The sequence below is a fragment of the Asticcacaulis sp. W401b genome, assembly GCF_046503825.1.
Classification (GTDB): Bacteria; Pseudomonadota; Alphaproteobacteria; order Caulobacterales; family Caulobacteraceae; genus Asticcacaulis.
In genome coordinates this window covers 224904-282038 of sequence record NZ_JBKFEE010000005.1, presented here as the reverse complement: position 1 = coordinate 282038, position 57135 = coordinate 224904, and the positions used below count along the sequence as shown (strand labels likewise).

47 protein-coding genes (2 of these 47 running past the window's edge) are annotated in these 57135 nt (G+C 62.0%); 16 read left to right on the top strand and 31 right to left on the bottom strand.

Annotated features, from left to right (window positions below):
• Together ACK8OE_RS13200 and ACK8OE_RS13195 are read left to right on the top strand one after the other, a co-directional pair.
• On the top strand, window positions 1-702 hold the 3' portion of the coding sequence (locus ACK8OE_RS13200; RefSeq protein WP_410272888.1) for a hypothetical protein. The gene continues 9 nt to the left of window position 1, outside the view; 702 of the gene's 711 nt are visible here — the last part of the coding sequence; the start codon falls outside the window, past its left edge; the stop codon is at window positions 700-702.
• Between the two features lie 167 nt (window positions 703-869).
• Complete coding sequence (locus ACK8OE_RS13195) at window positions 870-1640, top strand: ThuA domain-containing protein (protein ID WP_290798175.1); 771 nt, start codon at window positions 870-872, stop codon at window positions 1638-1640.
• An 18-nt stretch (window positions 1641-1658) separates the two neighbouring features.
• On the opposite strand, the gene ACK8OE_RS13190 is transcribed toward ACK8OE_RS13195, so the two are convergent.
• The 4 genes from ACK8OE_RS13190 to ACK8OE_RS13175 form a co-directional block, all read right to left on the bottom strand.
• Window positions 1659-3608: a TonB-dependent receptor plug domain-containing protein gene (locus ACK8OE_RS13190; RefSeq protein WP_410272887.1), complete on the bottom strand. Its 1950-nt coding sequence runs from the start codon at window positions 3606-3608 to the stop codon at window positions 1659-1661.
• Window positions 3609-3682: 74 nt separating this feature from the next.
• Window positions 3683-4006: a hypothetical protein gene (locus tag ACK8OE_RS13185; RefSeq protein ID WP_410272886.1), complete on the bottom strand. Its 324-nt coding sequence runs from the start codon at window positions 4004-4006 to the stop codon at window positions 3683-3685.
• A 44-nt stretch (window positions 4007-4050) separates the two neighbouring features.
• Entirely contained in the window at window positions 4051-4878 is an 828-nt protein-coding gene (locus ACK8OE_RS13180) for a glycoside hydrolase family 16 protein (RefSeq protein ID WP_290798166.1), read from the bottom strand.
• 52 nt (window positions 4879-4930) lie between these two features.
• On the bottom strand, window positions 4931-7522 hold the full coding sequence (locus ACK8OE_RS13175; RefSeq protein ID WP_410272885.1) for a family 20 glycosylhydrolase: 2592 nt from the start codon (window positions 7520-7522) through the stop codon (window positions 4931-4933).
• A 193-nt stretch (window positions 7523-7715) separates the two neighbouring features.
• Here ACK8OE_RS13175 and ACK8OE_RS13170 point away from each other — a divergent pair, with 193 nt between their 5' ends.
• Entirely contained in the window at window positions 7716-7925 is a 210-nt protein-coding gene (locus tag ACK8OE_RS13170; RefSeq protein ID WP_410272884.1) for a hypothetical protein, read from the top strand.
• 55 nt (window positions 7926-7980) lie between these two features.
• A complete protein-coding gene (locus ACK8OE_RS13165) occupies window positions 7981-8169 on the top strand; it encodes a hypothetical protein (RefSeq protein ID WP_126423199.1) in 189 nt (62 codons plus the stop codon).
• Window positions 8170-8212: 43 nt separating this feature from the next.
• Here ACK8OE_RS13165 and ACK8OE_RS13160 read toward each other — a convergent pair whose 3' ends face one another.
• The 5 genes from ACK8OE_RS13160 to ACK8OE_RS13140 form a co-directional block, all read right to left on the bottom strand.
• Window positions 8213-8611, bottom strand: coding sequence for a YidB family protein (locus tag ACK8OE_RS13160; protein ID WP_197723648.1), 399 nt, complete (start codon window positions 8609-8611; stop codon window positions 8213-8215).
• Between the two features lie 222 nt (window positions 8612-8833).
• Window positions 8834-9970: a M14-type cytosolic carboxypeptidase gene (locus tag ACK8OE_RS13155; RefSeq protein ID WP_410272883.1), complete on the bottom strand. Its 1137-nt coding sequence runs from the start codon at window positions 9968-9970 to the stop codon at window positions 8834-8836.
• A gap of 892 nt (window positions 9971-10862) precedes the next feature.
• Entirely contained in the window at window positions 10863-11792 is a 930-nt protein-coding gene (locus ACK8OE_RS13150) for a replication initiator protein A (RefSeq protein ID WP_126423195.1), read from the bottom strand.
• Window positions 11793-11794: 2 nt separating this feature from the next.
• Window positions 11795-12130: a stability/partitioning determinant gene (locus tag ACK8OE_RS13145; RefSeq protein ID WP_272742416.1), complete on the bottom strand. Its 336-nt coding sequence runs from the start codon at window positions 12128-12130 to the stop codon at window positions 11795-11797.
• 3 nt (window positions 12131-12133) lie between these two features.
• The gene (locus tag ACK8OE_RS13140; protein WP_410272882.1) at window positions 12134-12823 is read right to left on the bottom strand and encodes an AAA family ATPase; all 690 of its coding nucleotides are present in this window, start codon (window positions 12821-12823) and stop codon (window positions 12134-12136) included.
• A gap of 530 nt (window positions 12824-13353) precedes the next feature.
• On the opposite strand from ACK8OE_RS13140, the gene ACK8OE_RS13135 reads away from it, so the two are divergent.
• Entirely contained in the window at window positions 13354-13620 is a 267-nt protein-coding gene (locus ACK8OE_RS13135; protein WP_410272881.1) for a hypothetical protein, read from the top strand.
• A gap of 644 nt (window positions 13621-14264) precedes the next feature.
• On the opposite strand, the gene ACK8OE_RS13130 is transcribed toward ACK8OE_RS13135, so the two are convergent.
• Both ACK8OE_RS13130 and ACK8OE_RS13125 read right to left on the bottom strand, forming a co-directional pair.
• The gene (locus tag ACK8OE_RS13130) at window positions 14265-14936 is read right to left on the bottom strand and encodes a DUF1345 domain-containing protein (protein ID WP_410272880.1); all 672 of its coding nucleotides are present in this window, start codon (window positions 14934-14936) and stop codon (window positions 14265-14267) included.
• A gap of 49 nt (window positions 14937-14985) precedes the next feature.
• Window positions 14986-16038, bottom strand: coding sequence for an SIS domain-containing protein (locus ACK8OE_RS13125; RefSeq protein WP_410272879.1), 1053 nt, complete (start codon window positions 16036-16038; stop codon window positions 14986-14988).
• Window positions 16039-16570: 532 nt separating this feature from the next.
• Here ACK8OE_RS13125 and ACK8OE_RS13120 point away from each other — a divergent pair.
• On the top strand, window positions 16571-18061 hold the full coding sequence (locus ACK8OE_RS13120; RefSeq protein WP_410272878.1) for a hypothetical protein: 1491 nt from the start codon (window positions 16571-16573) through the stop codon (window positions 18059-18061).
• A 73-nt stretch (window positions 18062-18134) separates the two neighbouring features.
• Window positions 18135-20813 carry a TonB-dependent receptor domain-containing protein gene (locus tag ACK8OE_RS13115; protein WP_410272877.1) on the top strand — a complete coding sequence of 893 codons (2679 nt, stop codon included), beginning with the start codon at window positions 18135-18137 and terminating at the stop codon, window positions 20811-20813.
• Window positions 20814-20942: 129 nt separating this feature from the next.
• Here ACK8OE_RS13115 and ACK8OE_RS13110 read toward each other — a convergent pair whose 3' ends face one another.
• On the bottom strand, window positions 20943-21551 hold the full coding sequence (locus tag ACK8OE_RS13110; protein WP_410272876.1) for a LacI family DNA-binding transcriptional regulator: 609 nt from the start codon (window positions 21549-21551) through the stop codon (window positions 20943-20945).
• Window positions 21552-21591: 40 nt separating this feature from the next.
• On the bottom strand, window positions 21592-22353 hold the full coding sequence (gene kduD, locus ACK8OE_RS13105) for a 2-dehydro-3-deoxy-D-gluconate 5-dehydrogenase KduD (RefSeq protein ID WP_290798130.1): 762 nt from the start codon (window positions 22351-22353) through the stop codon (window positions 21592-21594).
• A 141-nt stretch (window positions 22354-22494) separates the two neighbouring features.
• Here kduD and lldD point away from each other — a divergent pair, with 141 nt between their 5' ends.
• The 3 genes from lldD (at window position 22495) to ACK8OE_RS13090 (ending at window position 24340) form a co-directional block, all read left to right on the top strand.
• Window positions 22495-23634 carry an FMN-dependent L-lactate dehydrogenase LldD gene (lldD, locus tag ACK8OE_RS13100; protein WP_410272875.1) on the top strand — a complete coding sequence of 380 codons (1140 nt, stop codon included), beginning with the start codon at window positions 22495-22497 and terminating at the stop codon, window positions 23632-23634.
• Between the two features lie 158 nt (window positions 23635-23792).
• Window positions 23793-24050, top strand: a complete 258-nt coding sequence (locus ACK8OE_RS13095; protein WP_410272874.1) for a type II toxin-antitoxin system ParD family antitoxin — start codon at window positions 23793-23795, stop codon at window positions 24048-24050.
• A complete protein-coding gene (locus tag ACK8OE_RS13090; protein ID WP_410272873.1) occupies window positions 24047-24340 on the top strand; it encodes a type II toxin-antitoxin system RelE/ParE family toxin in 294 nt (97 codons plus the stop codon). Before ACK8OE_RS13095 ends, ACK8OE_RS13090 begins: the two co-directional genes overlap by 4 nt.
• Here the strand turns inward: ACK8OE_RS13090 and pstB are convergent.
• The 6 genes from pstB to ACK8OE_RS13060 form a co-directional block, all read right to left on the bottom strand.
• A complete protein-coding gene (gene pstB / locus ACK8OE_RS13085) occupies window positions 24337-25137 on the bottom strand; it encodes a phosphate ABC transporter ATP-binding protein PstB (RefSeq protein ID WP_126423172.1) in 801 nt (266 codons plus the stop codon). The two genes, ACK8OE_RS13090 and pstB, sit on opposite strands and share 4 nt — an antisense overlap.
• Window positions 25138-25146: 9 nt before the next feature.
• On the bottom strand, window positions 25147-25986 hold the full coding sequence (gene pstA / locus ACK8OE_RS13080) for a phosphate ABC transporter permease PstA (protein ID WP_290798124.1): 840 nt from the start codon (window positions 25984-25986) through the stop codon (window positions 25147-25149).
• 13 nt (window positions 25987-25999) lie between these two features.
• Window positions 26000-26929 (bottom strand): phosphate ABC transporter permease subunit PstC, encoded by a 930-nt coding sequence (pstC, locus tag ACK8OE_RS13075; protein WP_290798121.1) that lies wholly within the window; start codon window positions 26927-26929, stop codon window positions 26000-26002.
• Between the two features lie 16 nt (window positions 26930-26945).
• Window positions 26946-28064 carry a phosphate ABC transporter substrate-binding protein PstS gene (gene pstS / locus ACK8OE_RS13070; protein ID WP_290798118.1) on the bottom strand — a complete coding sequence of 373 codons (1119 nt, stop codon included), beginning with the start codon at window positions 28062-28064 and terminating at the stop codon, window positions 26946-26948.
• A 191-nt stretch (window positions 28065-28255) separates the two neighbouring features.
• A complete protein-coding gene (locus ACK8OE_RS13065; protein ID WP_290798115.1) occupies window positions 28256-29884 on the bottom strand; it encodes a methyl-accepting chemotaxis protein in 1629 nt (542 codons plus the stop codon).
• A 154-nt stretch (window positions 29885-30038) separates the two neighbouring features.
• Window positions 30039-30674 (bottom strand): TetR/AcrR family transcriptional regulator, encoded by a 636-nt coding sequence (locus ACK8OE_RS13060; RefSeq protein WP_290798113.1) that lies wholly within the window; start codon window positions 30672-30674, stop codon window positions 30039-30041.
• 251 nt (window positions 30675-30925) lie between these two features.
• Here ACK8OE_RS13060 and ACK8OE_RS13055 point away from each other — a divergent pair, with 251 nt between their 5' ends.
• From ACK8OE_RS13055 to ACK8OE_RS13040, 4 genes are all read left to right on the top strand, one after another.
• Complete coding sequence (locus ACK8OE_RS13055; RefSeq protein ID WP_410272872.1) at window positions 30926-32122, top strand: efflux RND transporter periplasmic adaptor subunit; 1197 nt, start codon at window positions 30926-30928, stop codon at window positions 32120-32122.
• 119 nt (window positions 32123-32241) lie between these two features.
• Window positions 32242-35418 (top strand): efflux RND transporter permease subunit, encoded by a 3177-nt coding sequence (locus tag ACK8OE_RS13050; protein ID WP_410272871.1) that lies wholly within the window; start codon window positions 32242-32244, stop codon window positions 35416-35418.
• Window positions 35418-36788: an efflux transporter outer membrane subunit gene (locus tag ACK8OE_RS13045; RefSeq protein WP_410272870.1), complete on the top strand. Its 1371-nt coding sequence runs from the start codon at window positions 35418-35420 to the stop codon at window positions 36786-36788. Before ACK8OE_RS13050 ends, ACK8OE_RS13045 begins: the two co-directional genes overlap by 1 nt.
• A gap of 71 nt (window positions 36789-36859) precedes the next feature.
• The gene (locus tag ACK8OE_RS13040; protein WP_290798101.1) at window positions 36860-37525 is read left to right on the top strand and encodes a DUF6445 family protein; all 666 of its coding nucleotides are present in this window, start codon (window positions 36860-36862) and stop codon (window positions 37523-37525) included.
• A 15-nt stretch (window positions 37526-37540) separates the two neighbouring features.
• On the opposite strand, the gene ACK8OE_RS13035 is transcribed toward ACK8OE_RS13040, so the two are convergent.
• From ACK8OE_RS13035 to ACK8OE_RS13015, 5 genes are all read right to left on the bottom strand, one after another.
• Window positions 37541-38530, bottom strand: a complete 990-nt coding sequence (locus ACK8OE_RS13035; protein ID WP_410272869.1) for a cupin-like domain-containing protein — start codon at window positions 38528-38530, stop codon at window positions 37541-37543.
• The gene (locus tag ACK8OE_RS13030; protein WP_410272868.1) at window positions 38527-40053 is read right to left on the bottom strand and encodes a tryptophan halogenase family protein; all 1527 of its coding nucleotides are present in this window, start codon (window positions 40051-40053) and stop codon (window positions 38527-38529) included. Before ACK8OE_RS13030 ends, ACK8OE_RS13035 begins: the two co-directional genes overlap by 4 nt.
• Window positions 40054-40063: 10 nt before the next feature.
• Window positions 40064-41557, bottom strand: coding sequence for a tryptophan 7-halogenase (locus ACK8OE_RS13025; protein ID WP_410272867.1), 1494 nt, complete (start codon window positions 41555-41557; stop codon window positions 40064-40066).
• Window positions 41550-43067 carry a tryptophan halogenase family protein gene (locus ACK8OE_RS13020; RefSeq protein WP_410272866.1) on the bottom strand — a complete coding sequence of 506 codons (1518 nt, stop codon included), beginning with the start codon at window positions 43065-43067 and terminating at the stop codon, window positions 41550-41552. The genes ACK8OE_RS13025 and ACK8OE_RS13020 overlap by 8 nt, the downstream gene beginning before the upstream one ends.
• A 316-nt stretch (window positions 43068-43383) precedes the next feature.
• Window positions 43384-46680: a TonB-dependent receptor gene (locus tag ACK8OE_RS13015; protein ID WP_410272865.1), complete on the bottom strand. Its 3297-nt coding sequence runs from the start codon at window positions 46678-46680 to the stop codon at window positions 43384-43386.
• A gap of 514 nt (window positions 46681-47194) precedes the next feature.
• Here ACK8OE_RS13015 and ACK8OE_RS13010 point away from each other — a divergent pair.
• The gene (locus ACK8OE_RS13010) at window positions 47195-48199 is read left to right on the top strand and encodes a cupin-like domain-containing protein (protein ID WP_410272864.1); all 1005 of its coding nucleotides are present in this window, start codon (window positions 47195-47197) and stop codon (window positions 48197-48199) included.
• A gap of 57 nt (window positions 48200-48256) precedes the next feature.
• Here the strand turns inward: ACK8OE_RS13010 and ACK8OE_RS13005 are convergent, their stop codons facing one another.
• Window positions 48257-48682, bottom strand: coding sequence for a MucR family transcriptional regulator (locus ACK8OE_RS13005; RefSeq protein ID WP_013480837.1), 426 nt, complete (start codon window positions 48680-48682; stop codon window positions 48257-48259).
• Window positions 48683-48911: 229 nt separating this feature from the next.
• Window positions 48912-50021 (bottom strand): phosphatidylinositol-specific phospholipase C1-like protein, encoded by a 1110-nt coding sequence (locus ACK8OE_RS13000; protein ID WP_410272863.1) that lies wholly within the window; start codon window positions 50019-50021, stop codon window positions 48912-48914.
• A 207-nt stretch (window positions 50022-50228) separates the two neighbouring features.
• Here ACK8OE_RS13000 and ACK8OE_RS12995 point away from each other — a divergent pair, with 207 nt between their 5' ends.
• Complete coding sequence (locus ACK8OE_RS12995; RefSeq protein WP_410272862.1) at window positions 50229-52979, top strand: TonB-dependent receptor; 2751 nt, start codon at window positions 50229-50231, stop codon at window positions 52977-52979.
• Between the two features lie 62 nt (window positions 52980-53041).
• On the opposite strand, the gene ACK8OE_RS12990 is transcribed toward ACK8OE_RS12995, so the two are convergent.
• The 5 genes from ACK8OE_RS12990 to ACK8OE_RS12970 all read right to left on the bottom strand — a co-directional run.
• Window positions 53042-55015 carry a putative bifunctional diguanylate cyclase/phosphodiesterase gene (locus ACK8OE_RS12990; protein WP_410272861.1) on the bottom strand — a complete coding sequence of 658 codons (1974 nt, stop codon included), beginning with the start codon at window positions 55013-55015 and terminating at the stop codon, window positions 53042-53044.
• Between the two features lie 88 nt (window positions 55016-55103).
• Window positions 55104-55304, bottom strand: coding sequence for an HIG1 domain-containing protein (locus ACK8OE_RS12985; protein WP_126423138.1), 201 nt, complete (start codon window positions 55302-55304; stop codon window positions 55104-55106).
• 69 nt (window positions 55305-55373) lie between these two features.
• On the bottom strand, window positions 55374-55922 hold the full coding sequence (locus ACK8OE_RS12980) for a fasciclin domain-containing protein (protein ID WP_410272860.1): 549 nt from the start codon (window positions 55920-55922) through the stop codon (window positions 55374-55376).
• A 108-nt stretch (window positions 55923-56030) separates the two neighbouring features.
• Complete coding sequence (locus ACK8OE_RS12975; RefSeq protein ID WP_410272859.1) at window positions 56031-56480, bottom strand: thiol-disulfide oxidoreductase DCC family protein; 450 nt, start codon at window positions 56478-56480, stop codon at window positions 56031-56033.
• Window positions 56481-56516: 36 nt separating this feature from the next.
• Window positions 56517-57135, bottom strand: the end of a protein-coding gene (locus ACK8OE_RS12970) for a phosphoesterase (RefSeq protein WP_410272858.1). 752 nt of this gene lie beyond the right edge of the window; only the last 619 of its 1371 coding nucleotides appear in the window; its start codon lies beyond the right edge, outside the window — the gene reads right to left on this strand; the stop codon is at window positions 56517-56519.

Sequence of the window (57135 nt, the reverse complement as noted above, 5' to 3'; positions counted from 1 at the left end):
AAACCCCTCGCCCTTTCCGGTCTGATCCTCGCTACGCTGGTCGTCACGCCTGTGGCGGTGTGCGCAGCGGACGATGAGATCGTGGCCACCAACCGCCCCAAGGTGGCCCTTGATGCCGCGGCCCCCGCCGCCAGCGTCACGCCCGTGACCGCCGAAGACACGGCCAAGGCCACGCAGGCGCAGGTGCTTTCGACGCTGGACGGGACACGCGCCTCTGAGCGCCGTCAGCCGACCTCGTGGGGCCGCGACGATACGGACTCAGGGCCGCAAAAGCGTCAGATTCACGGCGAAGCGGGTGTCTCCATCGGCACCGGCGGCTATAAGAGCGCCTATGTGGCGACCCTGATCCCGGTGGGCGAAACCGGTACGCTGGGCCTGGCCTACAGCCAGACCGATCACGGCAAGAACGGCTATCTCTATGCCGATCCTTACGGCTATGGCTACGGGCCGGGCTATGGACGCTATGGGGCGTCGGCTTACGACCCCTACGGATACGGCTATGGTCGGGGCTATGGCTATGCGCGCGGCGGCACGTCGAAATCCCTGTCGATCTCGCTTGACTTCAGCGACCGCAATAAGGACCGCGACCGTGGCGAAGACTGCGACAGCGTGCGTTATGAAGGCGCAATGGGCGACCCCATCTGGGGCGGCTATCGGCCGTCCCGCCGCGTCTGTACCAAGACCACCAACTATTCCGACTAACCCCTCCCTTGACGAACGCGTCCCGTGCGGCTGGAGCGAATTTTGTTCAGGTTGAATCGAAATCCGGCTCTATTTCTTTTGTCGCGCATTTGAGTCCGAAAACCGTTGCACACTTTTCCGAATGCGCTGTAGCCTAACCCGACAACGTTGTCGCCACGGGAGGCTTGATGCAACGCCGGACCTTTCTGCTCGCCGCCACTGCGTCCCTGCTGACGCCCGCCCTCAGCCGCGCCGACAGTCAGTACCGGGTGCTGGTTCTGGCCATGCCCAGCAAGTACCATTACGAATATATCCCCGTGGCGCGCGACAGCTTTGAGCGCCTGTCGAAGCTCCATGCCTTTGATCTGAACTGGACGCATGCGGCCTCGGTGCTGGAGCAGGACCTCAGCGCCTACGCCGCCATTGTGCTGCTCAATACGCCGGTGGAAGACCTCACTCCGGCCCAGCGCGCAGGCTTTGAGGCCTATATGACCGGCGGCGGCAATGCGGTGATCGTGCACCGCGCCGCCATCGCCCTGCCGGTGGGAAGCTGGGCGTGGTACGAAAAGCTGGTCGGGCGCACGGTCGGGGTGCACCCCATGCTGCAAACGGGCGTGGTGACGGTCGTGGACAGGGGCTTTCCTGCCACCTTCGGCCTGCCGGAGCGCTGGATCTGGAGCGACGAATTCTACACCACGACCAACCCGTATCAGGTGCCGATCCACCCCGTGCTGAACGTGGATGAGACCAGCTATGACCCGCGCAAGATCTGGCCCGGTCAGGTCTCCGAGCCGATGGGCAAGGATCATCCGATCGCCTGGTACCACCGTCCGCAAAAGAGCCGGGTCTTTGTCACGACGCTGGGCCATACGGTCGAAATGTACCGCGACCCGACCTATCTGACGCACCTTATGGGAGGTCTCTACTGGACTGTTACCGGGCGTGGTCAGACGCGCTGACCACGCCCGGTAACCGCATCAGAAGCGCATCCGCACCCCGCCATTGAGCACGAACCCGTCGGTCGGGGCCCAGGCCTCGACCGTCCAGCGTCCATCGGCCGCCCTTTGCCGCCGGACCAGCGGATCGTGCCGCGTCTGGCTCACATTGAGCAGGTTTTCGGCATTGAGGAACAGGCGCACCTTCCCCACCACGCGTTCGCCCAGCAGGCCCAGCTCCCAGTAGGGTTTGCTCTCGCTCCGGTACGGATTGTCGTCCAGCGTCTGACTCCCCGTATAGTAGGCCTCAAAGCCGATGCGCCCGATATCGTGTTCCTCCCACATGGCGACAAAGCCGCCGGTGTGTTTCGGCGTCGTGGGCTGAGCGCGGCGGCCAATCCCCGACGGATCGGGATCGGTGGCATCGACATAGACGTAGGAACCGGTCAGGGTCAGCGCCTCATGACGATAACGCAGACGCCATTCCGAACCGCGCGTGCGCGTCACGCCCGCCGCATTGACCAGCCTGACCGAGGCCGGGCCCGTTTGGCGTAGCTGCACCGCATCGTCTATGTCCGCGCCGAACAGGGTCATATTGGCCTCGATCGGTCCTTTGGCATAGGTCAGGTCGAGCGAGGCCGTGCGCGCTACCTCGGGCCGCAGGTCGCCCAGCGGCTCCAGCCGGCCAAAGCCCGTGGCCTCGATGGCCTCGACAAAGGGCGTGGGCGCATGAAACCCGCGCCCCACTGAGGCCCGCACCGTCCAGTGGCCCGGACGATAGAGCAGAGACAGGCGCGGACTGAACTGCCTGCCATAGCGGCTGTGGTCATCCAGGCGCGCACTGGCCGCCAGCGTCAGGCGCTCCCCCATCGTCTGCTCCACCTGCCCGAACAGGCCGGGGACGCTGAAGTGATAGTTGAAGTCACTGAACCCCTTGGAATGATAGTGGTCGGACTGAAAGGCCACCCCACCCAGCCAGGCGGTCGGTCCCGTCTCGCCCTTCAGCGCCGCCTCGGCAAAGCCGGTCAGGTGCGAGTCGCGGTCAATGACCTCACCGAAGCGGTGTTCGTGCCGCTGGGTCATGGACGAGGCGCGCAGGCTGAGCGTACCCAGCCCCTCCAGCGGAAACTGCGCCGTAACCCCGGCATCGACGCGGCGCGAGGCCTGCGTTTCGGGAAAGGCCGTGCCGTCCGGGACGGTGCGCCCGCTGAGCGTGCCGCCCTTACGCTGCTCACGCATCGCCCCCAGCGTCAGCAGCGCCTTGGCGCCGTTGTCGCCGTACCAGAACAGACGCGGGCGCAGCGTCCAGCGCTCAAAGCCCGCCATGTCGATCCAGCCATCGCCATCGAGATCCTTGCGGGTCTGACGGTGATAGCCGCCGGTGAGCGAATAGCTGAGGCTCTGCGTCGCCGGGGCGGAGCTATAGGCCGTGATGTCCTGCCCGCCACGGTGGGTCAGGTTTAGCAGGACTTCGCTTTCCGGCTCAGGGCTGGGGCGGCGCGAGACGAGATTGATCACCCCGCCCAGCGCCGACGCGCCATAAAGCGCCGAGACTGAGCCCTTGATCACTTCCACCTGCCCCAGATCGGTCGGCGGAATCTGCAACAGACCGAGCGACTGCCCGCCATAGAGCGGTAAGCCGTCGGTGAGCAGCAGGGTGTAGCGCCCGGCCATGCCCTGAATGCGGATATTGGCCGCCCCCAGCGACGGCGCGGTCACCTGCACGCGGATGCCCGGCGTCTCATTGACGAGGGTTGAGATATTGCCGGGGGTCATCAGGCTCTTTTCGTCGATCTCTTCGCGGCCGATGACGTCAACACGGATCGGCTCGTCCTGAAGCCGGCGGCCAGCGCGGGTGGCCTGAACCACCACCTCTTCGATGGCGTCTTCCGGCTGAGAGGGGAGGGTTTGTGCCTGTGCGGCGGTCACGCAGGCAAGCAGCGGCAAGGCGGCAGCCGCCAGAAGGGGCAAGGCCCCGTATGGGTAAGACATGGGAAAACCCGTAAAATGAGCAAGCAAGGGCGCGGCGCGTCGAAGCGCTCCGCGTCGGTTCATTTTTCAGGGTTTCAGCGTGGCGGCGGGGCCAGCGGGCGATAGCTCAGGCCAACGCTGTGGCGGTGAGACGGCTGGAAATCCAGCGCCTTCACGCTCGGCAAGTGCATGAACAGGAAGCTGGCGGTGGCGATAGCGGCGCAATGCTGACCGCAGACCTTCAGTGATGCCGCCCCCTTGTCGGCGCAGCAGGGCGCTTCCGACGACCGGACATGCAGGTGCAGATGGGTGTCTTCGTGATGCGCCCACGGACCAGCCGCTTCGGGCGCGTGCAGGCCCGACAGCATGGCCAGCAGTCCCGCCACAATCACCATCACTTTGAGGAGACCAGAGCGCATGGGCTGTTTATAGGGACCGGGCCTCGCCACCGCAAGCAGGGGTTTTAGCGCTTTTTCCACACCCTTACGTAATCGACCTCAAAGGTGCGCGGGAAGATGCCGTCGTCCACCTCACCGGCCATATTGCCGCCGATGGCCAGATTGAGCAGCAAAAATTGCGGCTTGTCGAAGGGCCACGCCCCCGGCTTGTCGGTTTTGACATAGGTATGGAAACGCTGACCATCGACGAAGAAGTCGAGCTTTTGCGGTGTCCACAGAAGCTGATACTTATGGAAGGCGGTGCAGGCATCGGGCACGTCGATGCCATTGCCGTTGCCGGAACCGCCCACGCTGTCGATCGTATAGCGGTTATGCACCGTGCCAAAGGTCCGGCCCGGCGTCTTGCCCACATGCTCCATAATGTCGATTTCGCCGCCGTCCGGCCACCCCGCATCGGTGCCGAGCATCCAGATCGCCGGCCATGAGCCCTGACCGCACGGCATTCTGGCGCGGATTTCGTAAAAACCATACAGGAAGCTGACCTTACCGCGCGTGATCAGGCGCGCCGAGCTGTAGTCCTGCCCGCCGTAATCGGCGCGGTCGCTTAGCCGCTCCTTGCGCGCGGTGAGGCGCAGCGTGCCGTCCTTCACCTCGGAATTTTCCAGCCGTTCGGCGGCGTAATACTGCTTTTCGTTATTGTACCAGCCAGTGCGGTTGGCCTGCGTGTCATAGACCCAAGTCCTGGCATCGGGCAGGCCGGGCGTATTGAACTCCTCGGCCCAGTCCAGCGCATAGCCCGCCGGAACGGGTGAGGTGGCATCGGCCGCCCGCGTTTCAGCGGCCACCGACAGGCCCGTCAGCGTCACCGCCGACAGGATCAGGGATTTCAGCATGACGTTTCCTTTGTTTTTAACGCCCTCCCGCCGAAGGCCGGGAGGTTTAAGATCATTCTACCCTTACCATACGGCTCTTACGGCGGCCATCGGGTGAGGTGACGCGCAGTTCGACCGGGCGGCTCACTGCCACCGGCCCCGTATAGGGCGTCCATTCGCCGCCTGCGAGGCGGTATTGTATGGGGGTAGCGGCGATTTCGGCATTGGCGAATAACTGCCCGCCTTCGATCTTCGCCCCCGGCGGTGCCAGACGATAGGCGATGCCCGCCTGATCCAGAAGCCGCAGATGCACGCCCAGCCGGTCGCGGAAACCCTGCCAGTCGCCCAGCACGGCCTTGGGATCGACCTTACCGTCGCCATAGGTGTAGCTCTCACCTGCCTTGTAGGGCACTTCCCAGCCCGCCCGGTGCCAGGCCCGTTCGGCCAGCGGCAGAAGACGCGGGAAGAGGCGGTATTCGGCCTCGTCGTCCGTGCGCACCACCTCAGACCACAACTGCCCCTGTAGGCCGGTCAGGCCGCGCCCCGGCGCATAGGGCGTGTTATCGGCCACCGTCGTCCCCTGCCCGCGGATATCGGTCAGCAAGGAGGCATTGGCCGGCAGGTTTTCCGGCTGGAAGCTGAAAATCTTGTAGCTGTCCGTATCGCGCGACGCCCAGTCATAGGCCGTCTCATCCGAGTCCGGCGCGGGCGGCATGTCAAAATAGGTGACATCGGGCACGGACAGCACGACTTCCCAGCCGCGATTGGCCTGATCGTGCGCTTCGGTGGCCGCCGTGCCGAGGGTGGAACTCCAGATGTTCGACTGGACTACCTTCGGCATTCGCGCCGGGTCGGTGTGGCCCATGCCGTCGCTCCAGCCCGCCGTCTCGATGCCCTTTTGCGCCAGATAGGCCGAGACGCGCTCGATGAAATAGGGGGTGAGCTGCGGCGCCTTCAGACCGTTCTGCGCCATAAAGGCCTGACAGGCGGGCGATTGCGTCCATGCCCCCGCCGTCTCATCCGCCCCGATATGGTAGCGTTTCAGCGGCACACCGGCGGCCTGATGCAGCTTCATCGTCTCGTCGATCACCTTGTCGATAAAGGCGTAGGTGGCGGGCAGGCAGACATTGAGTGTATTGTCGTTATAGTGCTGGATCGAGCGATAGGCCGTGGTGTCTTCCGGTTCAACCAGCCGGTATTGCGCCGCCGCCACCACATCACCGGCGGCCATCAGACGGCGATAGCGGACCTCCATGGATTTGATCGCCGCGCGGCTGTGGCCCGGCATGTCGAAGGATGGGATGACCTCGATGCCGCGCGCCTGCGCCGCCTTCAGGATGTCGATATAGTCGGCCTTCGAGAAGTAGCCATTGACCGGCGTGTCGCGCTCCGGCCCGGCCCCCAGTTGCGGCAAAAGGCAGGTCTCTTCAGCCGGGTCGTGGCAGCGATAGGCGCCCACCTGCGTCAGTTCCGGCAGGCCGTCGATTTCCAGCCGCCAACCTTCGTCGTCACCCAGATGCAGGTGCAGGCGGTTGAGTTTATAGGCCGCCATCTGTTCCAGCGTCTCGAGCACAAAGGCTTTGGAATGGAAGTTGCGTGCCACGTCGATATGCAGGCCGCGGAAGGGCAGACGCGGCGCGTCTTCGATGGTCATACGCCGCACCTGAGCACCATCAAAGGCCGTTTGCTGGGCCAGAGAGCGCAGGGCGTGGTTGGCCCCGGTCGTCGATCCGGCGCGAATGCTAACGCTTTTGCCCACCGTCAGGCGATAGGCTTCGGGGCGCAGTTTCGGGTCGATGGTGACGCTGAGCACCGGCCCCCGCCCCTCACCGGCCCCCGCCTGTTTCAGCGCCTCTACGGCGGCGGTAATGGCGTCGCGGCTCAGGCCCTTCAGGCGCAGGTCAAACCCCTTGCTGAGATCGAGCGGCGCGCCCTTTTGCAGCGTCACCCTGGCCGGAGTGGGCAGGATCACCACGGCCGGACGGGTCAGGGCCACGTTGCGCGCCGCATTGCGTTCATAGGCGCGTTCAGGGGTCAGCCACTGCGTCTTGTCGCCGGGGGCCTGGGTGCCCAGCTTCGCCTCATCGGTCATGGGCGCGACAAAGGGCAGGGTCTCCAGCCCGCTTTCAGGATCGATTACCGCCTTCGAAGCCATTAGGGTGCGGGGGGTGAGGCCCGGCGCGGCCACATAGGCATTAGGCATGACCAGACCGCGCGCATAGAAATGCCCCTGCCCCCAGACACGAACCGTATGCGAGGCGCCGCCTTTCAGCGCGGCGCCGGCCTTGGGTGTCAGGGCATAGAGGTCGCCATTGACCTGTTTCAGGTCGAAGGCCTCGCTTTCAGAGCGCACAAACGCCCCAACGTAGGAGAGATAGAGGGTCCAGCCGCCGGGCAGGTCGCTCCCTTCGGGCAGGGTGAGCGTCAGGGCCGACAGAAAACAGGCCGCCTTGTCACAGGCCTGACGGTTATCGACGATCTCCCACCGATAGCCAAGGTGATCGCCCAGACGGTCCAGTGTGGCCTGATCCAGTACCGGCGCAGGCGCGGCAACGGTTGGCGCAGCGGGCGGGGATACCGGCGTTGGCGGCAAGGTGGCGCAACCGGCGGTCAAGGACAGGATAAGGGCCAGTGTGCTCAGGCTGACGGAATGGGCAAAGGTCATGCGGGCTCCCTGTTTGACACCTATGTGACGGTGGATTTTCTGCGAAATCAAGCCCAAAAGTTATAGAGTGGAGCGGCATTGGTTATAACCAATATAACAGATAGCTAGCGGATAGCTTTTTACAACGCTTCGCTTATCGGCTTGACATTCGCCTCCGGATATGAGAACAAAAAAGGAACTTGCGGAGGGTGCGATGAGCCGACTGTATGACGGAGCGTGGGTGCTGGTGGCCGGTCAGGCGGTGGCGCAGCCGGCTATTGAGTGTCTTAAGGGCGTATTTCGCGTGGCGGACGGTCTTTATGGTGAGGATGGGCGCGCTGTGGACCGGTTTTTGGGGCGTCCGGCCATTCAGATGATCCTCGACCCTCAAACCGCGCGCGAAAACGGCCTGCTGCCGGGGTAATTTTTAACCCCCTTCCGCTATAGACAGTCCCCTCCCCTGCCGTAATATGCCCGCCATGACACCTACACTGATCGCTGCCAACGACAACTGGCCCGCCGAAGCCGAACTGATCGCCGAAACGGTCGCCGCCTATGAGGCATCGGGCAGCACGCGCGCGCAGGCTCTGGCCGATCTGCGCCACGCCGTGCAGGCCTTGCGCCGCAATGGTCTGCGCTCGGCCCGCGCCCTTAAGGGGATGGAATAGGCCGTAAGGCGCGCATCACAGGTGCACGGGCCGCCTATAAGTATTAACGGAACAGACCGCCCAGCAGTTTGCCGATACCGTCCTGCCCCAGGAGGTTCGGGGCGGCTTCGGCTATGGCCTGCGGCAATTGCCCACCCTGCGACAACTGATCGACCACACCGGGCAGGACGTCGCCCAGTTGCGCCGGATCAATGCCCAGTGACCCGGCCAGTTGATTGACCATGTCCGGCCCCAGCGCCGACTGCAACTGCTCCAGAGATACCGGCAGGTTGGCGCCGTTCGACACCCACGACTGCACCACCTCAGCCAGACCGCCCTGCTGCAATTGACCCAGCACGTCCCCGATCAGGCCCTGCCCGCCCAGTTGCTGCGCCAGACCGGCGAGGTCGAGATTGCCCAGATCGAGCTTGCTGCCGAGGGCGCCCAGAATATCGTTCAACATGATCCGCTCCGTATGTGTTCCCATTCTACCTTGCGCGGCGAATCGGGCGGAGTCGAGTCAGGAGATGCGGTCACCGATCCCCCGATAAGCGCTTTCCGAAAAGTGTGCCGCACTTTTCGGATAAAAAAAAGCGCGTTAAACCAAAAATTTAGAGCGCGATTTCGATTCAATTTGAACGAAATGCGCTCTAATCCCGCAAACCTTTGCCTCACGCAGATGTTTTCAGCCGCGGGCGCGCAGCGGGATATCCGTGATCACGTCCGACAGCGCCTTCAGGCACGCTACGCCCAGCGCCTGAGAGCGGGCCGGTGACCAGCCTTCAACGGCGTCCGGCGCGTCATCATGGTCCTTGAACGGCATTTCCAGCGTCATGGCGATGGCCCCGAAGCGTTCGGCCACGGCATTGGTCGAAACGGCCAGATTGGCCTGTCCCGGCGCATCGACCGCATAGCCATAGGTGGTCTGGAAATCGGGCGTGCGTGCCGACAGGGCGCTCAGATAGCGGCGATAGAGGGCGTCACGCTGCGGCGTCCACGACGGAATGCCCTCAAATCCGGCCATGAAGACGTGCGGGATGGCTTCGTCGCCGTGCACGTCGATGGCAAAATCAACGCCGGTGTCGTCCATGGCATTGCGGATGGCCAGCACTTCCGGGCTCTTTTCGGTCGAGGGTTCGGCCCACTGACGGTTCAGATCGGTGCCGGCGGCATTGGTGCGCAGGTGCCCGCGCGCGCTGCCGTCCGGGTTACAGTTGAGCACGATGTAAAAGGTCGCTGCTGCCCGCAGGGCCACGGCCTCCGGCGCGTCGCTGCACAGCCAGGGGATGGCCCCCTCCATCCACCATTCGGCCATGGTCTCGCCCGGATGCTGACGCGCATAGAGCCACACTACGCGCGGCCCCTCCCCTACGCTGAACAGGTCGAGATCGCGGCCATCGAGCGTTTGGCCCAAAACCCGGTGACTGATGCCGGCCAAGGCCTTCACCCGCTCGACCAGCGCCCGGTGACGGTCACTGTCATAGGGCGTGAAATAGGCCACCCACAGGGTTTCAGAGGTGGGCCGGTGACGGATGCTCAGCACGCCGTCGGCATAGGTCGTATCGGCCTGCGTCCAGTGGGCCCCATCGCTGCTGATACGGGCTTTGTAGCCCTCCCAGCCGCCCGTATAGGCCGATCCCCCGGCATTGGTGAGGCGCAACTCCAGATCGACGCCTGAGGCCCCGTCCACGCGGAAATAGAACCATTGGTAATAGTGCGACTGATGATCCGGACGGATGGCCAGATCGAAACGCCCGCCGTCGTGCGCCTGTACCACCTCGATATTGCCACCATCGAAATCGGAATGGATGCTGACCGCCATGTCGCGTCTCCGCAAGGGGTTGAATGTACTGATCGTTTCCATAACGACCGAATCGGAGGCCGTCACGTCATTTCGGGGACCGTCTTGTCACGGGTGGCGGGCTATCGGGGGATCAGTGACGGCCTCTTTTCGCCGCAATCCCTTGGACTCCAAGCGACTCCGTGTCTTGTGGGGTCGTTTTTCAGCATCAAAACCGTGGCTTTACGTCTGAAATCAGAGTCTGGCGCGTATATCTCGGCTGTATTGAAGGCGGTCACTGCAAACTCACCCACTGAGGTCAAGGAACAGGACGCGGTGAACCGTAAATCCCGGTGACTGTGCTGTTCGGTGACTCTGCCGGTCGGGTGTTAACTGTCTTTCCCCGTAGATGTCCGCCTGAGCGACCCTTCAAAGGTCGCACAAGGCGGACCGCGCACGGACCTTAATACCGCTCCCCTCTCGCTGTTAAGAGAGTCTGTTAGTGAATCTAGTTAAATAGGTTAAGCGAAAAAACAGCCGGAATTCCCCTTTAAAATCAACAAGGGTACCTTTTGTTAATCTTTGATACCCCGTCACTTTGTCACTGATCCCCCGCGCGACGGGTCTTCGTTCCCCCGTGCAGGCGGTCACTCTTCCCCCGATAAGTGAGCTAGGAAAAACAGAATATTTTCCACAGCTTGCCCGCGGCTTTTTAACCCTGTTTCCGCGGCAAATCCGGTCACCATTCCCCCGAAAACCGGCTTTTGAGGGCAAAACCGCTGAAAAACGCCCGCCGGTCACCGTTCCCCCGACTCACCTTGAACGAATCGGTCACTCTTCCCCCGTCAATCCGGTCACCCATCCCCCGATAGAGTGGTCACTGTTCCCCCGACGAATCGGCCTCAAAAAGTCACCGATCCCCCGACACCGTTTTCTAGAACCGTTTGTGCATAAGGCCGTCGATTTCCAGCGCCCTCTGGTCTTCGGCGGTTTGCCGTTCCAGCGTTTTCAGCGCATCACGCACCCTCACCCGCTCTTCCATGTCGCGCTTGATGAAATGCACGGCGGGCGAGCCGTCATTGGTCTTGGTCAGCGTCATCTCGTATTCCGGCAGGGCGTTCTTGGCCACGATGCGCTTTAAGAGGTAGGTAAACTGCTTCAGCGGGCTGTCTGAGCCCGTTTTTTCGTGCAAAATCGCGATACGACAGGTCCAGCCGCCCTCCTGATCGCCCGCGTGCTTGCGCGCCACGCGGTAAAGAGCGCGCTCCATGCCGCCGGTGAGCAGGAAATAGTCCTGATGCATGGTCAGGAGCGAGCGTTCGGTGACGATCCCCTGATAAACCCAGTCGGACAGGGTAATCGAAATGCCGCGCGGCGCCTCGGTTTCCGGGTCCACCTCTAACTGAAAGGCGTCGATCCAGCCGAATTGTGCCTTGTCCTTGCGTTTGGGCGCGCGCAGCGAGGTCTGGATGGTCGTCGATTCCAGCCTTTGCAGCGCCGCGTTCAGTTCCTGATAGGATTTGCCGCCCGTATCGCGCTTGATGGCGCGTAGCAGATCATAAGACGTGGTCTTAAGAGTCCGGGGTAAGTCATTGACTCCCTGCTCTTTCAGGCGATTGAGCACCGAGGCTGCCCAGATCATGATATCGGCGTCCCAGATGGTGGCGATGCCGAATTCGGCATTGCCTGAGACCTTCACCCAGGTGTCGCCATCGGGGCTGGTATATTCGATCGGTTTCAGGCGCTTGCGCTTGGCGAGGCTAAAAAACGGCCGTTCCATCAGCTCGCGCTGGTCCTTCAGCGACATGTCGCTGACGAGCGGGATAAACAGGTCGAACTGCGATTCGGCGGCGCGGCGGGCCATGATCAGATCCTGCCCTCGGCTTTCAGTTTGTCTTCCAGCGCCTCGACGGCCTGTTCGAACACTTGCCCGAGCACCAGACCCTGCGCGTCGGCCACGGCATAGAAGCGGCGCAGCGCCTCGTCCGTGACCTTCAGATTGAGCTGACGGTTACGCCCGGTGCGGTAGCGGCGTTGCAAAACAGGCTCAGGCGCCGCCGGCACGGCCACGGCTTCACGGCTGGGGAAGCCCCTCGCCTCGGCCACGGCGCGCAGAGACTCCTTGTCCGGCTTGGGTTTTGGCCGGGCGTCAAACGCCGACAGGTCAAGATCGTCGTCAAAGATCGAAGCGCGTTCGGACATGGATTAAGCGACCTCCTGAGCCGGAACCGCGTCCGGATTTTTCAGCAATTCAATGGCTTCGGCAACAAAGGCACGGGCATTGGCTACGGCCTTGTCGATATTGGCGACCTGCGACGGGTCCAGCGTTTCCAGCGCCCCGCCGAACGAGAACATGGCCTTGAAGGCTTCGCGCTCGTGCAACTGCGTGTCGAACAGGCGGATGCCGTGGGCGCGCAACTGCTCGTGAATGGCCGACAGGGTGCGCGGTTTGATGACCGGATTGGTGCGCGTCAGCAGCACCGCGTGCGGGATCGGCCGGCGCGATTGACGCTCGGTATTTTTGATCAGGCTGAGCGCCTTGGCCGCCTGCTTGGCATCAAGCTGCGAGCCTTGCGTCGGCACCACCACCAGATCGGACGCCCCGATGGCATAGGCGACCGTCAGCGACGCCGTGCCTTCGCAATCGACCACCACAAACGGCGCTTCGGCTGCCGCCTCTTCGATCTTGTCGAGGATGTTTTCCTGATTGGCGTCCGACACAATGCGGATATTGGCCGGGCAGCCATTCAACTGCGACCAGGCGAGGATCGGACGGTTGGGGTCGGCGTCTATAATAATGACCTGCGTCTTGCGCGCCAGTTGCGTGGCCATCAGCGTCGCCGCCGTGGTCTTGCCCACGCCGCCCTTGGGCGAAATGAAGGAGATGACCGGCATGTCAGGTTCCTCGTGCTGGCTTTGACGCGCGAATGGCGAGCTATCGGATAGCCACCGGCTAGCGCGCGCCTTTTGCGCAAAGGTTAATGAAGTGTTAATTCTGTTGGTGCGCCGATTCTGACGCAGGGTCCAGACGGAAGCCTGCCGACAGCTAACGGAAAGCTGTGCGAAAGTCGCCCGATAGACACCGGCTATCTCGCGGAAAGCCCTTAGCTAGACGACGGGTTTCTGTCCGTTAGCTTTCGGTTAGCCATAACCTAGCTTGTAAATAGCTAATGGGAAGTTAACAGATAACCGAAATCCAGCCGATAGCCTGTGCATAGCTTTCGCATGGCTATCGGGTATATAACAGATAGTTGGTAGCTATCTAATCTCCGGTTGTGATGACGTTTCACAGTGGGTGAATGAGGTTTCATCTTAATAAGTTATTGAATAAATGTAAGATAGCCTTTAGCTATCTTTTGGGTATCTGATAAAGAGCCTCCGGCGGGCAAGGGCATGGCCCCTGCACCCGGAACCGGGAGGGGCGTTTGGACGAAGAGATCAATAGTGCCCTTTGGCGCTTTATCCGCCGCGACACCTCCGTCCCGGCTTTTGAGGCCTTGGTCTATGCGCATGAAGCCGCGCTCAGCACAGCCTTAGGGCCTGAGCTTCATTTCAGGTTGCTGGAAATGAACTATGCCGACCGCAATCAGGCCGAAGACATGCGCGAACAGGTTGAGGCACACCTGCGTCCGGCCCTCACGCACGTCCCGACATTGCCATCGCTGAAATGCCGACTTGCTGGGCATAGATGAGAGTCACGTCAAAGATATTCTGAAATATCAACGCGGTTAGCTGAGGGCTATCCGATAGCTACATAATGGACGCGCCAACCGCCAAGGGCCTCCGGGTGCAGGGGCAAAGCCCCTGCACCCGGTTAGGACGCGAAGTCTCTATCATACCTTCCCAGCATGCTGGGGGAAGGGGACCGTCAAGCGAAGTGCAGATGGTGGTGGGGGCTTCCCTCGCTTCTACGACATGACATTCTGACAAGCCGGCAAGGCCCCATGCCACTGAAGATTAGCCACCAAAAAACACGAAACGAAGTTCGGCGCAGCCGAAAGAGCCGCTGAAACGCCCGGCCCGCAGGGCCCTGACCTTCGTGCGGCAAGCCCTGATGAATGGCGCTGCGCGCCTTTGCCTGACGCAGACACGGATAATCTGTGAAATCTGTGTAATCTGTGGTTTCTATAAATCTCGCGTGGCAAAACACTGCGCTTGATAGGTCAGGCGAAGACCTGCGCCACAGGCGCCCGTTTGTGCTTTTTGTGTTTTTATTGGCTAAAAGCCTGCCCGAAAACCCACACGCCGCCCGCGGAAATCGCACCCACATCCGGGGTCCGGGGTCAACTGACCCCGGATGCTTACTCTTGCCCTAACCCCATAACCCAAACCCAACTTACCCCAGCAGGCTGGCGGCGATATTGATGCACAGGGCGAGGATGGTGGTGTTGTAGAAGAAGGCGAAGACGGCGTGGCCGAGATTGAGGCGGCGCATGGCTTTGGAGGCGACGGAAACGTCGGCGGTCTGGGCAGCGGTGCCGATGATGAAGGCGAAATAGGCGAAGTCGAGATAGTCCGGTTCGCAATCGGCATCCGGGAATTTGAGGGGCGGGGGCTCGGCGCGGCGGATGGCGATGTAGTAGGCGTGCGCGTAGTGCAGGGCGAAGGTGGTGTGCACGAAGACCCAGGTGGTGACGATGGTGGCGCCAACCAGCGCGAGGTCGAGGCCTTTGCTGAGGCCAGTTTCGTCGTGGGCGGCGATCAGTTCGCTGGCGATGGCGACGACGCAGACGGCGATGGCGGCCCCGGTCAAGCCCAATATGGTCCATTTGCCGACGTCCTGCGTTTCGGCGCGCCGGCGCATGTCGGCGGTATTGGCGGTCATCATCAGCCGGGCAAGGGCGATGAGGTAGAAGACGGCGGCGCTGTTCCACGCGACCAGCACGCTTTGCGACAGGCGCAGGTCGGTGAGGGTGCCCAGAAGCGTCCCCAGACCAAGGGCCAGAGCAAGGGCACGGCTCAGCCACGGGCGGGTACGCAGGGTGCGGACAAAGGAAAGGGCGGTCATAGACAATGCTATGACCGCCCTTTGGAAAATGTCCAGCCGGGGAGGGGGCTTAAACCGTTTTCGTTACCTTGTTGAGGTGCGGCGGGCTGTCCGGATTGAGCCCGCGCGCCAGCGACAGGCGGTTGGCGAGGCGGTAGAAGCTTTGCAGGCGCAGGATAGGCTCAAGGATGGGCTCGGCGGCCAGGGCGGGCAGGGTATAGGCCCCCGGCGTGGTGTCGGCCAGCCACACGGCAGCCCCGCGTCCGGCAAATTCCGCCGCCACGTCGCGCACCCCGTCGCCGGCCATGTCGGAGGTGGCGAAGGCCAGCACAGGGAAGCCCTGATTGACGATGGCCATGGGGCCGTGGCGCACTTCGGCGGCGGAGAAGGCCTCGGCGTGCAGGGCGCAGGTTTCCTTGAGCTTGAGCGCCGCTTCCTGCGCCACGCCGAAGCCGTAGCCACGACCGATAACAAAGAGGTTGGTAGCGGCGGTCAGGGCGGGGAGGGCGGCGGACCAGTCGAGGTCGAAGGCCTGACGCATCTGGGCGGGGAGGGCGGCCACGGCGGCTTTCAGCGTCGCGTCGTCGGCCCATTCGGCGGTCAGGGCGGCAAAGCCAGCCAGAGCGGCGAGGCAGGATTTGGTGGCGGCGACCGACAGCTCCGGCCCGGCGCACAGCGGCAGCACTTCGTCGGCGAGCGTCGCCAGCGGCGCGGTTTCGTCATTGACCAGCGCCACAACGAAGGCGCCGGTGGCCTTATAGGCTTCGACGGCGGTCAGAAGGTCGGGCGAGCGGCCCGATTGCGACACGGCGATGCACAGGGTTTCGGCGGCGACGACTGGGGCGGCATAGACCGAGGCCACCGACAGGGCGGCGGAACTGACCGGCACGCCGGTCAGGGTCTCGATGACATACTTGCCATAGGTGCAGGCGTGGTCGGACGAACCGCGCGCACAGGTGACGACGGCCTTCGGCGGCTGGGCCTTCAGGCGCGCGGCGATGCGGCTCAGCGTCTCGGCATTGCGTTTCAGGAAGCGCTCAACGGCGTCGCCGCCTTCGGCCGCCTCACGGAACATCAGGGTCGTGGTTTCATCCAGCGGCGTGGCGACGGAGGCGAGGGACATGCAGACGGTTCCTTTGTGACGAGGGTGGTTCTGATACCAATATTTAGCATTGGTATTACTACTGATGCGCTTTTGTGGCAAGGCCAATCGCAAAATCGTCAGTTTTGTAGCGATTTAGAGGGTTTTCCGGCAGGAGGCACGCAAAAACCCGCACAAAAGGATATAACCAATATTGCCATTGGGCTTTATCTGTGCCACGCTCACGTCCGTAACCGGGTTTTCCCTCATTTCCTCCCGGCCCTACTGGAGTGGTCTGCCCTTGCGCTGACCACTCTTTTTTTGACTCTATGTTTCACTCTTTTCGCGAGTCTGTCTGTGCCCTGACAGGCGAAAACGTGACTGCAAAGACACATAACGCGCCTTACAGAGGCGATTCCGCCGCCGGTAAGTGCTGGTTTCCGGGGTTACACAAATCCGTCACACAAGTTTGGGCGTTCTGTCACACAGCCTCCCTATAAGGCCGAATGATGGCATGGGTGCGTTCAGAACGGGGTCTACCCGACGCGCCGCTGCGCTGGTCTGGAGAGATGACATGAACACTTCCACGAAATTCCGCCTGGGTCTGCTGGGCTTTACCGCTGCTGTGGCTCTGGCGGGCTGCTTTGGGGCTGACAACGTCGCTTCGCCGGGCGAAGGCGTCTTGGTCGGCGGCGGCACCTCGTCGTCCTCGTCTTCGAGCAGTTCTTCGTCTTCGGGTGCGGCAGACTCCTGCCCGACCGGCTTGGCCAATGTCGGCGTGGTCGCTGGTCTGCGCAACTGCCAGCTGCCGTCCAAGATCACCGGCAACCTGGTTCTGAAGAACCTGCCGGGCGTTGTGTACTCCATCTCGGGCCGCGTGGCCGTTGGCGATGACCTCGGTGCCGATCCGACCGCCCCGCTGGCGGGCAGCTCGGGCATCCTGACCGTTGAGCCGGGCGTGCGCGTTTTCGGTTCGGGCGGCCTCGACTACCTCATCATTCAGCGTGGTTCGCAAATCTTCGCCGAAGGCACCGCTACCAACCCCGTCATTTTCACGTCGCGCGCCTCGATCGAAGGCACCACCACGCTGGAGTCGGACGGCCAATGGGGCGGTCTGGTGATCGCGGGTCGCGCGCCGACCAATATCTGCCCGACGGGCGTGACGCCGCCGAACGTGGGCTGTAATGCGGGTCAGATCGAAGGCACGAACGCATTCTACGGCGGTAACTCTGTGGCCGACAATTCAGGCACGCTGAAATATGTCCGCGTCATGCACTCCGGCTTCGAAGTCCTGCCGGGCAACGAACTGAACGGCATCACCTTCGCCGGTGTCGGCAATGGCACCAAGGTGGAATATGTTCAGGTCCACAACTCGTCGGACGACGGCATGGAAATGTTCGGTGGTACGGTGAACCTCAAGCACATCGTGCTGACCGGCAACTCGGACGACAGCCTCGACACCGACACTGGCTATCGCGGCAACATCCAGTTCCTGATCGTCAAGCAAAGCCAGACCCGCGGCGACCGTCTGTTCGAAATGTCCTGCGCCGGTAACGCTGCCTACTGCTCGCATCCGGTCATCTCCAACGCCACCCTGATCCGCCGCTCGTCGGTGGCTTCGAACGGTCTGGAAATCAACTCGGGCACCGACCTGACCCTGGTCAACTCGGTCATCACCAACACCGCTACGGCCTCGACCTTCGGTATCCGCATCACCGGCGCGACGACCGAAACCGCTGCGCCGACCTTCCACTCGGTCTATATGGGCGGCTTCGCTACGGCCTTCGCCACGACTAACAACACGGCAGCCCTGTTCAACGCCGGTACCAACAACACGTCGGCCGGCACGATCACCCTGGCGGACTTCGTCAATGGTGCCAACGAAACGGCCGTCCCGGTGCGCGCTGTGTCCACGCTGAACTCTCTCACCAACGCCACCTCGGTCAACGGTGTGGCCAACGGCAATTTCTTCACGACGGTTGACTATATCGGCGCCGTGAAGAACGCGAGCGACACTTGGTATGCCGGCTGGACCTGCGGCCTGACCGCTGGCTCGACCTGCTGATAAACGCGCGGGCGGTTCGGGGTTCCCCGCACCGCCCGTAATCCCTTCTCCGTATCAGCAAAGGCTAATCGCTATGAAAACCTATACCCAGTCGCTCGGCCTGATGCTGATGACGACCTCGGCTCTGGTGGCTCCGGCCGCCTTCGCCCAGACCGACCAAACCGCCGTTCCCGCCGACGCTCAGACCGTTGAGGTCACCGAGGCCACGCCGACAGAGGAAATTACCGAAATCGTTGTGCGCGGTAAAAACGTGCCCAACACCATGCGTCGCACGGCCGAAGTTACGGCCATCCTTACCAATGAAGACCTAAAGCGCACCGGCGATGACTCGGCCGCTGTCGCTCTGACGCGCGTGACCGGCCTGTCGCTGGTCGAAGGTCGTTTTGTTTACGTGCGTGGCCTGGGTGAGCGCTACTCGTCGGCACTGCTGAACGGCTCGCCACTGCCGTCGCCGGAACCCCTGCAACGCGTCGTTCCGCTTGACCTGTTTCCGTCATCTATCCTGCAGCGCGTGTCGGTCCAGAAGACCTACTCGGCAGAATATCCGGGCGAATTTGGCGGCGGCGTGATCGACCTGCGCACGCTGAATACGCCCAAGGCGCCCTTCATGTCGATGGGCCTGAGCGTCAGCGGCAATTCCGAGACGACCTTCCAGAACGGCTACACACACTACGGTTCGGACACCGATCCGATCGGCTTCGACGATGGTACGCGGTCGTTGCCGCCGGAACTGCGCACTGCCCTGCACTCGGGCCGTCGCATCAACGCCGGTAACTACAGCGACGCGACAGGGTATTTCACCCCGGCTCAGTTGCAGAAGATCGGCCAGAGCTTCAGCAATGCACCGCTCAACCTGATCCAGCAAACCGACTCCCTGCCGGCCAATTTCAGCTTTAACCTCTCCGGCGGCACCAGCATGGATGTCGCGGGTGGTCAGTTCGGTATCGTTGGTCTTGTCGATTTCGGCAACGGCTGGAAAGCCCGTAACGGCATTCAGCAGGACGGGCGCATCGAAGGCACCGGCACTGCGCGTACGGTCGAGCTGGTTGGGGACTACAAGTACCAAACGACCGAGAACAATGTCGGTCTGAACGGTCTGATCGGTATGGGCTACAATATCGGCGGGCACAGCCTGCAGTGGACCAACCTGTTCATCCGCAACACGACCAAGCGCACCCGCGTCCGTGAGGGTCGCGATATCCGTAACACCGACAGCCTGACCCTTCGTGAGGATACGGGCTGGTATGCGCGTCAACTGGTCATGTCGCAACTGACCGGCCGTCACCCGCTGTCGGACAAACTGGTGATGGACTGGCGTCTGGCCTATGCCAAGACCACGCGTGATGCGCCCTATGAGCGTGACATCACCTACTGGCAGGATGCCAAAGGCGTCTTCTTCCACGCCGGTACGCAGCAGACCAACAACCTCCAGTTCTCGAACCTTGAGGATGTGGTAGCCAGCGGTGGGGCGAGCCTGACCTACGACTTCAGCCTCGGCGAAGCGCGTGACGGCAAGCTGACCGGTGGCTTCGATTTCCTCGATAACAAGCGCGAGTCGGAAAACCGCTCCTTCCGCTTCAATCCGGGCACTGGCATTGCCGCGAACAATATCCAGTATTCGCGTGTCGATTATTTGTTCTCGGACGTCAATATCAGCCCCACCCGTTGGGTGCTGACCGAAACCACCAACCCCAACGCCGCCTATGATGGTGGTCTGTTCGTCAATGCGGCCTACGCCAAGGTCGATGTCGAAGTGATCCCGCTTGTACGTCTGGCGGCGGGTCTGCGCTATGAATACGCTAAGCAACGCGTCACCCTGAACAAGCTCTACGAATCCGATCAGGCTCCGGTAAAGATACCGGCCCTGAAGGAAGAGTATGTTCTTCCGACAGCCACAGTGACCTGGAACTTCCGCGAGAATATGCAGCTTCGCGGCGGCCTGTCCAAGACCATCGGTCGTCCGCAGTTCCGCGAACTGGCGCCGGCTCAGTATCTTGATCCGGAACAGGATCGCCTATTCGTGGGTAACCCATACCTGCGCGATACCGAACTGACCAATTTCGATGCGCGCTACGAGTGGTATTACGACGCGGGTTCTTACTTCACCGCCGGGGCCTTTTACAAGGACATCACCAATCCGGTGGAAGCCTCGCTTCTGGTGCAAGGCAACAGCCTGTTCCAGACCTATATCAACGCGCCGGAAGCCTCACTTTACGGCGTTGAGTTCGACTACAAGGGTCTGTTTGACTCGCCGGTCTCCGGAGCCTTCTTTGACAGCAAGCGCTGGCTCTTGCAGGCCAACTACACCTACACCTCGTCCGAGGTGAAGGCGTCGGGCTCTCAGACGATCATCGACAGCAATGGTCAGGCGCAAAAGGCGACCAACTTCATCATCTCGGGTTCGAGAATGCAGGGCCAGGCGGAAAACGTCGCAAACCTGCAATTCGGATGGGATGATGCCGAAGCCAAGTCTCAGGCCACCTTCCTCGTCACCTACGTTTCCGAGCGCATCTCGGCGCGTGGCAATCCGTCGAGCGGCGTGGCGGACTATATACAAGAGCCGGGCGCGACGCTCGACTTCGTGTACCGCAAGGGATTCACGGCCTTTGGTCGTGACCTGAACCTCGGTGTAGAGGTCCGCAACCTCACGGGTACGAAATTCCAAGAGTATCAGGAAGAGGTCAAGCGCGTTGACGTTAACAAGTATGATCTGGGCCAAAGCGTCTCGGTCAGCCTTTCGACGCAGTTCTAAAAAAGAGGCCGTCCGGTTCGCCGGGCGGCCTTCTTGGTACTGACAAAAAAGCCCTCCGGAGTGATCCGGAGGGCTTTCTTCTTATCTTGAAGGGTCACTGAACCCCCAACGCTGTCGGGGGAACGGAGACTATTTCACGGCCTTGGCTTTTTCGTCTTCGCTGAGGCGCTGGAACAGCAGATCGACCATCTCCTCGGCGTTTTCGTCCGTGGCCGTCGAGGCTTCGACGCCGCAATAGCTCTGGTCCGGCAGGCGGCCCCAGACGACCAGCGGCGCGTAGTAGCGGGCAAGGTCGCTCAGGGCTTCGTGCTGATCCTTAGCGGCGGTGTCGGGCAGGACCAACATGCCGTCAAAGCGCTGCGAGCGGACAAGGTCCTTCAGCGCGCCCTGACGCTTGGCCGGGGTCTTGAGCACCAGCAGCTCATAGCCGCGCTTGAAGACGGCCTGGGTGAGGGCGCCCATCATGCTCAAGAGGTGCGGGTCGCGCAGCTTGCGGTCACCGTCGTCGGGAAGGACGAGGCCGATGGTGCGGGTGCGCTTCAGACGGAGGTTACGGGCGGCCTGATTGACGACGTAGCCATGTTCCTCGGCAATCGCCGCGATCTTGTCACGCAGCGGCTTGGGGATCAGGGGGCTTCCGGCCAGGGCCCGCGAAACGGTGGACACTGAAACGCCGGCCATGCGGGCGATATCGGCCATCTTGAGCGGCGCGGTGGTCGAAAGAGTCTCTGTGGTCATTGTCTCCTCAAGGGGTTCGGATGGGGCCGGAACAGGCACATCAGCGCGCCAGCCAGCCCCCATCAACGGGGATAATAACTCCGTTTACGTAATTTGACACGCGGGAGGCCAAAAAAACCGTCGCGCCGCCCAAATCTTCTGGCGTGCCCCAGCGTGCCGCCGGAATCCGGTCCAGAATCGCCTTCGCGCGTTCGGGGTCGCTTTGCAGCCCTTCGGTCAGTTCTGTGGCCATATAGCCCGGCGCGATGGCGTTGACATTAAGGCCTTTGGACGCCCATTCGTTAGCCAGAAGCCGCGTAATCCCGGCCACGCCCGATTTCGACGCCGTATAGGAGGGGACGCGGATGCCGCCCTGAAACGACAGGAGCGACGCCGTATTGATGATCTTGCCGTGGCCCTGCGCGATCATGTGACGGCCAGCGGCCTGACACATGAAGAACAGGGTCTTCAGATTGAGGTTCATCACCGCGTCCCAGTCTTCCTCGTTAAATTCCGTCACGTCGCCACGGCGGATCGACCCGGCATTGTTGACGAGGATGTCGAGCCCGCCCATGACGCGCAAAGTTTCGGCGACAATGTCCTCCACCGGCGAAATGGAGGTAAGATCGGCGCGGATAAAATGGAACCTGCGTCCCAGAGCCGCAACCTTTTCGGCGGTGGTGTCGGCCCCCGACGAGCCCACGGCGCAGATATCGGCCCCGGCTTCGGCCAGAGCCAGCGCCATGCCCTGCCCCAGTCCGCGATTGGCCCCGGTGATCAGCACGGTTTTTCCGGAGAGGTCGAACATCGAGGCAGCGGACATGGCATTTCCTGAAGAAAACGGAGGGTGATTAATTTTGATCTATGATGATTGAACGGGATTGTCCACGCATTGTCATCGGGCTTGGCCCCATGCTAGAGCATCGTCCGTGCTTTTCCAATTCCTTGAATCGCTGGGTTTGCCATGATCATCTCCGCCTCGACCGATTACCGCGAAGCCGCCCGGTGTCGGCTGCCGCCCTTCCTGTTTCACTATATCGACGGCGGGGCCTATGCCGAGCGCACACTGGCGCGCAATGTATCGGACCTTGGCGACGTGGCGCTGCGCCAGCGCGTTTTGAAGGACGTGTCGTCGCTCAGTCTGGAGACGGAACTGCTGGGCGAGAAGCTGTCCATGCCCATAGCTCTGGCCCCCGTCGGCCTGACCGGCATGTATGCCCGTCGCGGCGAGGTGCAGGCGGCGCGCGCGGCGCAAAAGGCCGGCATCAACCTGACGCTTTCGACCGTCAGCGTCTGCCCTATCGAAGAGGTGCAGGGCAAGTGCGACAAGCCGATCTGGTTTCAGCTCTATGTGCTGAAAGATCGCGGCTTCATGAAGAACGCGCTGGAACGCGCCTGGGCGGCCGGTATCCGCACGTTGGTCTTTACCGTCGATATGCCGGTGCCGGGGGCGCGCTACCGCGACGCCCATTCGGGCATGAGCGGGCCGAACGCCGAAATCCGCCGCCTGTGGCAGGCGGTGACGCACCCGCATTGGGCCTTTGATGTCGGCCTGATGGGGACGCCGCACGATCTGGGCAATGTCTCGAAATATCTGGGCAAGGCGACGGGTCTGGCCGACTATATCGGCTGGCTGGGGGCCAATTTCGACCCGTCGATCTCATGGAAGGATCTGGAATGGATCCGAGACTTCTGGAAGGGGCCGATGGTCATCAAGGGCATACTCGATCCGGAAGACGCCAAGGACGCGGTCAGCTTCGGTGCAGACGGCATTGTGGTGTCCAACCACGGCGGGCGGCAGCTCGATGGTGTGCTGTCGTCGGCGCGGGCGCTGCCGGCCATTGCCGAGGCCGTGAAGGGCGACCTGACCATTCTGGCCGACTCCGGTATCCGCACGGGCCTCGATGTGGTGCGCATGATCGCGCTGGGGGCCGACGGTGTGCTGCTGGGGCGGGCCTTTATCTACGCGCTGGCCGCCGGGGGGGAGGCGGGGGTGTCGAACCTGCTCAGCCTGTTTGAGAAGGAAATGCGCGTCGCCATGGCGCTCACCGGCGTCAAGTCGATCCGCGAGATCGGCCCGCAGTGTCTGGTGCCGGGGGCGTGATTATCAAAGATTGACAATTTTGGGGGCGGGCGTATCTTTTAGAGCGAAATGACTTCAAGCGGAAACGCCATTTCGCTCTAAATTTATGTTTTGTCGCGATGTTTTTGCGGAAAACCGCTCACACTTTTCCGCACATCGCTCTAGTCAGGAGATACGCCATGACCCTGAATGTAAACCTGACGCCGCGTCTCGAAGATATGGTGCGTGAGAAGGTCGCGGGCGGCCTGTACAATAATGCCAGCGAAGTAATCCGCGATGCGCTGCGCCTGATGGAAGCCAATGACCGGTTTCAGGCGGCCAAACTTGAGGCGTTGCGCGAGGCGATCCGTGAAGGCATCGACAGCGGTTCCGCAGGAGAACTGGATATTGAAGCCATCAAGGTCAAAGGTCGCGCCAGACTCAATGCGGCGGAATGACCCGGATTTTAAAGACGGCAAGGGCGAAAGACGATCTCGAAGCCCTGTGGCTTTATATCGCCAAAGATCGTCCTGACGCCGCGGATAAGATGTTGGATCGTATTGCCGAAACGCTGAGAAAGTTGTCTTTGCATCCCGACATGGGGCGAATCCGACCGGAACTCTACGCTGGGTTGCGCAGCTTTCCGATCCGGCCCTATGTGCTTTATTATCGTCCTGTAGAGCAGGGTATCGAAGTGGTGCGGGTATTGAATGCCGCTCGCGATATGCCCGCCGCCTTTGAAGCTTAACCGAAGCGGCCGCCGATATAGTCGGAGGTGCGCTCGACCTTCGGCTTGACGAACAGTTCTTCGGTTGGGCCGTATTCGACCATCTTGCCCAGATACATGAAGCCCGTGTAGTCCGACAGGCGCGCCGCCTGTTGCAGGTTATGGGTCACGATGATGATGGTCAGGTCGCGCTTCAGCTCTTCGAGCGTGTCTTCCAGCTTGGCCGTCGAGATGGGGTCGAGCGCCGAGGCCGGTTCGTCGAGCAGCAGGATTTCCGGCTCAACCGCGATGCCGCGGGCGACGCACAGACGCTGCTGCTGACCGCCCGAAAGCGACAGGCCGGACTTGGTGAGCTTGTCCTTCACCTCGTCCCACAGGGCGGCGCGGCGCAGGGCCTTTTCGACCACCTCGTCCATCTGCGACTTCGACTTCTTGTGGTACAGCTTCACGCCGAAGGCCACATTGTCGTAGATCGACATGGGGAAGGGGGTCGGCTTCTGGAACACCATGCCGACGCGGGCGCGTAAGCTGGTCACATCGACCTTGGGGCCCAGAATATTCTCGCCATCGACCAGAATCTCGCCTTCGGCGCGCTGACCCGGATAGAGGTCATAGATGCGGTTCATGGTGCGCAGCAGGGTGGACTTGCCGCAGCCCGACGGACCGATCAGGGCGGTGATGCCATTGCGCTTGACCGGCATGGAGACGCCGAACAGCGACTGATGCGTGCCGTAGTAGAAGTTGAGGTTCCGCGTTTCCAGCACAAGCTGATCGGCCGGGGGCGGGGTGATGACGCTTTGGAAATCGGTGTCGGACATGACGAGGCCTTACTTGTGATCTTTGTCGCGGGCGAGCCAGCGCCCCAGAATGTTGACGCCCAGAACCGCCAGCGTAATCAGCAGCGCCCCGGCCCAGGCGAGGGTGTTCCACGTCTCGTAGGGGCTCATGGCGAAGGGATAGATGGCGCCCGGCAGGCTGGCGAAGGGCTTCGACATGTCGAAGCTCAGGAACTGGTTGTTGAGGGCGGTAAACAGCAGCGGCGCGGTCTCACCCGAAATACGCGCAAAGCCCAGCAGGCCGCCGGTCAGCATACCGGCCCCGGCCGCCTTCCAGATGATGCTGCGCACCGTGACCCACTGAGAGGCCCCCAGCGCCATGCCGGCTTCGCGCAGGGCATTGGGCTGGAGGTTCAGGATGTCTTCGGTGGTGCGCGTCACGATGGGGGTGGCGAGGATGCCGAGCGCGATCGCACCCGCCCAGCCGGAGAAGCCGCCCATTGGCACCACGACCCACCAATAGACGAACAGGCCGATCAGGATGGACGGGGCCGACAGCAGCACGTCATTGAGGAAGCGCACGACGTGGCCATAGGGGGTGTTGCCGCCGATTTCGGCCAGCCACGTCCCGGCCAGCACGCCGATGACCACGGCGATCATCATGGCGACGCCGCACATCAGGATCGAGCCGATGATGGCGTTGCGCAGGCCGCCCGGTGAGTCGGGGGCCGGGGTGTCGGCGGTGAACAGCATCAGGTCCACCCCGCCGACGCCCTTGGTCAGCAGCGAGAACATGATCAGGGCCAGCGCAGCGAGCGCGACCAGCGCGGCCCCGGTGCAGATAACGACGAAGGCCTGATTGGCGATTTTGCGGCGAAGGGCGCGATCCATGCTCTTTCCTCCCTTAGTAACGCTGCGAGGACAGGAGCGCTCTGGCGATGGCCAGAACGGTGAAGGTAATCAGGAACAGCACCAGACCCAGCGCGATCAGCGAGGCGAGGTGGACGCCGGAGGCTTCGTTGAACTCATTGGCGATGGTCGAGGCGAGCGTCGAGCCCGAAGCGAACAGCGAGTCCGGGAAGCGGTGCGAATTGCCGATGATGAAGGTGACGGCCATGGTCTCACCCAGGGCGCGGCCAAAGCCCAGCATGACCACGCCGATCATGCCTTTTTTGACGTAGGGGATCAGCACCGAGCCCACCACTTCGTAGGAGGTGCAGCCGAGGCCGAAGGCGGCTTCGCGCACCTGCGGCGGGATCGAGCGGAACAGTTCACGGAAGACCGCCGACATATAGGGCAGGATCATGATAGCGAGCACGATGGAGGCCGTGAAGATATTGGCGCCGTTGGGCACCCCGGCCAGCAGCTTGCCCCAGAAGCTTTCGGGGTCGAGGCTGGTCAGGATAGGCAGTTGCACCGTGCGCGCAAACCACGGCGCAAAGACGAACAGGCCCCACATGCCATAGACGATGGAGGGGATACCGGCCAGCAGCTCAATGGCGGTCGAAACCGGCTGAGCGATCTGCTTGGGGCAGTACTGCGTCAGGAAGACCGATACGCAGACGGCGATGGGCAGGGCGATGGCCAGAGACAGCACCGCGGTAATCAGCGTGCCGACGATGGGACCGGCGGCGCCGTAAACCTCGGTGACCGGATTCCAGGTGCTGGAGGTCAGGAAGCCGAAGCCGAACTTGGAGATGGCGGGCCAGCCGCCGATCATCAGGGCGACGATCAGGCCGCCCAAAGTCAGGAGCAGGGTCGTCGCCGCCGCGAAGGCGAGGCCGCGGAAGATCGGGTCAACGGGATCAGGGTGGCGGGCGCTCTGAAGAGACATCGGGGTTTCCATAAGCTTACTGAGCGGAGGCGGCAGACGCCGCCACGGCGGGCGCGGGGGTGGCCGGGGCATAGACCGGCTTACCGTCCGGACCGGTGATCTGCGACCACTGGGCGCGCATCATCTGCTTCACCTCAGGGGGCAGGGGGACGTAGTGCATCCTGGTCGCCAGCGCATCGCCATTGGTATAGGCCCAGTCGAAGAAGGTGAGGGCGGCGCGGCCGCTGGCCGGCTTGTCCTGCGTCTTATGCATGACGATGAAGACGGTGCCGGTGATCGGCCAGGCCTGCGCCCCCGGCTGATCGAGCAGCAGAAGCTGGTTGCCCGGCGCGTTGGCCCAGTCGGCCCCGGCGGCGGCCGCGGCAAAGGCTTCGATGGACGGGGCGATCATGTGGCCGTCGTGATTGCGCATATTGGCGACAGCGGTGCCGGTGCGCGCGGCGACGGCGAATTCGACATAGCCGATAGCGCCGAGCGTTTGCTTGACGAAGGCCGAGACGCCCTCATTGCCCTTGCCGCCAAGGCCTGCGGGCCATTCCAGCGCGTCGGCGGCCCCGACCTCTTCCTTCCACGTCGGGCTGACCTTGGCCAGATAGTTGGAAAAGAGGAAGGTGGTGCCCGACCCGTCAGCGCGGTGGATAACCGTGATGGGCAGGTGCGGCAGCTTCAGGCCCGGATTGAGGGCGCGGATGGCCGGGTCGTCCCAGCGCTTGACCTTGCCCATATAGATATCGGCCAGCAGCGGGCCGGTCAGGTTCATCTGACCGCTCTTGATGTCGGGCAGGTTGACGATGGGGACGATGCCACCCATGACGATGGGGAATTGCAACAGGCCGGTTTCGTCGAGGTCAGCGGGCTTTACTGGCTTGTCCGTCGCGCCGAAATCGACCGTCTTGACCTTGATCTGGCGCACGCCACCGCCGGAGCCGATCGACTGATAGTTCAGGCGGATGCCGGTGGTTTCCTTATAGGTTTCGGCCCATTTGGCCCCCAGCGGCGCGAAAAAGGTCGAACCTGCGCCGGTGATGTCGCCCGCCGCCGGCGCGTCCTTGCCTTCGGCCGTCGCTGCACCCTTGTCCGAGCACGCGGTCAGCATCAGCAGCGCGCCAAGCGCCAGGGCGAAGGGTTTGAACATCTACTCGTCTCCGATGATCCGACGAACACGTTTTCCGCTGGGGGCTCCGTGTCCGAATCCAACCACCGGTAAAGCACCGCTGCGTTAAACAAATATGACGCAAGGGTAAACGGCAGGCGGTGCTGTGAAGCTGAGGCGGCATTACAACAGTTTTATGACAGTTGTGTGAAGCCTGCGGGCCATTGATTGCTTTAGGCCGCCCGTACCGCGCGCAGGAAGGTGTCCACCGCCCCGTTAAGGCGTGCAGTTTCTTCGGCCAGATGCGCTGATTCCTCGCTGACGCAGGCGGCGGTCTGATCGGTTTCGTCGGCCGAACGGTGCACCTGTTGCAGGGTGCGCCCCACCGCCTGTGCGTCGGCGGCGGTCTGTTCGATGGTTTCGCCGATGCGGGCGGTCAGACCCGTCTGCGCCTCGACGGCCTGAGCGACGTCCTGAGCCGTGCGCCCCATGTCTTCGATGATGCTGCGGATGGCCCCGACGCTGTCCACGGTCTCACGTGTGGCGGACTGGATGTCCTGAATCTGGGTGGTGATGCGGCGGGTGGCTTCGGCGACGCGGCCGGAGAGGGTCTTGACCTCTGAGGCGACGACGGCAAAGCCCTTGCCGGCGTCTCCGGCGCGCGCCGACTCGATGGTGGCATTGAGCGCCAGCAGATTGATCTGGGACGCCACGTCGTCGATCAGGCCGATAATATCGGTGATCTGCGCCGACCGGGCCGACAGCGAATCGAGCTTGGCCGCCGCGTCGGCGGACCGGTGCGCCGCTTCGTGGGCGATGGCGTCGGAGCGGGCGCTGCGTTCGGCTATATCGCGGATGGCGAGGCTGAGGGCCTGCGCGGCTTCGGAGACGTGTCGGGCGCGCTCTTGCGTGTTGCGCGTCGCCGTGGCGGCGGTTTCGACGCCTTCGCGGGTGCGGATGGCGATTTCGGAGACATCGGCGGCGCGTTCGTGCAGACCGCCGACCGACTGCTTTACCCGGTCGAGTATGCGACAGGCGGTTTGTTCAAAGGCGGTAGCGGCCTCCGACATGGCGGCGCGGCGGCTGGCTTCGGCCTGAAGCGCGGCGTGCTCGGCGCGCAGGCGGTCGTGTTCCATGGCCTGCAATTGCTGCGAGCGGGCGGCGTTTTCCTGACGCACGCGTTCGGCGGCGTGGCGGTGACGCCCGACGATCAGCCCGGCGGCAATGGCCGCCAAAGCCGCGACGCCCAGACCGGTCAGCAGCGCATTGCGGATACCCTCCAGCCGTTTCAGGTAGGCGTCCACGCGGATATCGACGCCGACCAGACCGACAAAACGGCCCTTGTCCACCAGCGGCGCATAGCCCGACAGGAAGGTGCCCCATTTGTCCGTATAGGTGTCGGCTTCGACCTGCGGGGCTTTGGTTTCAAAAGCCTTTTCCAGCACCGGCGTGCTGTTTTCGTAGGTTTCCATCACGCCGGTCGGCACGACGGCTTCGCCCGGCTTTGGGATGGAGGCATCCATGATGAAGTGGGTCTTACCGTCCACCCGGACCATGGTGTAGATGTAGGCGAGGTCCGGATTGCCGCGCAGCAGGGCGAAATAGGGGGCGCGCACGTGCTCATAATCGGCATTGCCCTGATCTTCCGGGCGGGTGATGCGGGCGTGGGCGGTGGTGTCGGTCAGTTGCGCCGCGCTGACGGCGACGCGCATCAGATTGGTGCGCACCTCGTTTTTCAGCGCTGACGAAGCGGTAAGATAGACCGCCAGACCGGTGACGGCAGCGGCGGCAAACAGGGCCCCTCCGGCGATCAGCCCGTCGCGCCAGCCCACGCTTAACCGGATGCCCAAACGCTCAAGCATAGTCGCCCCCACCTGTTGCCGGCACGTGTCTGAGCCGACTCGTTTTCTGAACTGAACGTCCAGTAACGCTTCGTTTTTTAATGGAGGGTTAACCGTGGGGGCGGCGGCGGATAAAAGCTGTTTATGGTGCTATCTTGCCGCGCCCTGAGCCGACCTATTTCAGGATAAAGAGCACCTTCATCACATCGCGTAAATCGTTGGCCAGCGCCTCACGGTCGATGTCCGGATGGGTGATGGCGCGGATCATCATGCCGTCGAACAACATGTTGATGATTTCACCGCGCGCGTCCAGACGCCTGCGGTCACACCCCGGATTGAGGCGATCACAGAGGCTGCGGCCCAGTTCGCGTTCCTGCACATCGGCGGCCTGCACAATCGCGGCGACGCGCGGATTGCGTGCGGCTTCGGCCAGCACTTCGAGGGCCAGCGCGCTCTTGTCGGGGCCGTACTTGTGGTCCAGCGCGAAGTCGATGGTGTTGAGGAGGGTGTCCAGCAACTGATCGTCCGGCGTCTGGTCCCATTCAGCGAATTTGGCGCGCATTTCCGCTAGGTCATTAGCGACGATGGCTTCAATAATGGCTTCTTTATTCGCAAAGTAGCGATAGATAACGCCGACACTCATCTTCGCTTCGGCGGCGATGTCGGCCATGGAGGCGCCATGAAAACCGGAGCGTCTGACGCAGCGCAAGGTGGCGTCCAGAATCTGCTGGCGTCGCTCCTCGCGGCTTTGACGCGCACGGGGCAGGATAGGGGAATCGGCAAGTTTGGACTTCAAAGCTGTACTGGTCATCCGCGGTGGCAAACCCTTCGTGGATAAGGGGTTAACATTTTTTAATATTATCTCTGCGCTTGACATACACCAAAAAGCCGCGTAAGGCCAGAAAAAATGAGAATGATCGTTCACTCTCATTTCGTGCTGACACTTTCTTGCACATCCGTGCGACAGGTGTAGGGCTTGTTTTGCGTTGCACACTTTGATCTGCGCCAACGTATAAGGCGGCATTTACAAGTGACTGACATTTCGTTCCGGAGAGAACCCGCATGAGATCGCAATTTCCCCTTATGAAATCCGCAGCGGTGGTGCTGGCGCTTGGCCTCACCCTCACGGCCTGCGGCAAGAAGGAAGGCGGCCCCGGTGCGGGCGGCATGGGCATGGGCGGGCCGACCGAGGTCGGGATCGTCGTCGTGGCGTCTGAGCCGGTCAATCTGACGACCGAACTGTCGGGTCGCACCTCGGCCTACCTTCTGTCGGAAGTGCGTCCGCAGGTCAGCGGCATCGTCAAGGCGCGCCTGTTCACCGAAGGCAGCTACGTCAAGGCGGGTCAGCCGCTTTATCAGATCGACGCCGCGCCGTTCCAGGCCTCCTATGCTCAGGCGCAGGCCACCGTCGCGCAGGCCGAAGCCAATCTGACGGCGGCACGGCTGAAGGCCGAGCGCTATGCCGAGCTGGTCAAGATCAACGCCGTCTCCAAGCAGGACAATGACGACGCGCAGGCGCAGTACGCTCAGGCCAAGGCGACCGTCGCCGCCGGTCAGGCCGCGCTGCAAACCGCGGGCATCAATGTCGGCTACACCAAGGTCATGGCCCCGATTTCGGGCCGTATCGGCAAGTCGAATGTCACGCCGGGCGCTCTGGTCACGGCGGCGCAGGCGACCGAACTGACGCGTATCCAGAATATCGACAATGTCTATCTCGACATCAATCAGTCGGTCACCGAACTGATGGCGCTGAAGCGTGCGGCGGCGGCGGGTCAGATCGGTGAGGCCGCAACCGCCGATGTTGAAATGGTCCTCGAAGACGGCACGGTTTATTCGATCAAGGGCAAGCTGCAATTTTCGGACGTCAGCGTCGATGAATCGACCGGTACGGTGACGCTGCGCGCCCTGTTCCCCAACCCCAACGGCGTCCTGCTGCCGGGCATGTATGCCAAGGCGCGCATCGTGTCGGGCGTGGTCGGCAACGGCATTCTGGTGCCGCAGCCGGCGGTGACGCGCGATCCGAAGGGCAATGCTACCGTCATGGTGGTGTCGAAGGACAGCAAGGCCGAGATGCGCCCGATCAAGGTGGCGCAGACGGTCGGTGACAAGTGGCTGGTGACCGAAGGTCTGCAAGCCGGTGACAAGGTGATTGTGGAGGGTCTTCAGAAGATCCGTCCCGAAGCCCCGGTCAAGCCCGTCAGCGTCGGTGCGGCCAAGGAAGCCCCGGCCGCTGCGGCACCTGCGCAAAAAGCCAAGTAAATCAAGCGTTTTAAATAAATGACTGACGATGCGACGCCCGAAGTGTGTCCGTCGTCAGCCCCAGACCTCTATCTGCCAGACCTCCATCTGACTGCATCCGTTCCTGCAAAGGCACCGTCATGATCTCGCGTTTCTTTATCCATAGACCGATCTTCGCCTGGGTGGTGGCCATCGTCATCATGATGGCGGGCCTTCTGTCCATCGCCAACCTGCCGATCGCCCAGTATCCGCAGATCGCCCTGCCGCAGGTGTCGGTCAGTGCCTTCTATCCGGGCGCTTCGGCCAAGACGGTCGAAGACTCGGTCACCCAGATCGTCGAGCAGCAGATGAAGGGCATTGACGGCCTTTTGTACATGAACTCGACCTCGGACTCGAGCGGGGCGGCCTCGATCACCCTGACTTTCAAGGCGGGGACCGATCCGGACATCGCGCAGGTTCAGGTGCAGAACAAGCTGCAATCGGCCATGCCGCTCCTGCCGCAGGAGGTGCAGCAGCAGGGTCTGACGGTGGCCAAGGCGACCTCCAGCTTCCTGATGGTGGTGGGCCTCTATTCCGAAGACCCCAATGTCTCCGAACATGATCTGGGCGACTACATGTCCTCGACCCTGGTCGACCAGCTCAGCCGCGTCGATGGCGTCGGCACCATCCAGAACTTCGGAGCCCAGTACGCCATGCGTATCTGGCTCGATCCGGCCAAGCTGACCAGCTACAGCCTGACGCCGACCGACGTGATGAACGCCATCCGCGCCCAGAACACGCAGGTCTCCGCCGGGCAACTGGGCGGTCTGCCCGCCGTGAAGGGCACGGTGCTCAACGCCACCATCACGGCGCAGTCGCGTCTGACCCGCATTGAGCAGTTCCGCAACATCATCCTCAAGAACACCTCCGGCGGGGCCGTGGTGAAGCTGGAGGACGTGGCACGCGTCGAACTGGGGGCGCAGCAATATACCGGCACGGTGAAGTTTAACGGTCGTCCCGCGACCGGGGTCGCCATCAGCCTGGCCACCGGGGCCAATGCGCTCAATACCGCCAATGCGGTGAAGGCCAAGATGGCCGAACTGGAAAAGAACTTCCCCAAGGGCTACCACTACGTGGTGCCGTTTGACACGACGCCGTTTATCGAGCTGTCGATCCATGAGGTCGTGAAGACCCTGATCGAAGCCGTCGTGCTCGTCTTCGTCGTCATGTTTCTCTTCCTGCAAAACTGGCGCGCCACCATTATCCCGACCATCGCCGTGCCGGTGGTGTTGCTGGGAACGTTTGGTGTGCTGGCCGCCTTTGGCTATTCAATCAATACCCTGACCCTGTTCGGGTTGGTGCTGGCCATTGGGCTGCTGGTCGATGACGCCATCGTCGTGGTCGAAAACGTCGAACGCGTCATGCACGAAGAGAAGCTGCCACCCATGGCCGCGACCATCAAGTCGATGGAGGAAATCACCGGGGCGCTGATCGGCATTGCGCTGGTCCTGTCGGCGGTGTTCATCCCCATGGCCTTCTTCGGCGGGTCGCAGGGCGTCATCTATCGCCAGTTCTCGATCACCATTGTTTCGGCCATGGTCCTGTCGGTGGTCGTGGCCCTGATCCTGACGCCAGCCCTGTGCGCCACGCTTCTTAAGGCCTCTGATGCCGAGCATCAGGACAAGAAGGGCTTTTTCGGCTGGTTCAACCGCAATTTCGACCGCATGGCCAATGGCTACCGCAACACGGTGGGTAAGATTCTGGGGCAGGGCGGTCGCTATATGATCGTCTTTGCGGTGATCGTCGGCCTGATGGCCTTCCTGTTCACCCGCATCCCGACCTCCTTCCTGCCGGAAGAAGATCAGGGGATCATGTTCTCGCTGGTGCAACTGCCGCCGGGGGCCACGGATGAACGCACCAGTCAGGTCATGGATCAGGTCGGCGCGCACTTTGCCAAGGACCCGGCTGTGGAGTCGAACTTTACGGTCAGCGGCTTCTCCTTCGCCGGTGTCGGTCAAAATGCCGGTATGGCCTTCGTCCGCCTCAAACCCTTTGAGGAGCGCAAGTCGCCGGACCTGAAAGCCCCCGCTGTCGCCGGGCGCGCCATGGGTGCCTTCAGCCAGTTCCGTGACGCCATGGCCTTTGCCATCGTGCCGCCGGCGGTGTCCGAACTCGGCAACTCCTCAGGCTTCGACCTTCAGCTGAAGGACGTCGGGGGTCTGGGCCACGAAGCCCTGCTCAATGCCCGTAATCAGGTGCTCGGTATGGCGGCGCAGAACCCGTCGCTGATGGCCGTGCGTCCCAACGGCATGGAAGACACGCCGGAACTGAAGCTTGACATTGATCAGGTCGCCGCCGGTTCGATGGGCGTAAGCCTCAGCGACGTCAATGCCACGCTTTCGACCGCGATGGGCGGGGCCTATGTCAACGACTTTATTGACCGCAACCGCGTGAAGAAGGTCTATGTGCAGGCCGATGCCCCCTTCCGCATGAAGCCGGAGGATCTGAACCAGTGGTATGTGCGTAATAATCAGGGTCAGATGGTGCCTTTGTCGGCCTTCACGACCGCGCACTGGGCCTATGGTTCGCCGCGACTGGAACGCTATAACGGCGCGCCGTCGATGAATATTCAGGGTATGGCCGCGCCGGGCAAGTCGTCGGGTCAGGCCATGGCCGAGATGGAGAAGATCATCGCGCAACTGCCCCCCGGCATCAGCTATGAATGGACCGGCCTGTCGCTTCAGGAGAAGCAGTCCGGGGCCGAAGCGCCGATGCTCTACGCCCTGTCGATCTTCGTCGTCTTCATCCTGCTGGCCGCCCTCTATGAGAGCTGGTCGATCCCGGTGGCCATCGTCATGGTTATCCCGCTGGGCGTGCTGGGGGCGCTGATTGCCACCCTGTTGCGCGGCCTGTCTAACGACATCTATCTGCAGGTGGCCTTGCTGACGATCATCGGCCTGTCGGCGAAGAACGCCATCCTCATCGTCGAGTTTGCCAAGCACAACCACGAAAACGGCATGAATCTGATCGATGCCACGCTTCAGGCCGCCCGCGTCCGCCTGCGCCCGATCATCATGACGTCTATGGCCTTCACCTTCGGCATCCTGCCGCTGTTCTTCGCCGATGGCGCGGGGTCGGGCAGCCAGAACGCCATCGGTACGGGTCTGGTCGGCGGTATCCTGTCGGCCACCTTCCTGGCGGTGTTCTTTATCCCGCTTTTCTTTGTCATCATTGAAAAGATGTTCAAGGCGGACGAAAAGCACCTTAAGACTCTGGCGGCGGAGCGCGAAGCTCTGGCGGCGCTGGAACAGTCGCGTCACAACCGTGAGGACCACTAATGACACGCTCGCTTAAACTCGGTCTGATGCTCCCGGCCACGGCTCTGGTCCTCAGCGCCTGTACGCTGGCCCCGAAATATGAGCGCGGCACCCTGCCGGTGGCCGATCAGTTCCCGACGCCGGCCACGGCGCAGGGAGAGTCGGCGGAAACCCTGCCGTGGCAGAAGGTCTTCCTCGACCCGCGTCTGCAAAGCGTCATCTACGAGGCGCTGGTCAATAACCGCGACCTGCGCATCGCCACGCTGAACGCCGAGCGCGTGCGCGCCCAGTACAGCGTGCAGCGCGCCAGCCTGTTCCCCGGCGTCAATGGCACGGTCAGTGGTCGCCGCGGCGATACCGGCACCGGTACGGACACCGAGTCCTACAGCGCCGACATCGGGGCCTCATGGGAGCTGGACCTGTTCGGGCGCGTGCGGTCTTTGAGCAATGCTGCGCTCAATACCTATTTCGCCTCGGCCGAAAACCAGAAGGCGGCCAAGGTGTCGCTGATCTCGTCTGTGGCCACGGCGTGGCTGACTCTGGGCGCCGATCAGGAGCAGTTGCGCCTGTCGCGTGAGACCCTGCGTCTGCGCGAAGAGAGCCTGTCCCTGACGCAAAAACGCTTTGACCTCGGGGCCACCGACGCGCTGGGCCTGCGTCAGGAGCAGACCCTGACCGAACAGGCGCGCGCCGATGTGGCGCAACTGGAAGCGCTGGTGCAGCAAGACAAGAACGCCCTGCGCCTGCTGGTCGGCGTTGAGGTCGAAGCCGCCAACCTGCCGAATGCACTGCCGGAAAACGCCGTGCTGAGCGACCTGCCGGTCGGCCTGCCGTCGGAGGTGCTGCTGAAGCGTCCGGACGTGGTGGCCGCCGAGTTTGATCTCAAATCGGCCAATGCCAATATCGGAGCGGCCCGCGCCGCCTTCTTCCCGCGCATCTCGCTGACCGGTGCGGTGGGCAAGGCCTCTACCGACCTCAACAACCTGTTTGACGGGGCCGATACCTGGAGCTTTGCGCCGTCGATCTCGGTGCCGATCTTCGCCGGCGGGGCCAATATCGCCGGGCTGGAAAGCTCGAAAAAGGCGCGGGATATTGCGCTGGCGACCTACGAAAAGTCGATCCAGACGGCGTTCCGCGACGTGGCCGATGCCCTGGCTGTGCGCTCGACCATCGACACGCGCCTGACGGCCCAGACCCGCGTGGTCGAAGCCGCCAGCGAGACCGAAGCCCTGTCGCGTGCCCGCTTTGATCGCGGCGTGGATTCGCGCCTGACCCTGACCGACGCCCAGCGCACCCTCTACGGCGCGCAGCAGGGCCTGATCACCACGCGCCTGGCGCGGGCTCTGAACCTGACGCGGCTTTACGCGGCCACGGGCGGTGGTCTGCAATAGATTTATTGCGACGCTTTGCGCTTTGACCGCCTGAGGGAACCGGAATATCGTTCTCTCAGGCGGTTTTTTGTATGATCTCTCTCAATCCCCATCTTACCCTGACGGTTCAGTCTCTGGGCCATGAGGCGCAGCCCCTGATCATTGTCGATGAGGTGCTCAGCGATCCGCAGGCCCTGATCGCCGAAGCCGATGGGGCGGCCTTTCGCACGCCCGCGCCCGGATCGCGTTATCCCGGCCTTAATGCCCCTTTGCCACAGACCTATAAGACGCTGGTGGCGACGGAGCTTCTGCCGCGCCTGTTGCCGCATTTTGGTGTGACGCCGCAGCCTTTACCGCTGTTTGGCTTTTTCGGTGTGGCCACGCAGGCCCCCGACGCCATGGACGTGCGGCAGGCCGCGCCGCATATCGACGCCTTCAGCCTCAACAGCTTTGCCAGCGTGCATTACCTGTTTGAGGGGGATCTGGGCGGCACGGCCTTTTTCCGCCATCGGGCCAGCGGGCACGAGCTGATCACCCCCAGCCGCAGCTATGGCTTTGAGCGCGCCAAACGGCTGGAACTGGATGGTTTTGAGGGTAGCGGCGAAGCGGCACGGGCGCAGTTTTTTGAGCCCATTGCCGCTATTGAACCACGCTTCAACCGGCTGATCTTTTACCGGGCGGGACAAATCCACTATGGTCAGGTGCAGGCCAGCAACCCGCGTCGCCTGACGGCCAATCTGTTCTTTGGTATCCGATAGCTACCGCTTTTGGCCTTATTTAAAGGCCGCCGCGATCTCGGCTTTCAGCGCTTTCAGCCGTTCGGGGGTCAGTTCGCCATAGGCTCCGCGGGCCTGAGCCGGCAGGTGCGCCATGGCCGCCTCGCTGTCGCCAAAGATAAACAGCTCAAACATGTGACGCCAGACGGCCTTCTGTTCGTCCGGCAGGTCCCTCAGCGCCACCAGCGCTGCTTTGAAGGCCAGTCGGGGCAGGGGGCGGGTGGCGTCCGCGTCGTTCCACCAGTAATTGATGAGGGCATTGAAAGGGGCCAGAGACTGCACCTGATGCCACCAGCCATAGGGGATGTAGAGGGCGTCGCCGGGTTCCAGTTCAGCGACCTGCGCGCTGTCCAGTGCCGCCCGCAGCCGGGGCCAGCGCGCGAAATCCGGGTTGCGGATGTCGGGCAGGCTGAGCGGTGCGCCGCCGGGGGTAAAATCGTCAGGGCCGGGGTAGAGATTGGCCTGCTGATCCGGCGGGAACAGGGTGAAGCGTCGTCGTCCGGCCACGACGCAGGCGATATTGCGCATCAGGTCGTAATGGGTCTGTGTGGCCACATGGGTGCCCAGCCACAGGCGCGGCTGGACCTGCGGCGGCAGCAAGGGCATCGCGTGCGCCTCGGCAAAGCGCGGCAGGTAGGTTTCGGTGGGCAGGGACTGCACGTAATAGCCGCTGCCGTCGGTCGGCGGGGAGAGCAGCCTTGGCCAGATGTCTTCGAGCCATTGCGGCGTGGTGCGGAAATTCACGCCGGTCAGGCTGGCGTCATAATGACAAAGCCCGTTCGCTTCGGGGGGCAGGATGGACAGCGGCACCTTCAGTCCGGCATCGAGATCGGCCAGCAGCGCCGTGACGGCCTGATCCGATTGCCGGGCTGCGGCCACGATGGGCCAGTCGGCCACCAGTTGCTTCAGGACAACCGGTTGCGCTGCCGCCTGCACGCCCGCAAAGGCCTCCGCCGTCACGGACTCTATCGTGCGGACGGGTGTCATCCGGCGCTGGCCATGCGCATCTTCAGATCGGCGGAGGGCGCAAAGCGGCGCACATAGTCTTCGTGGCTGGGCAGGCTGTCGGCACGGCTTTCCAGCATCTTGCGCCAGCGGCTCATATGCAGACGCAGATCGGCGGCTTCGATCGTCTCCACGATCGGGTGACTGGTCTTGGGCAGCAGGCCCTGCCCCATCATGACCGCCAGCCAGCTCGTCTCCCGGAACAGCTCCGGTTCGCGCGCGATCAGCAGTGCGGTTTCGCGGAACATCTCCAGCCGCTCTTTCAGGCTGTCCGGCATCTCCATGGCCTGCACCCAGCGCCAGAAGGGCGTGTCGTCGCGTTCGCTGATCTTGTAGTGGGCGATCAGGAAGTCCTTGATATTGTTGTAATCAAACAGGACGTCGCGATTATATTGCGCCACGACGGAAGGCACGATCCCCGTCTTGGGGAAGAGGGAGAGCAAGCGGGTAATGCCCGATTGCACCAGATGGATGGCCGTCGATTCCAGCGGCTCAAGGAAGCCGGAGGCCAGACCCAGGGCCACTACGTTCTTGTCCCACACGCGCTTGCGGTGACCGGTAACGAATTTCAGCAGGCGCGGCTCGGCCAGAGGCGCGCCGTCGAGGCAACCGAGCAGTCGCGTTTTGGCGTCTTCGACGCTGAGGAACTGATCGGAGAAGACATAGCCATTGCCCGTGCGGTGTTGCAGCGGAATCCGCCACGTCCAGCCCGCTTCGCGCGCCGTGGCACGGGTATAGGGCGTGATGTCGGCGACGCGCTCACAGGGCACGGCCACGGCGCTGTTCATCGGCAGCCAGCGCGACCAGTCTTCGTAACCGCAGTTCAGAGTCCCTTCGATCAGCAGGCCGCGGAAACCGGAGCAGTCGATAAACAGATCGCCTTCAAGGCGGCGGCCATCGGCGGTGACGACCGCCGTCACAAAGCCGCTTTCGGGGTGCTGTTCGACGCTGACGATGCGGCCTTCGTGGCGTGTGACGCCGCGTTCAGCGCTGTAATTGCGCAGGAATTTGGCATAAAGCACGGCGTCGAACTGAAACGCATAGTTCAGACCGGGCTTGTCGCCTTCGGCCGCCAGATGCCCGAAGCGCCCCTTATAGGCGGCGACGGTTTCCAGATTGAACTGCGTATAGTCGTAGTCACCGCCCCGGCGGCGCCAGTCGGCCAGCCAGTAGTGATGGAAGGGGAAGCTTTCGATTTCCCGACCGCTGTGGCCAAAGGGGTGGAAATAGCTGTGCCCTTTGGCGCGCCAATCGACGAACTCGATCCCCAGCTTGTAGGTGGCGTTGGTTTCACGCACGAAGGTGGCTTCGTCGATCCCCAGCAGGTCATTGTATTTGAGGATGGGCGGGATGGTGGCTTCGCCCACACCGACAATGCCGATTTCCTCTGACTCGATCAGATGGATATCGAGCGACTCCCCCAGTGTTTTGGCCAGGGCAGCGGCGGCCATCCATCCGGCGCTGCCGCCCCCAACGATCACAATCTTCCTGATGGTCTGTTGCATCCGATAAACCCTATACAGTGGCTGCCCGTGAGACGGCATCCGGGGTGGGCATGGCCTCGACCTGCTTGCGCACATAGCCGAGGACCGTTTGAAAATGGCGGATCAGTTCGGGTTCCGCAAGCTGATCGGCGCGCACATCATGGGCCGCAGGCAACAGCCCGTGGCCAAGGCCCGCGGCGATCCACCACGCCTCGTCGAAGGTTTCGTCATCGTACACCGGCAAGTGACCACAGGCGGCAAACACCTCGCGCTTATAAGCCAGTTCCGGCGGCAGGCTGACGCTGCGCAGATGGTCCCAGATCGGCTGATCGCGGCGTTTGTTGAGACTGTAGAGCCAGATCTGCGCATCGCGCAGACGGTCATAGGCCTGACCTACGGTGCGGTTGTACACGGCGCTTTCCAGCCCGGATGTGTCCAGCGGGAACAGGGCCGTCAGGTGCGACAGGCCGAGCAGCAGGGCGGGCATCCGCGCGCTGCCCAAAGGATCGAGCACGGCGGCGGCTTCGCCCAGCCCGATGACATTGCCAGACCAGGCCGGGCGACGGCCCGCTTCAAAGGGTGTCACCGTCGCCTGCGGATGCAGGTTCATCTTCACCACCATGGCCGCCGTTTCAAAGGCCTCATCGTCAGACAGCTCGTCGCGGATGTAGGCCTGTTGCACAGCGGTATAGTCGCGCAGCGGGAACAGTCCGGCCCAGCCTGAGCGGAAGGCGGTGATCTGCGCATAGGCCGGAAGAGGCGCCGCGGGGGCGGCATAGGTGGTCAGCAGGCGGTCAAAGGGTAGCCATTGCCGCCACGAGCTAAAGCCTGTCTCCGGCATCTGGCTGAGCAGACGTGCGTCGCTGCCTGTGGTGTCGATAAACAGATCGCCTTCTACTGTTTGCCCGTCGGACAGGACCACGGCCGTCATCTGCGGGCCCTTCACGACGGGAGACACGTGCACGGCGGGCAGATGCCGCACCCCGCGCTTGATTGCCACCTGCCGCAGCATTTCGGCATAGGGGGCGGCGGGCAGGTGAAAGCCGCGATCGGCGTCGGCAAAGCCGCTGAGGTCGGCCTCCGGGGTCAACAGACGCCCCTGCTTGGCACAGGCGGCATTGATGGCGAAGTCTTCAAACGCCACGTTCATGCCGGAGGCGCGGGCCCGCAGCCACAGATGATGGAAGGGCACGTTTTGCAGGGCCACGCCTGTGCTGGAATACCCGACAAAGACCGGCGGCGCGGTCTTGGCCCATCCCACATATTGCTGACCCAGCGTGAAGGTCGCCCCCAGCGCCCGCATCAGCACCGCTTCCTCCAGCCCCAGACGGGCGTGGAAGCCGGCCTGACTGCCCAGTGTCGGCAGCACCTCGCCGGGGCGCAGCAGCGACGGCAGCTCGACAGCGGTAAAGCTCAGATCACTGCGGGCAAAGGTGCGTTGCAATACTGCGGCGGTCAGCCACAGGGCCTCGTCACGGCCGACGATGACGACGTGGCGCACCGGTCGGACGGAGGTATCAGTCATGGGAAATCCCGCTGTTCGGATCGTAGCAATGGGCGGCCACAAACTCGGCGTGTGAGGGCAGAACGGCCAGATTGCTGTCGATCTTGCGTTTGAGGTCTTTCAGATAGCCCGTCAGGGCCTCTTCGCTTAGGCCATCGGCCTGCCGGTCGTAGGCTTGCGGCATGACGTCCTGCCCCATGAAGACGGCAATCCAGCTTGCCGGGGAAAACAGGCCATCCTTGTACTGCTGAACGTGGCCGCGGTGGCGGAACAGCGCCATCTTTTCCTTCAGGCTGTCCGGCACAGGCATAGAGCGCACATAGTCCCACAGGGGGCCCTGGCTCGCCGAATTGGCGTGGTAGTGCAGGATCAGGAAGTCGCGCACCCGCTCATATTCGATGTCGATCAGGCGGTTGAATTCGCGCGCCAGCGCCGGGTCAAAGCGCGTGTCCGGCATCAGGCGCATCAGGAAGGTCAGGGCGATCTGCGACAGGTAGATGCTGGTCGATTCCAGCGGCTCCAGAAAGCCGGAGGCCAGACCGAGGGCGATGACGTTTTTGTGCCACGACGCCGTGCGGCGGCCGGCCTGAAAGCGCAGCAGGCGCGGCTCGGCCTGAGCGGGGGCATCCAGCGCACCCAGCAGCACCTCACGCGCGCGGTCTTCGGTGGTGAAGCGGCTGGAAAACACATAGCCATTGCCGGTGCGGTGTTGCAGCGGGATGCGCCACGTCCAGCCGGCTTCGCGGGCGGTGGCGCGCGTGTAGGGCGTCAGGTCGTCGGTACGTTCGCACGGCACGGCCAGCGCCCGGTCGCACGGCAGCCACGGCGTCCAGTCTTCCCAGCCTAAATTCAGCGCCTGACCGGCGATGACGGCGCGAAAACCGGAGCAGTCGATGAACAACTCGCCTCCCACGCTTTCACCGCTGGCCAGGGTCAGGCGTTCGACAAAGCCGGTTTCGGCGTTCTGATCGACGCCGGTCACCTGTCCTTCGATGCGCTGCACGCCGCGCGCCTCGCACCACTGGCGCAGATAGCGGGCATAGAGGACCGCATCGAAATGGTAGGCATAGGCGTAGGCGGAACGGATCGACTTGGGGTCTTCCACCGGAAAATCGAAGCGGTTTTCGCGCGCCAGCCGTATGGGGAAGGCATAGTCCTCGATGGCGCCGGGGTCCATAAAGGTGCGCGCCTTCAACCACAACTGATGGAAGGGGATACCGCCGGCCGACTGACCGTGGACGCCAAAGGGGTGGTGATAGCTGCCCGATGTGCCCCAGTCGCGGAATTCGATCCCCAGCTTGAAGGTAGCGTTGGTGGCGCGCATGAACTCAGCCTCATCAAGGCCAAGCCAGGTGTTGAAATCGCGCACCTGCGGCAGGGTGGCTTCGCCCACGCCGACAATGCCGATCTCTTCGGACTCGATCAGGCGGATGGTGCAGGCATCGGGCGTGAAGGCGCGGCTCAGCACCGCCGCCGCCATCCAGCCGGACGTACCGCCGCCCAGTATGGTGATGTTGCGAATGGGGGTCATCCCTGCTTCCCCTTTTGGCTTCTGATGGGTGGGGTCTTTTTAAGTGTCGCGATCTTAGAGGGTATTTTGAAAACTGTGAGGCCCCTTTTGGATAAAAAAGCGCGTCACTGTGTCTCATCCCCAGAAAAGCAATTGGCCCAAAAAGAATTGGCCCAGATAAAAACAGGACGCACCACGTGTGATGCGTCCCGTAAGGGTTTCCGTGAATGACGGAGGGAGAGGCGCGCAAAGGTCGTACCGCTGCGCGGGAAACGGGTTGTCCGGGAAAGAACGCCTCCCGAACAGCCTCATCCTACCGTTTGGAACGGTGTACCGATTAGAACTTCAGGCGAACCTGAGCCTGAATGCGGCGATCGTTCTGGAACCAGGCGTTCGGCAGCAGCAGGCGCGTATCGTTCGGGCTTTTCTGCGTCGGCCCATCGACTTGTTGCTTCAGCACGGTCTCGGTGTTGAGCAGGTTGGTGCCTTCGATCGAGACTTCAACATGGTCGTTGAAGCGGTAAGCCAGACGGGCATCAAGGAAGCCCGCCGATTCCTGCCAGATCGGCAGAGCGATACAGCAATCCTGCGAGGTCACCAGATATTCCGAACGCCAGTTGTAGGCCAGACGCGCCGACCATGCACCCTTTTCGTACATACCCACCAGGTTGAACGTCTTGTCAGACAGACCTTCCAGCGGCAGGTCGGTGAAGGAGTTGGCCGCCACCGACGTACCGCCACCGGTTTGACCGGAGGTGCCGTCACCCGAGTTCACAACCACGTTCGACGACTTGATGCCCTTGTTGTTGAGCATGGTGTAGTTGAAGTCGATACCGAGGCCGTTCCACGGGGAGGGCAGGTTGTCGAAGAAGCGCTTATAGGCCAGTTCCCAACCCTTGATGGCCCCACCGTCACCATTGACCGGACCACGCATACGCACCGAGCGGGTCACGCCCTGATTGGTGAAGTCGCGGAAGTAGGTGCCGTAGGTGATGTAGTCGTGGAACTGCTTATAGAACAGCGAGAAGGTGAACGACCCGGTCGAAGAGAAGTAGTTTTCGAACGACAGGTCGAACTGATCCGCCGTCACCGGCTTCAGATAGGGGTTCTGGGCATCACCGGTATAGGTCATAACGACCGACTGGATCTGACCGGCAGAGTTACACACAAAGCCCTTGCCGCAGACGCGATCCGCTTCAATGGGCAGAGACGCATTCACGGACGTATAGGCTTTCAGGTTACCGATATCCGGACGCGACATGGCGCGCGAAGCGGCCACACGCAGATACCAGGCATCATCCAGCGTAATGCGCGCGTTGAAGCTAGGCAGCCAGTTCTTGTGCGTGATGCTGTAGACACTGCGGGTATTATTGACCGTCATGAAGTTACGGTCAGCCTGCGTCACGTAGTATGACGCATTGATAACCGTAACCTCACCCGTGTCGGTCTGCTGTTTGGACGTCGGCTCAGTCGCGTAAGCAATCTGGTTACCAAAGTTGATACCACCCGTGCTTTCGTTCTTCGTCTCGACGTAGCGGACCCCGATATTACCCGTCACAGGGAACTTACCAAACAGCATCGCGTCGTCGCCCCCGAACTTCAACTGAAGATAGGCGGCGTTGGTGATTTCGGACACTTCGGCAATTTCGGACGGACGGAAGCACCCGTCCACCCGGCCCGAACGACGGCAGACCGGAACCCAGACGTTCGACACGTTGCCATCCGGATCATACTTCGGATTCGGGATGGTTTTCGTCGGGTCGTTCGGATCCGGAATGGTCTGGGGTTCAAGCGCGGCAGTGGTCCGAGGCTTATAGCTCGCACGGCCAAACATGTTCGCCAGACCTTCCTGGTCCCTCAGGAGGTCCATGTTCAGGTAGACGGCGGTATTGGCGTTGGTCAGACCGCCGCCATAGAAATCTTCGTCGAAGGAACGAACACCATAGGCCGAAGCGCTGGGGAACTTGGAGCCTGTGATGAAGTAGTTGTCAGCGGTATAGTTGGACCACGTGTTCACAACGTTAGCCCAGTTGTAGGTAGACCAGCGCACGGTCTGTTCACGTTCGGCATGGCGTACGCCGAACTTAAGCATATTCAGCCAAGGCGAGTCGAAGCTGTAGGCGGCGTCCGCACGTACGGCAAACTCATTGCCATCCGAATCCGTGACGTGATCCATCAGATCGTTCAGGCGGTAGTTTTGCGGGTTGGCAACGTCGCCGGGCATCGTCACGAAGCTGGTCGGCTTTGCCAGCGTGAAGGTCGGGTGTTCGCCCGTCATATCCCAGGTGACGTCTGCAAAGGTCGAAAGCGTCCCGGCGATGTCATAATTGGTCTGAATGGCATCGACATACTGAACGTCGAAGCTGGTGAACAGCTTGTCGCTGACCTGCCATTTCAGGTTAAACGAGGCGTCCCTTGTGTCGTTGACGCTGTCGCTGAAGCGGGTCGAGGTGGCGTAAGACGTGCCCCGTTGGGAACCGCCGCAGCTTTGCCAAGAATAACAGACCAGGTTACCGGTCGGCGAGTTTGCTCCGGGATGGGCGCCGATATTGCCATACCAAACATCAGACGAGGCTAAGAGCGTACCTTTTTGCAGGAAACCATTGGAATCGAAGGTACAGGTGGTGCCCGTCTTGCATTGGGTTTCATTCGCACCCGTGGCAAAGTACTCAATATCCTTGGCCCACATGTCGGTGCCGGTCGAAGCGGTCGAGACGTACTCTTCCCACTTTTCCTGCTTCTTCGACTGGTTGTACTGGAAGGTGGCGGTCATATTGCCGTCATTGCTCTTCCATTGAGCGGCAAAAGCTACGCCGTCGCGGATACGGTTATAGATATTGTCGCGCAGCGAAATGGCGGTCGGGTAGTAACGTTTGGCGGTCGTGCCCCAGGTAGCGGCGTTCGAGTGGATCGCCATACGACCCAGTTGCACGCCTTCCGAGTTGGTGAAGACTTCCGAGTGAGCGGCGTTGATCATCACGCCGAATTCACCCAGCTCCGTGTCCCAACGGTCGGCATAGATGCCCGACACCGAAGCGGCGCCCTTACCGACGAGATCGCCATAGGTATATTCAGCGGTCGCGGCCAGCACGCGGCCCTTCTGGTCGAACGGCAGACGGGTACGCAGATTGACCGTACCGGCGATACCGCCTTCGATCAGCTCAGCCGTCTGGTTCTTATAGACGTCCACGCCGCCCATCAGTTCCGGCGACACGTCCGACCACGACAGACCGCGGTTGGAGTCAGCGGTGAAGATGTCGCGGCCGTTGAATTCAGAACGCACCTGTTGCAGGCCGCGGACGACGACGCCCGACGGTTCAGCCGAGAAGTGCGCGGTATCGCCGGTGGCGGCGAAGCGGTTGACCGTGATGCCGGCCACGCGCTGAAGCGCTTCGGCGACCGACTTGTCCGGGAAGGCCCCGATGTCATTGGCCGTGATCGAATCGACAACCGTGTCGGCGTTCTTCTTGATCTGCTGGGCGCTCTGCAAGGCTTTGCGCGCGCCAACGACGACGACTTCCTGCGGCTCGCCTTCCTTGGGCGCGGTCTGCGCCTGTGCCGCGCCGGCCATAGCCACGCCGGCGGAAATCAGAAGCGCCATAGCCGAAACGCCGTGCTTCAACTTAACTGTCATGTGTTCAAGTCCTCCCTGACCGCTCTTCATCTCAAAAAAAGATTTCGGGGAGGCAAACAGCATGAAGACGTCATTGCGCCTTATGCACCCCACTCTTGTGAGCTTCCCGAAACCTGTATCCACTTTTTTATTGCCCGCCAGTCACACGACCAGACGGGATTACACCACAGGCCTATGCCTGACAGCGCTGACAATTACAGAATTATATCAACTCTGCGTTTTTGAAAACGCATTAAGCCAATTTGATTTCAAAATTATTTGCTAGCGCTACCATTAAAATCCGGCATCAACCGAATCTCATATAAAAAAGTCATAAATTACATTTACTTAACTTTCAATATCGTTGATATTTTTTTAGAGCGGAGCACTGCATGTGTGCTTTTTGTGCCGCATTTCATCTTTTCAGTTTCGTTTTGAAATACGCATTTTGACCGATAAAAAGCCGCACGGCCTTGACTTAAGGGGGTAGTGCGGTCGAATCTCCCTACCCTTACATGGGTATTCAGGAGGCCGGATGAGCCGCGACGTGGAGGCACTGAAAGCCGGAGATGAAGCTGAGATACGGACGCGTATCCGTAGGGCGACCGCGCCGTTTGTGGTGCGTGGTCTGGTGGCGCAATGGCCGGCGGTTCAGTGGGCCCACGAAGGCGTGACGTCGCTGGCGGCCTATCTGCAAGGCCTCGACAACGGACGCCCCGCCGGGGTTCTGACGGTCAGTGCGCACCTGAAAGGCCGGTTCGGTTACACACCCGATCTTGAGGCCCTGAACTTCAGTCACGCGCAGCAAACCCTCTCCGAAGTCATGGCGACGCTGGTGCGTCTGAGCGGCCATCCGATGCCGCCGGGCCTCTATCTGCAATCGGCGCCGGCCCGCGACCATGCGCCTGAGTTCGCCGTGCAAAACCCGATGCCCTTGCTGCCGCCAGAGATCGGGCCGCGTCTGTGGGTCGGCAATGCGACGCGGGCGGCGCTGCATAATGACCACGACCTCAACCTGGCCTGTCTCGTGGCCGGGAGACGGCATTTCCTGCTGTTCCCGCCGGAGCAGGTGGGTAATCTGTATATAGGCCCTCTGGGTTACACGCCCTCCGGGCGGCCGATCAGCATAGCCGACCTCGATACGCCAGATTTCGAGAACTTCCCGCGCCTGTGTGAGGCCTTTGAACACGCGCAGAGCGTGACGCTGGAGCCGGGGGATGTCCTGTTTATCCCGCGCTACTGGTGGCATCAGGTCACGGCCGAAGGGCCGGTGGGCGTGCTGGCCAATTTCTGGTGGGGCGGCTATGCGAATCCGCTGGAAGACCCAGCGGTGGTGTTCAATCAGGCGCTGGGGATTATGGCCGGGCTGAGCGAGGCCGATCGGGCCTACTGGCGCGAGATGTTTCGGCTGCACATTGCCGACCCGCGCCCGGCCCATTTTGAGCACCTGCCCCCTGACGCGCGGCAGATGACCGAGGCGGAGCGTCGCGCGCTGGTCGCCAGTGTCGAGCAGGCCGTGCGCGGCTATGTGTGTAAGTAGCCATAGAAAAACGGCAGGCCCGCAAGCCTGCCGTTTTCTTTAGCCTGTAAAGACGTCTTACGCCTTGCGCGGCTTGCGGGCGGCCTGACGACCGCCGGTGCCGAGGCCCATCTGTTTGGCAAGATTGGAGCGAGCCGCCGCATAGTTAGGGGCGACCATCGGATAATCCTTCGGCAGGTTCCACTTGGCGCGGTATTCTTCGGGGCTCATATTGTACTTGGTGCGCAGGTGACGCTTCAGCGACTTGAACTTGCGACCGTCTTCCAGACAAATGATGTAGTCGTCCGAAATCGACTTTTTGATCGACACGGCAGGGGTCTTGGCTTCTTCGACCTTTGCTTCCGGTTCACCGGTCAGACCGCCCAGCGCCTTGTGCACCGAGTGAATCAGAGCGGGCAATTCAGATGCCGGCACCGAATTATTACCGACATAGGCGGTGACAATATCGACAACCAGATCGGTCAGCTTGTTTTGTTCTTCCATAACCAAGAATCCTTGTTACCTTTCCTTTCCCAAAACAGCAGTTTGCCCGCGAAGTCAACTGAGCTGACATAAAAAATTGAAATAAATGCCGATATGGCGAAGTTTCCAGTGCGTGAAACCCCGGATAATTGTGTTCACAATAGTATAGAGAAACAGACATTACTGCGCCGCAGTGTCTATCCTTGCGTGTAGCCGAAGCGAGGTTGACTCAAGGGAAGGCGCGGGAGCCTCAATGCCGCGGTGCCTGTCCCCGCAGCGGATTGGCACGGGCCGCGACGCCGTCGGGCAGGCGGACCTGATAGGGGCTCCATTCGGGGCGCGGGGTGGGGTAGTCGGTGGAAATATACTGCGCGCCCGACGCCAGCGCCTTTGTGAAGCGGCTGAGATCGTTACTGCGCGCTTCGGTGGTCGAATCGTCAGCACGGGTGCGCACCACAAAGCCCGTCTTCACCGCCGCCTGAATGCGCTCAAACTGTTTCACCGGGTCGTTGAGGGTGAAGTAGGCGGCGTGATCGGCCGCTTCGGACACCGAATTGACGAAGACGGGCAGGCCCTCCAGCGAGGCGTGACCGCGCATATAGACGGCGACCTTTGCCGGACCTTCATCCAGCGCGAAGAAGACCTTACCGCGTGCCGCCTTGAGTGTCGGCCAGCCGCCGGCCATCGCGCCTTCGCGCAGGGTTTTGTGCGGACCGCGCACCTGATCCGGCGTGATCAGGCGCTCCGGCCCGAAGAGCGAGCGGATTTCAGCGTCCAGCGCCTCAAAGGCCTGCGCGTCGTAAGCGAGTGGCGTCACGCCGCCGTCGAGGCTGGGGGCGCCATCCTTGGCATTCATCATGATCAGCAGGGGGACGTGATCAGGGTGAGCGTCGGACCAGTCGCGGATCTGCGTCAGGCACTGCACGAAGGTGTGGCAATGGCTGCGCACATCGGCATCGGGCATGTGCAACACCTTGAAGCCAGGCTTATCCATATCCGTGGCATCATAGGGTTCGCCGCTGAGCTGCGGCAGGCGCGGATGGGCATAGCGCCCGCCGTCCGGATCGTAGAGGAAGTCGATCTCAAGCTGACGCATCCCCAGATCGAGCTGCGTTGCCAGAGGCAGGTGGCCGTAGTCGAGCGCCTTCGCCCCCTGCGCATTGCGCGCGGCGATCAGGGCCAGTTCCTTCGGCGGAATGGCGATCTTGTAGCTATTGTGCGTGCCCACCGCCTGAAGGTCGTTCATATGCAGACCGGCGGTGGCCTTCGGTTCCAGTGACTGCGCACAGGCTATAGCGGGCAGGGCGGTCACGGCCGCGACAAGTGCTGCAACAGGCCACAGGTTGGGGCGACGGGTCATGGGTTCACCTTCTCGGTTGTCAAAAGCCTCTGTAGCGCCCGTACCACGCCCGCATGACAAAATGACGAGAAAACACAAGCGAACGGCGTTAGGTGGGGGGGTGTCATAAAACCGTATTTTTAGTGACAACACGCTTTCACAAATAAAACATACCTGCGCCTCAATCCGCCGCGTCCTCCCCCCTGCGGTGGCTATGGGAGCTATTTCATGTCTGTTTCGCAAAAGACGCTGCTGGCGGGGGTCGCCTGCGGCGTTCTCAGCCTGTCGCTTATCCACGCCGCGCCGGCCCTGGCGCAAACCGAAGAGGCCAACAAGGTGTCGCCTGCGGGCGAGGAGGCGCAAGAGGTCGTCGTGCGCGGCTTCCGCAAGTCGCTGGGTCAGGCCCGCGCCCTGAAGCGCAATTCGGATATCGTCTCCGACGTCATCGTCGCCGAGGATATGGCCAAATTCCCCGATCTGAACCTCGCCGAATCGCTGCAACGCCTGCCGGGCGTCGCCATCAACCGCGAAGGCGGCGAAGGCCGTCGCGTCTCTCTGCGCGGTCTGGGGCCGGACTTCACCCGCGTGCAGTTGAACGGCATGGAAGTGCTGGGCAATGTCGATTCGCCGATGGATTCGCGCGGTCAGACCTCGCGCGATCGCGCCTTCGACTTCAACCTGTTCGCCTCTGACCTGTTCAACAAGGTCGATGTGAAGAAGTCCTTCTCGGCCGAGCAGGACGAAGGCGGCATGGCCGGGACGGTCGGCCTTTATACGGCCAAACCGTTCGACTACAAGCCGGGCCTGAAGGGTGCCTTCTCGCTGCAAGGCGGCACCAACTCCAACACCGAAGACTTCCAGAAGCGCGGCGCGGCCATGCTGTCGTACAATCACGACGGCAAATTCGGCGCTCTGATCTCGGTCGCCTATGGTGAGCGTCAGACGCAGGAGCAGGGCTACAACACCTACGGTGCGGGCAACCAGAAGGCGCTGGCCGCCAATGTCAGCAAGCTGAGCGCCGCTGATCAGGCGCTGGCTACCGCCGGCCTGCTGGTCTTCCAGCGCGGGAACCGCCTGTCGGTGTGGGGTTCGGACCAGACGCGCCTTGGCATCACCACGGCCCTGCAATGGCGTCCGGTGGAAAACCTGACCCTAACGCTCGATGCGCTGCACGGGGAGTTCACCAACAAGCGTGACGAGCTGCACCTGGCCACGCGCGCCAGCGTTGGTTCGACCGTCCTCGGCACGGCCATGACCCATTCGGGCATCCCGGCTTCGACGCAAAAGGCCCCCAGCCTGAATTCAATCCAGTACGATCAGTACTACAGCGTCCTCTATGCCGACGTCGATAATACGGTCTTCGCCACCGAAACCCGCCGTCAGAAGGCCGAAAACACCTTTGACCAAATGGTTCTCACCGCCGACTGGCAGGTGTCGGACACGCTGAATATCAACGGTCATGTGGGCAAGGAAAAGTCCACCTACGACCTGCCCTATTCGGACAAGTTCTATATGGAAGCCTTTGGCGGCCTGATCACCGACTATACGCAGGACCCGTATTACGGCCGTAATACCTATAAGTGGGACACGACCGATCCGAACAACTACCGCGCCCACGAAATCGACTTTTTCAGCAGCTATCAGACGACCGAGCTGGAAAATGCCGAAATCAACGCCGCCTATGCCTATAGCGACAACCTGACCTTCAAGGCCGGTCTGTCCTATCGCAGCTTCGCCAATTCGGGCCGTCAGTACACCAATGACGACGTCCTGAAGTCGGAGTGGGAAAACGGCACCTGGGGCACGCGCCCGGACGACAAGGTCAACAGCTATTACAAGCTGTTCACCGGTCACAAAGACCAGTCGTGGGTCATCGCCGACTTTGACAAGGCCCTCAACTATTACGGTGTGACGCGCACGGTAAACTGGGTGCGTAATGCCGACTACAGCGTCACTGAAGACACCAATGCCGCCTATGCTCAGGTCGATTTCAAGAGCGCGCTGTTTGGCAAACCGGTACGTGGTAACGCGGGTCTGCGTGGCTATGAGACTGAACTGACCACCAGCGGCTTCCTGAGCGTAAAGGGTGTGACTACCCCGGTGAGTGTGACCAGCAGCTACTCAGGTACCTTGCCGGCGGTTAATGCGGTTATGGAACTGAGTGAGAACATTCAGATCCGTGCTGCCGCCGCCCAGAACCTTAACCGTCCGCCGCTGACGGCCTATGCCATGAACGGCACGGTGAGTAACGATACGACGACAAATACCATCACCGTCTCTACGGGGAATCCTAACCTGCAACCCTACACGTCGGATGAGTTCGATCTTGGCATTGAATGGTACTTCGGTCGCGTAGGCATGATTACCGGCGGTGTTTTCCACAAGGACATCGACAATCTGGTCGTCTCGGAAAAGAAAACCAATGTGCCCTATTCCTCAACGGGGCTTCCCACCGATCTCGTCGCCGGTGTCACCGGGTCCAGCAATGTCGCTGAATACACGCGTCCGATCAATCTGAACAATGCCAAGCTGACCGGTTTGGAAATCAGTGCTCAGACGGACTTCGTTTTCCTGCCTGCCCCGTTCAACAATCTGGGTATGGTCGCCAACGTCACGTTCATTGACTCAGATGTGAACGACACCGGCGTGCCTCTGACCGGTATGTCGGACGTCAACCACAACCTGACCATCTACTATGAAACCGCCAAGTGGGGCGCACGTATCTCCGAGAACTTCCGTTCGGACTATCCGATCGACAGCGGCGGCTTTGCCTCGACCACCTATGTGGACGCGGCCGCCTTCTGGCAGGTGACGCCCAGCCTGCGCCTGACGCTGGACGGTATCAACCTGACCGACGAGAAGGAAATCCAGTACAACAGCTTCTGGCCGGGCGGTAACGCCGCGCGCGGGGCCAAGCGTCTGTGGAACACCACGACGTCGGGCCGCACGGTGTTTGTCGGTCTGAACTGGCAGTTCTGATCCGGCTTTCGGCTCTGAATGAAAAACCCCGGAGCGAAGGCTCCGGGGTTTTTTGTGCCTTTTCACGCCGCCGTTTCGCTGAGCGTATCCGCCCCCAGAATGTCCCCCAAGCGCTGCGGACGCCCCAGCAGATACCCCTGAAGCTGATCCACTCCCAGCGTGCGCAACAGGTCGCGCTGTTCATGGCTTTCCACCCCTTCGGCGACGATGGTCAGGCCAAAGGCGCGGGCGATCAGTATGGTGCTTTCGATGATCACGCGGCTCTGACCGCTCAGGTCGGCGACAAAGGACTGATCGATCTTGATGCCGCTGACATTGAGGTGACGCAGGCGCGACAGCGACGAATAGCCCGTGCCGAAATCGTCGATATGGATGTGCACGCCCAGCGCCTTGAGGTGTTTGATGGTGTGGCTGACCTGCTCGATATGGCCGTCGTCAAAGACGCTTTCGGTCACTTCGATCTCCAGACAGGCCGGCGAAAGGCCCGTGCGCGACAGGATCGACACCAGATGCAGGGCAAAGGTATCGAGCGTCAGTTGCTTGACCGAGACATTGACCGCCACCTTGGCCGCGATCCCCTGACGGCGCCACTGGACGGCGTCGGCGCAGGCGCGTTCCAGCACCCAGTTGCCCAGCGCCACAATACGGTCGGTATCTTCGGCCAGTCGGATGAACTCGTCCGGGCGGATGGTACCCAGCTCCGGGTGGTCCCAGCGGCACAGGGCCTCATAGGACATAAGCGCGCCGGTGCGGGCGCAGACGATCGGCTGATAGGCAACGTACAAGGCGTCGCTGCCGATGGCTGCGCTGAGGGCGCGGCTGAGGTTGAAGCGGCGGCGCAGGCTTTCGGCAAAGGTCTCGTCAAAGGCCAGCGTCCGCCCGCGGCCGCTGCGCTTGACCTCGGTGGTGGCCAGATCGGCGGCGTGGACGATGTCCGAAAAGGTCTTGTCATGATCGGGATGGCAGGCCCAGCCGATACTGACGCCCAGCTTGAGATCGGTGCCTTCGATGTTCAGCGGGATATCGACGGCGCGCGATACGGCCTCTGACACCTCATCGACCAGCGCATTGACGTCGCCTGTGACCGGGCAGGCCAGAACGAACTCATCGCCACCCCAGCGGGCTAGTTTGGCCTGCGGCGGGGCCACGGACTCGATCTGCTGGGCGATGGCGGTCAGCACCTTGTCCCCGGCCTCGTGGCTCAGGGCGTCATTGACCTGCTTGAAGCGGTCGAGATCGAGGAAGAAGACGACGGTGCGGGTGTGTGGCTCGGCCTCGATCCACTTCTGGTGCCAGTCGAACAGGCCGTATCGGTTGAACAGGCCGGTCAGCTTATCGGTATGGGCCAGCCGCGCCAGCCGCTCGGTGCGTTCGCTGACCTTGGCCTCCAGCACCTGATTGACCTCGCTGAGCTGTTTGATCAGGCTGAGATTGCGGTCTTCGAGGGTGAGATTGCGCACCAGCAGACGATGATTGCCACGCAGCGTGACCAGCATGACGCCTAAAAAGATCAGGCCCAGAAGGCCCAGGGTGCGATGCGTGTCGTCGTGGGTCAGGAGAGTCAGGGAGGCGGGCAGCAGCAGCAGGCCAATATAGACACTGCCGGCGCGCGCAAAGCTTGAGGTAACGCCCGTGGCCCCGCCCGCCAGCGCCGACAGGATGATCAGGACGGCGTACTGCGCTTCGACAGACGCGGTTTCAGGGTGTTTGGCAAACAGATAGACGGCCAGAGCCGACCACAGGCTGCCGGAGACCAGCAGGCCCGCCGCATAGCTGGCCTTCCAGAACTGATAATCGCTTTTGCGCCGCCAGTTGCGCTTGTCCTGATGAAAGCGCGCCCACGAGCCGCCGCGGATCAGAATGACCGTCACGTGAACCACCACCCAGCCAGACAGCAGAGGATTTTTGGCTATGTCCAGCAAAAAGCTGGTGCCGATTACGCAGGCCAGATTGACCAGCAGCATCGGTCCAAGCGTGCGATAGGCCTGACGCAACAGGTGCGGGTGATATGAAACAGGATGAAACAGGGTCGGCATAGGCAATCGGAAAGTAATTTACTTTGCCCATTGATAACATTGTCATGTTAACGAACCGAGAAGATACCAGTACCTCTTCCGTTAAAACCTACGACCCGGCCTTGATCGCCATGCTGAGGATCAGGATACCGATGGCGACGATCTGGGTACGCACGCGCCACTCCATCGCCTTGTTGAGCTTGGCGCCCGCTTCCTTGCCGTTCTGGGCAAAGGCGAACATGCCCATGATAAAGGTCGCCAGCACGACCAGCAGCGACAGTCCGATAGCGATATTGACGATGATATCCATAGCGTGACCTTTCGGGCGTACGGTAAAAGAGGCCCGGAAGGGGGACCGGACCTCTTTGCACACGAACCTTTATTTCGGCAAAACGACCTTGTCGATCACGTGGATGACACCATTCTTCTGATAGAGGTCGGTGGTGGTGACGGTGGCGACGCCGCCCGATTCATCGGTCAGCAGCACCTTGCCGCCGGATAGCGAGGCGACCAGCGTATCGCCGCTGACGGTGGTGATGGTGTACTTACCGTTATGGGCGTTGATGGCGGCGATCAGGTCGGCGGCCTTCACCTTACCGGCGACGACGTGATAGGTCAGGACCTTGGTCAGCTTCGACTTGTTTTCCGGCTTCAGCAACGTCGGCACCGTGCCCTGCGGCAGGGCGTCGAAAGCGGTATTGGTCGGAGCAAACACGGTGAAGGGACCGGGACCAGACAGGGTGCCGACCAGATCGGCGGCTTTCACGGCAGCGACCAGCGTGCTGAAGTTCGGGTTACCGGCGGCGGTTTCAACGATGGTGGTGGTGGGCTTTTTGGCGTAATCGCCAGCCACAGCGGCAGCCGGCAGGGTCAGGCTGGTGGCCAGCAGGGCAATGGTGAGCTTATGCAATAGATTGCGCTTAATCATGGGTTTAGTCTCCGTCTGTTGGGGGATGCCGAACGTGGCGATAAACTCGAACTCAGAAGCGCTTCTATCTATTTATACGGCGGGTAGTGACGTTTAGATTAGACAGCGCTATGGCTGACGTATCATCGGTTTGGCCCCCAAAGCGCGGGCAAGGCGCGACAGGGCGGGACGCACGGGCAGGAAGGCGCGATAGGCGCGCTCAAGACACCACGCCACACCGGGCAGGCGGGCCAGACGCGCCAGCCAGCGCCAGCCGGGGACCTGCGACCAGATGGCGATGAAGGCCTGTGCCCCGGACAACAGCGTGCCATCGGGCTGACGCACGTGCAGGCGTTTCAGCGCCGCCTCACGCGGCAGGTCGGGCTCAGGCGTCACCGCGTGGTCGGCCACATCGACAAAGCGCAGGGCCTCGCCCGCGCGCGCCGAATAGTAGCGGATTTCGGTGGAACAAAGAGCGCAGGAGCCGTCGAAATAGACAGTCAGGCCCTCGCGGCAGACCGTGCCGCAGGCGGCGATTTCGGGGCTGGGTGTGTCGGAGTCGTCGGTTGTCTGGGTCATGTGCGTTATACGCACGAGCGCGCTATTTAGACGGGTTTACCGCACCTGGATATAGACCGGGCTGCCATAGACCCACAGGTCCGGCCACGGGTTTTCGCCGAGCGGATCGGGCAGGGGCTCCGCCTCATCGGTCGCCGTGCCGCGCAGGCGCAGATAGGCGTCTGTGGTGGCGGTAAAAGACCAGTTGAAGGTGATGATTTCGCCATCGCGCGTCCAGTCGGCGGGGGTAAAGGTCTTCACTACGCGGGTCGTGGGGTTGCGTTCGGCCACCTGTCCGGTCACTTCACCCATGATCAGGTCCACGCGCTTCAGTTCCGGGCGATCGCCGTGGGCGTTCGGCCCGGCGGGGTCGCGCAGACGCACCGACACCTGCACCGTCTCACCCTTTTTGACCGTGGCCGTGTCGCCCAGATGGGCACCCGCGACGTCCATATCCAGTTCGCTGACCAGATCGCCGGTGGCCACGAAGACGCGCCCCTTGCGCAGGCCATCGAGAATGTCCGCCGGGTCCTTGCGCGCCTTGACCCAGGTCTTGGCGTACTGACCGGGCCAGAAGTCTTCGCCGCCGTCCGCGACATTGCGGTGCGAGTCCGAGGTGGCGGTGACCACGAAGTGGCGACCTTCGCCCAGCAGCGCGTCCCACACGCCGCCAAGG

Bases quoted from the DNA above. Each gene is read 5' to 3' on its own strand.
- ACK8OE_RS13180 (WP_290798166.1), bottom strand. From the start codon at position 4,878: ATGCTGAAATCCCTGATCCTGTCGGCGGTGACGCTGACGGGCCTGTCG.
- ACK8OE_RS13120 (WP_410272878.1), top strand. From the start codon at position 16,571: ATGAACACTTCCACGAAATTCCGCCTGGGTCTGCTGGGCTTTACCGCT.
- ACK8OE_RS13145 (WP_272742416.1), bottom strand. From the start codon at position 12,130: ATGTCCGAACGCGCTTCGATCTTTGACGACGATCTTGACCTGTCGGCG.
- ACK8OE_RS13055 (WP_410272872.1), top strand. From the start codon at position 30,926: ATGAGATCGCAATTTCCCCTTATGAAATCCGCAGCGGTGGTGCTGGCG.
- ACK8OE_RS13195 (WP_290798175.1), top strand. From the start codon at position 870: ATGCAACGCCGGACCTTTCTGCTCGCCGCCACTGCGTCCCTGCTGACG.
- ACK8OE_RS12990 (WP_410272861.1), bottom strand. From the start codon at position 55,015: ATGCCGACCCTGTTTCATCCTGTTTCATATCACCCGCACCTGTTGCGT.
- ACK8OE_RS13015 (WP_410272865.1), bottom strand. From the start codon at position 46,680: ATGACAGTTAAGTTGAAGCACGGCGTTTCGGCTATGGCGCTTCTGATT.
- ACK8OE_RS13030 (WP_410272868.1), bottom strand. From the start codon at position 40,053: ATGCAACAGACCATCAGGAAGATTGTGATCGTTGGGGGCGGCAGCGCC.
- ACK8OE_RS13065 (WP_290798115.1), bottom strand. From the start codon at position 29,884: ATGCTTGAGCGTTTGGGCATCCGGTTAAGCGTGGGCTGGCGCGACGGG.
- ACK8OE_RS13035 (WP_410272869.1), bottom strand. From the start codon at position 38,530: ATGACACCCGTCCGCACGATAGAGTCCGTGACGGCGGAGGCCTTTGCG.
- pstC (WP_290798121.1), bottom strand. From the start codon at position 26,929: ATGTCTCTTCAGAGCGCCCGCCACCCTGATCCCGTTGACCCGATCTTC.
- ACK8OE_RS13165 (WP_126423199.1), top strand. From the start codon at position 7,981: ATGACACCTACACTGATCGCTGCCAACGACAACTGGCCCGCCGAAGCC.
- lldD (WP_410272875.1), top strand. From the start codon at position 22,495: ATGATCATCTCCGCCTCGACCGATTACCGCGAAGCCGCCCGGTGTCGG.
- ACK8OE_RS13130 (WP_410272880.1), bottom strand. From the start codon at position 14,936: ATGACCGCCCTTTCCTTTGTCCGCACCCTGCGTACCCGCCCGTGGCTG.
- ACK8OE_RS13125 (WP_410272879.1), bottom strand. From the start codon at position 16,038: ATGTCCCTCGCCTCCGTCGCCACGCCGCTGGATGAAACCACGACCCTG.
- ACK8OE_RS13110 (WP_410272876.1), bottom strand. From the start codon at position 21,551: ATGACCACAGAGACTCTTTCGACCACCGCGCCGCTCAAGATGGCCGAT.
- ACK8OE_RS13000 (WP_410272863.1), bottom strand. From the start codon at position 50,021: ATGACCCGTCGCCCCAACCTGTGGCCTGTTGCAGCACTTGTCGCGGCC.
- pstS (WP_290798118.1), bottom strand. From the start codon at position 28,064: ATGTTCAAACCCTTCGCCCTGGCGCTTGGCGCGCTGCTGATGCTGACC.
- ACK8OE_RS13160 (WP_197723648.1), bottom strand. From the start codon at position 8,611: ATGTTGAACGATATTCTGGGCGCCCTCGGCAGCAAGCTCGATCTGGGC.
- ACK8OE_RS13005 (WP_013480837.1), bottom strand. From the start codon at position 48,682: ATGGAAGAACAAAACAAGCTGACCGATCTGGTTGTCGATATTGTCACC.
- ACK8OE_RS13045 (WP_410272870.1), top strand. From the start codon at position 35,418: ATGACACGCTCGCTTAAACTCGGTCTGATGCTCCCGGCCACGGCTCTG.
- ACK8OE_RS13050 (WP_410272871.1), top strand. From the start codon at position 32,242: ATGATCTCGCGTTTCTTTATCCATAGACCGATCTTCGCCTGGGTGGTG.
- ACK8OE_RS13115 (WP_410272877.1), top strand. From the start codon at position 18,135: ATGAAAACCTATACCCAGTCGCTCGGCCTGATGCTGATGACGACCTCG.
- ACK8OE_RS13090 (WP_410272873.1), top strand. From the start codon at position 24,047: ATGACCCGGATTTTAAAGACGGCAAGGGCGAAAGACGATCTCGAAGCC.
- ACK8OE_RS13185 (WP_410272886.1), bottom strand. From the start codon at position 4,006: ATGCGCTCTGGTCTCCTCAAAGTGATGGTGATTGTGGCGGGACTGCTG.
- ACK8OE_RS13040 (WP_290798101.1), top strand. From the start codon at position 36,860: ATGATCTCTCTCAATCCCCATCTTACCCTGACGGTTCAGTCTCTGGGC.
- ACK8OE_RS13190 (WP_410272887.1), bottom strand. From the start codon at position 3,608: ATGTCTTACCCATACGGGGCCTTGCCCCTTCTGGCGGCTGCCGCCTTG.
- ACK8OE_RS13140 (WP_410272882.1), bottom strand. From the start codon at position 12,823: ATGCCGGTCATCTCCTTCATTTCGCCCAAGGGCGGCGTGGGCAAGACC.
- ACK8OE_RS13150 (WP_126423195.1), bottom strand. From the start codon at position 11,792: ATGGCCCGCCGCGCCGCCGAATCGCAGTTCGACCTGTTTATCCCGCTC.
- ACK8OE_RS13010 (WP_410272864.1), top strand. From the start codon at position 47,195: ATGAGCCGCGACGTGGAGGCACTGAAAGCCGGAGATGAAGCTGAGATA.
- ACK8OE_RS12985 (WP_126423138.1), bottom strand. From the start codon at position 55,304: ATGGATATCATCGTCAATATCGCTATCGGACTGTCGCTGCTGGTCGTG.
- ACK8OE_RS12975 (WP_410272859.1), bottom strand. From the start codon at position 56,480: ATGACCCAGACAACCGACGACTCCGACACACCCAGCCCCGAAATCGCC.
- kduD (WP_290798130.1), bottom strand. From the start codon at position 22,353: ATGTCCGCTGCCTCGATGTTCGACCTCTCCGGAAAAACCGTGCTGATC.
- pstA (WP_290798124.1), bottom strand. From the start codon at position 25,986: ATGGATCGCGCCCTTCGCCGCAAAATCGCCAATCAGGCCTTCGTCGTT.
- pstB (WP_126423172.1), bottom strand. From the start codon at position 25,137: ATGTCCGACACCGATTTCCAAAGCGTCATCACCCCGCCCCCGGCCGAT.
- ACK8OE_RS12980 (WP_410272860.1), bottom strand. From the start codon at position 55,922: ATGATTAAGCGCAATCTATTGCATAAGCTCACCATTGCCCTGCTGGCC.
- ACK8OE_RS13155 (WP_410272883.1), bottom strand. From the start codon at position 9,970: ATGGCGGTCAGCATCCATTCCGATTTCGATGGTGGCAATATCGAGGTG.
- ACK8OE_RS12995 (WP_410272862.1), top strand. From the start codon at position 50,229: ATGTCTGTTTCGCAAAAGACGCTGCTGGCGGGGGTCGCCTGCGGCGTT.
- ACK8OE_RS13095 (WP_410272874.1), top strand. From the start codon at position 23,793: ATGACCCTGAATGTAAACCTGACGCCGCGTCTCGAAGATATGGTGCGT.
- ACK8OE_RS13175 (WP_410272885.1), bottom strand. From the start codon at position 7,522: ATGACCTTTGCCCATTCCGTCAGCCTGAGCACACTGGCCCTTATCCTG.
- ACK8OE_RS13170 (WP_410272884.1), top strand. From the start codon at position 7,716: ATGAGCCGACTGTATGACGGAGCGTGGGTGCTGGTGGCCGGTCAGGCG.
- ACK8OE_RS13060 (WP_290798113.1), bottom strand. From the start codon at position 30,674: ATGACCAGTACAGCTTTGAAGTCCAAACTTGCCGATTCCCCTATCCTG.
- ACK8OE_RS13020 (WP_410272866.1), bottom strand. From the start codon at position 43,067: ATGACCCCCATTCGCAACATCACCATACTGGGCGGCGGTACGTCCGGC.
- ACK8OE_RS13025 (WP_410272867.1), bottom strand. From the start codon at position 41,557: ATGACTGATACCTCCGTCCGACCGGTGCGCCACGTCGTCATCGTCGGC.